Genomic DNA, 56672 nt, shown 5'->3' on the forward strand with positions numbered 1-56672 from the left:
CCAGCGCAACATCATTGCAGAACGCATACTTGGCCTGCCACGCGGCGGCGACGGACGGAAGGCGTCATGAAATTCGTAATCAGTGAGGAACAGCGGGCGCTGGCCGAGGCCATCGACCAGGTCATCGAATCCTTGGGCGGCACCGCCGTGGCCCGCGCGGCCTCGGAAGGCGATGCGGCTCCGGCCCGCGCCCTGTGGGAGCAGCTGGCCGAGCTCGGCCTGCTGGGCTTGTGCATCGACGAGGCCGACGGCGGCATGGGCGGCACCCCGGTGGACCTGATCGTCGCCTTCGAACGCCTGGGCTACCACGCGGCTCCGGGCCCGTACCTGGAATCCGCGGCGCTGCTGCCGGATCTGGTGGACCCTGCGCTGCGCGAATCCCTGGCCGACGGCTCGGCCATCGCCACCGCTGCCATCCCGGGCTTCGTGCCCTACGCACTGGATGCGCAGCTGTGCGCGCAGCAGTTCATCGTCACCACCGATTCCATCACCCCGGCCGAGGCCGGGGAAGGCCAGGAGTCCATCGACGCGGCCCGCACCCTGCATGAGCTGACTCCTGCCGGCACGGCCGCCGCGTTGGATCCGCAGGCAGTGGCGCTGGCCATCGACCGCGCCACCCTCGGCAGCGCCGCCATGCTGCTGGGCGCCGGCGAACGACTGCTGGAAGAGGCAGTGGCCTACGCCAAGCTGCGCGAGCAGTTCGGCCGGGTCATCGGCGAATACCAGGGGCTGAAGCACCAGCTGGCCAACGTCCGCGTGGCACTGACGTTCACCCGCCCGCTGCTCAAGGGCGCCGCCCTGGACCTGGGCACCCCGTCCGGCGAACGCAGCGTGTCTGCCGCGAAGGTCGCCGCCTCGGACGCAGCCATCCTGGCCGCGCGCACCGCACTGCAGGTGCACGGCGCCATCGGCTACACCCAGGAGCATGACCTGAGCCTGTGGCTCACCCGCGTGCATGCGCTGGCTTCAGCCTGGGGCACCACCCGCTACCACCGTTCGCGCATCGCCGCGTCGATCCTGACCCCCGCCGCGATCCTGTCGCCCGCCAGCTAGAGGACATCATGGACTTCTCACTCACCGACGAACAAAACGAACTGGCCAAGACCCTGCATGCGGTACTGGCCCGCCACGCCGACCCGCTGGCCGTGCGCAGCGCGGCCGAATCGGAGCTCGGCTACGACCCGCAGCTGTGGCAGGTGCTGGCCGAGGAAATCGGCGTCGCGTCCCTGTCCATCCCGGAGGAATTCGGCGGGGCAGGGTGCGGCTGGCTGGAAACCGGACTGGTCCTGGAGGCCCTGGGCTACCATCTGGCTCCGACCCCGCTGCTGTCCTCCGCGGTGCTGGCCACCGCAGCGATCCTTGAATCGGGCAACGAGGAAGCCTGCGAGCGCCTGCTTCCCGGCCTCGCCGAGGGCTCAACCCTGGCCACGCTCGCTTGGGCGGATGCCAAGGGCAGCTGGGATCCCGCATCCAATGACATCACCGCAGCCCGGCAGGGCGATGGCTGGGAGCTGAACGGCGAGGCCACCTTGGTGATCGACGGACTGACCGCCAGCCTGGTGCTGGCCGTGGCTCAGACCGAGAACGGTCCGGGCATTTTCGAAATCCTGGATCCGGAAGCAATCCAACGGGTCTCCACCCCTGCGGTGGACACCACCCTGCGCTTCGCCGCCTACACCCTGAACCAGGTGCCGGCCCGGGCCCTGGTCCTGGATGCGGAAGCAGTCCTGTCCAAGGTCCGCGACATCGCCCTGGTCTCGCTGTCCTGCTGGCAGGCGGGCACCGCCCGGCGCGGCCTGGACATGACGGTTGAATACTCCAAGCAGCGCGAGCAGTTCGGACGCGCCATCGGATCCTTCCAGGCGCTCAAGCACCGCATGGCCGACATGCTGGTGCAGGTGGAGACCGCGCGCACCGCGGCCTGGGCCGCCGCCTGGTCCGCCGGCACCGGAGCCGACGACCTGCCGCAGCGTGCGGCATCCGCCGCGGCCTGGTGCTCGGACGCGCTGGACCACATCGCCGCGGAGTGCGTGCAGCTGCATGGCGGCATCGCCATCACCTGGGAGCACGATGCCCAGCTGGTCTTCAAGCGCGCCCATGCCACCAGCCAGCTCTTCGGGCAGGCCCGGACGCACCGCCAGCGCCTCGGCGAACTGCTGGGCCTGACCGCGGCCTAACCGCATCGGCCTCGCAGCAGCCATCCCGTCCGCCGCAGATTCTCGGCGGACGGGATGGCGTCTTTTTTTGCCTCATGCCGGAGCCATAGCCGGCCCATCGTTCAAATTGTGCACACAGGAGCACCCGTTAGACTTGGGTGGGTTCTAAACGGAGAACCGACTTATTCGCAATCCCGAGGGACAGAAATCAAGTTATGTCACCACGCACCCTATTCCGCATCGTTGCCCGGGCCGAGGCTGTCACCTGGACGCTTCTGATCATTGCCATGCTGTTGAAGTACGTGGTCAAGGTGGGCGACTGGCCGGTTTCCATTGCCGGATTCATGCACGGCTTCGTGTTCCTGTCCTACGTCGCCACCGGCGTGCTCGTCGGCATCAACCAGCGCTGGACCAAGCGCTCCATCGTGCTTGCCGCAGCAACCTCGATCGTCCCTTACCTGACGATTCCCTACGAACGCCGCTTGGAGAAGCAGGGACGCCTGGAAGGCGAATGGCGCACCACCAAGAGCGACCACCCGGACGATGACAAGTGGATTGACACCCTGTTCCGCTGGATGGTCGGCCGCCCAATCCTAACCGCGGTGATCGCAGTCGTGATCGTCGCGCTGATCTTCACCGTCATGCTGATCTTAGGCCCTCCAGGAGGCCGCGCCTAGCCCCGGCTTTCCCCGGCAACAGCGCCTCTAGCTACGACAAAGCCCCGTCATTTGGCGGGGCTTTTCGTTATGCAGTTATTTGTCCGGGACGAACATAATTTGCCAGGGCAATAATCGCGTCGCTTGGCCTCTTACCGTCCAAGGTAGCCAGTTGGTAGGCTGACTTCGCCCCGTCCGTTATGTATCGAAAGCTGTCGGCGGGATACCTTGCAGTCAGTGGCTCATTGTTCTGGCCGAGCACAATGTAGTTGTCCCCAAGTTTAACCACGCGAGCCTTGGTCGTCGGCTGAATAACCGTATCCGTCGCCTTCTTTTTTGGGCTCACCTGCTACCTCATCTCCCATGCTCATTCTACGGCCGGACCCATGATTCGGCTGAGAAGTTTTGTTTTTGGCAGTTGACGTTTCTATCGTCGCATCACTTGGATCAGGGTTCTCCAACTGGGCGGCACACGATCTCTTATCCTCTTTCTCCTTAGCTTCTAATTCTTCGAGCTCCTTGTCGGTCAGGGAGTCCGGGGCGCTCCCTTCCAAAGCACTTTGAAGAATTCGATTCAGCATCTCTTTCTCATCCTCCGACACCCGCCGGCCGTAGGATCCAGCTCGCTTGCGCGCTTTCCTTGCCTTCTTCACCCGGGCACCGTCCTCGGCGTTTTTGAGCCAAGGACCGAGAAGCGTCTTGATGAGGTCACTCCCCGCAGCCTTCTGCGCGGCAGTCCCGTGAACCAGATCGATTCCGTATCGCGCTCGTTTCCACCACTGATCCGCGTCGTCAACACGGGTCCTGTAGCGAAGTGTTCGATAAGCGAGGAATGATGCCGTGCCTACAGCTACCAAGGTGCCAATAGGTGCGACCGCCGCCAATGCCTGAGCACCGGGGTGCATCCATTGGAACACCCCGTTTACATAGTCGGCAGGCCTCGTAAAAAACCAAAACAGCCCACACACCGCCAGTGTTCCTGCGACCAGCCAAGCAATTTTCCTCTGCCCATGCGCAAATCGTAGTTTGATCTCCGTCATGCCGGCAGTACTCTCCACAGGCAAAACACGCAACCGTCGGCCAGATAATTTCGGCAATTGGCCTACTTCTCGTGGTCAGCCACGCAGCGATGCAATCTACGGAGATGAATACAACGGAGCACCCAAGAGAATGAACCGCAGTGCAGGAAATGAACCCACTCTTGGGCAAAAGCGGATTATGTTGGCAATTCCGGATCCGTCCCGCACAGAATGCCCAGCTCGGGCTCGGCAGAAATCGTCCGGGACATGCCAATACGTTTTCACGGGCGATGCCGCGCCAAATCCTTCGATCCAGCCGTTTGGCCTGCAGATCGCTTGGCCGACCCAACCAACGTTGGAATGTTTACTCGGGATTCAAGCACCGCTTGGTACCTTGCTAGGGCTTGCCGCATCTGGCCAAACTGGAGCAACTACGTTGCGACCGCAGGCTTCACACTGATGCGAACCTCATGAACCATGAATCAAGTCAACATGCATCACGGCTGCTAACCGATGGGACTGCCCTGACTAATTCATTTCATTCATGCTAGCCTTACAACCAAGCGAGCGCTAGGTTTATTATTCGTTGAAGAAATGAGGGAAACCCAATGCCTGACAAGCGATTGGAACTCAGTGACGCGGTAGCGTCCATCAAGTCTGGAATGACTATCGGCATCGGCGGCTGGGGCTCGCGGCGCAAGCCCATGGCCTTCGTCCGCGAACTGCTGCGGACCGACGTCAAGGACCTGACCGTGGTCTCCTTGGGCGGCCCGGACGTCGGATTGCTGGTCGCAGCCGGCAAGGTCAAGAAGCTGATCTACGGCTTCGTCACCCTGGACAGCATCCCGCTGGATCCTCTGTTCACGGCAGCCCGTGAACGCGGCGAGCTGGAGCTGCAGGAATACGATGAGGGCATGTTCGTGACCGGCCTGCGCGCCGGCGCCGCACGTCTGTCCTTCCTGCCGACCCTTGCAGGTCTTGGCTCCGATGTCCTGCCAGCCAACAAGCATCTGAAGACGGTCAAGTCTCCGTATTCGGACGACGAGTACGTTGCGGTTCCGGCCATCCGCATGGATGTCGCGCTGATCCACGTCAACCGTGCCGACGCAGCTGGCAACGTCCAGTTCCTGGGCCCGGACCCCTACTTCGACGACCTCTACGCAATGGCCGCTGACCGCACCTTCGTGAGCACCGAGAAGATCGTTCCGACCGAAAATCTGCTCGATGAAGGTTCGTACCACACGTTGATGCTCAGCCGCATGTACGTCACCGGCGTCGTCGAGACCCCGCGCGGCGCGCACTTCACCACCTGCGAGCCCGACTACGGCCGCGACGAAGTCTTCCAGAAGCACTACGCTGCATCCGCCAAGGACCCGGCGGCGTGGGATGCCTTCACCGCAGAATTCCTGGCAGGCGACGAGGCCGCATTCCATGCAGCCGTCGAGCGCTTCCACGCAGAAAAGGAGAAAGCCAATGTCTAACGACGTCACCATTGCCGAGATCTGCGTTGCAGCCTGCTCGGACATCTACCGCGAGTCCGGTGAGCTGCTGGCCCATGCGGTGGGCATTGTCCCATCCATTGGCGCACGCCTGGCCAAGCTGACCCATTCGCCGGACATCATCCTCAGCGACGGCGAAGCATTCATGATGAGCGAGGCCTCCCCGCTGGGCAAGCCGGCCGCTGCTGGCGGCGTCATCGAGGGCTGGGCCCCGTTCCGCCGCATCTTCGACATCGTGGCCACCGGCCGCCGCCAGAGCATCATGGGCGCCAGCCAGATCGACCAGTACGGCAACCAGAACATCTCGCTGATCGGCGACTGGGACAAGCCAAAGCGCCAGCTCATCGGCGTGCGCGGCGCTCCTGGCAACACCGCCAATCACCGCGTGGACTACTGGATCGCGCGCCACGGCGCACGCCTGTTCGTCGAGTCCGTAGACATGGTCTCCGGCGTGGGCAACGACCGCGCGAAGGCCGCAGGGCTGAAGCACCACCACCTGGGCGTGATCATCACCAACCTCGCAGTACTCGGCTACGACGAGAACGGCCGGGTCAAGGTGCTGTCGGTCCACCCAGGCGTGGATCCGCAGGAAGTCACTGACAACACCGGATTCCCGTTGGATGCCTCCAACGCGCCGGAAACGCGCCTGCCAACCGACGAGGAGCTGCGCCTGATCCGCGAGGTCATCGACCCTCGCGCGCTCCGCAACCGCGAGGTTCCGGTACCGCAGCCAGTTGGCTAACCTATAGAATCGCGAAGCCGGGCCGGGAAGCTGTTTCACAGTTTCCCGGCCCGGCTTTTAATGTGTCGGTACTCCATGGGAACATTCGATAGGTTGACAGTTTCAAGGAGGACAATGGATCCGCAACTCCCCCTCAGGATTTTGGAAGCAGTCAGGCTGCTTCACCGTCTCGGGTACCGGGGCTTGAGGATTCTGCCCGGATTGAACGCTTCGGGCACCGCTTGGCGGATTATCGTCTTCAACGTCACCGAGTGGCGCACCGGCGACGAGTTTGGCGCTCCCTACGACGCGAAAGAGTCATGTCGGTATTCAACTGCCGACGAAAATGTCTTCAACGAATCTATTCAATTCCCCGCCGACGTGAGCCACATTGACGTTGCCGAAGCCATTATCGATGCGATGCCTTCCCTGAAGCGAAGTGGTTTCGAAGAAACCGGAAACCGCGCCTACATGGACTGGTATTCACAACTCATGAGCCAGGTCAGCAAACTTACGGATCTACCCATCGCCTACAGCGATTACGGGGACTTCGACGAAGCTTGGGGGTTAGGTTTGGGAACAGGCCGGTATTTCCCCAATCCACCAAAGTACACGCCCGAACCGCAGTTAACATCGAAACGGGCAAAAAGCGATGAGTACTACGTTCTCAAACTCTGCAATGAAGTGCTAGGTTCTGGTTGCCAGCAACAAAAGACATTCGATTGGCTTCTGGGACTGCCTTCGAAAAATACCGGGCTCCGAGCATCGCTCCCGGTCGATGGCTATTGGGAAGACTGGGGACTCGTGGTCGAGTACCACGAGAAACAGCACTCAGAAGCCGTCCCGTTCTTCGATAATAAGGTCACCGCATCGGGGCACCTGCGCGGTGAACAGCGCAAGCTATACGACGCCCAAAAGGCGACAATGATTCCTGAGCAAGGATTGACGCTGCTCATCATTGACTACCGTGATTTTGAGAACGCCAAGGGGAAAATAGTTCGCAATCACGAAAAGGATCTACTTGTCGTGGAAAGAATGATTAAGGATGTGCTGCAGCAGCCCATCGGCGATCACCGTTAGCCGTCTTCGGGAGAACCATGGGTTGCTATAGATTCAAAGCCACAAAACTTCAGTGTGACTCTGGATCGCCACAAAAAGCAGGGCCGGGCTCATACATGCAGACGACACCGCGCACGCCTCGGGAATTTTCTCCCCAGGCATGCGCGGTTCTGACGGTTCTCGTGGATTGGTGTTAGTTCAAGCGCTCCAGCACCAGCGCCATGCCCTGGCCGCCGGCCACGCACATGGTTTCCACGGCGAACTGCTCGTCGCGTTCCTGCAGCGCGTGGATCGCGGTGGTGGTCATGCGGGCGCCGGTCATGCCGAACGGGTGGCCCAAGGCGATCGCGCCGCCGTTGACGTTGACCTTGTTCGGGTCGATGCCGATGTCGTCGATGGACGGCAGCACCTGGGCGGCGAAGGCCTCGTTGAGCTCCATGATGTCCATGTCCTTGATCGACATCCTGGCGTTGGCCAGGGCGCGCTTCACCGCATCGACCGGACCCAGGCCCATGAGCTCGGGGGTCATGGCCGCCACGCCGGTGGACACAATGCGTGCCAGCGGTTTCAGGCCCAGTTCCTTGGCCTTGGTATCACTCATGATCACCAGTGCTGCGGCGCCGTCGTTCAGCGGGCAGCAGTTCGCGGCGGTCACGGTGCCGTGTTCGCGGAATACCGGGGCCATGGTGGCGAGCTTCTCCAGCTTCACGCCGGCGCGCGGTCCGTCATCGGTGGACACGACGGTGCCGTCGCCCAGGGTGACCGGGGTGATGTCCTTTTCCCAGAATCCGCGCAATCCGGCTGCTTCGGCGAGGTTCTGGCTTCGCACTGCCCATTCGTCCTGGGCTTCGCGGGAGACGCCGCGCAGCTGTGCGACATTCTCCGCGGTGTCGCCCATGGCGATGTAGATGTCCGGCAGCTCGCCCTTGGCGCGCGGGTCGCTCCAACGCGAGGAGGCGTCCTCGTTCAGCGCCTTGGTGCGGTCCATGGCCGCGAAGAAGGCAGGGTTCTTGGTGTCAGGCATGCCGTCGGATTTGCCCAGGCCGAAGCGCGACACGGTTTCCACGCCGGCGGAAATGAAGACATCGCCTTCACCGGCCTTGATGGCGTGGAATGCCATGCGGGTGGTCTGCAGCGAGGACGAGCAGTAGCGGTGCACGGTGGTGCCAGGAACCGAGTCCAGGCCCAGCTGCATGGCGACCATGCGGGCGATGTTGTAGCCCTGCTCGCCTGCTGGCTGCGCACAGCCCATCATCAGGTCGTTGATGGTGTGCGGGTCCAGTTCCGGCACCGCACTGAGCGCTGCCTGCACCATCTGCGCGGCCAGGTCGTCGCCGCGCATTTCGCGCAGCGAGCCCTTGTAGGCTCGGCCGATCGGCGAACGCGCCGCTGAAACAATAACTGCCTCTGCCATTAGAGTGCTCCTTCTACTTCAAGTTCAAGTGGTTTCAGTTCATCGGCATTCGGGGTGTGCGCCAGGAAGGCCGGCCATTCCCCGCCGCCGTCCACGTCCAGCACCGCGCCGGTGATGTGGGATGCCATGTCCGAAGCGAGCATGACGCAGGCCGCGCCGATCTCGCTCGGGGCAGCGAGCTGCCCGCGCGGGATGGTTGCAGCTACGCGTGCGAAGCTTTCCTCGTCGCCGTAGTGGTCCACCGCGCCCTCGGTGGCGACCAAGCCGCAGCTGACCGCGTTGACGCGGATATGCGGAGCCCACTCCACGGCGAGGCTTCCGGTCAGGCTCTCCAGTGCCGCCTTGGCCGCGCCGTACACCGCGGTGCCCGGGCTCGGACGACGGGCACTGATGGAGGTGATGTTCACGATGGAACCCTTCTCCGGCTGGCGCATCATCACCGGCAGCACAGCGCTGGCGACGTGCGCGGCCGAGAGGAAGTTCAGTTCCGTGATCGCCTGCAGGTAGCGGGCCGAACCCTTTTCGAAACGCCCGAAGGGCGATCCGCCGGCATTGTTGACGGCAACGTCAATGCGGCCGCGGCGGCTGTGCACGTCGGCAACCCAGTCCTGGACCTGCTCTGCGTTGCGCACATCCAGCTGGGTGAAGTGCACCGAAGGATGTTCGCTGATTCCGTCGGCCGCCGGGAGGCTGCGGCCGCAGATCTCCACGATTGCCCCGGCGGCGAGAAACGCCTGGGTGATTCCGGCACCGACTCCGCGGGCGCCGCCCGTAACGAGCACCACCCGGTTCTTAAGGTCAATAACGACTGACATCGCTTTCCCACCTTTCTCCTTGCCGCGAGACAATGTGCGACAACCAAGCAAATGCTTGTTTTTATGTTGACATGATTATAGTTTTATCGCCAATTGGCACGACGGCTCAATGGGATTGAGTAGCAATTCTTATCTACTCCGACATCTGCTTCGCAGGCACTGATTCACTGGTGCCGAAGTACGCTTCTTGGAGTTGCTCAAGGGTCATTGACGAGGCCGGGCCAGCTAGGGATGTCCGACCCATATCAAGCACGGAAACTTCATCAGAAATCTCCAGCGATTCCTGAACGGCCTGCTCAACGAGCAGAATCCCGAGCCCTGTGGCTTTGAGCGAGTGCACGCGCTCCATAACTTCTTTCATGATGGCAGGAGCCAGGCCCTGACTCGGTTCGTCAAGGATGAGAAGTTTTGGCTTGGCCATTAAGGCTTGGCCGATGGCTAGCATCTGCTGCTGCCCACCAGACATGCTGGACGCTGGGAGGCTTCTCTTGTCGCCGAGGATCGGGAAGAACTCGTAGATCTCCTGAACGGCCTCCAGCAGCGCACGCTTCTTCGACTTCGTTGAAAAACCGCCAAGCAACAGGTTCTGTTCAATCGTCAGTTCGTGGAAGACCCTTTTACCTTCTTGAACATATGACATGCCCTGTGCAACACGTCGATGAGCAACGGTCTCACCCAACTTCTTTCCAAGGTACCGGACCTCACCGCCGTAAGTTCGGTTCAGTCCCGTTATTGCTCGCAGGGTAGTAGTTTTTCCGGCACCGTTGCGTCCCAGGAGGACCGTGATCTGGCCACTGCGAACGGTCAAGGAAACATCACGCACGACTTTCAGGTCGCCGTAGCCAGTCTGCAGGTGTTCGACTTCGAGCAGGATATTCTCTTCAGTCATTTCATGCTCCTACCAAGCTAGTTCCATCAGAGTCCGAAACAATGCCCAGGTACTCTTCCATGACCCGCGGGTTCTTCTCAATCTCGGCAGGTGCGCCGTGAGCCATCACCGAGCCTTGGGCAAGAACGTAAATAACATCCGCTAGCCTCAGTACTAACTGGAAGTTGTGCTCGACGATGACAACGGTCAAGCCTGCCTCGCGAAGCCGCAGAATGAGATCAGCAAGGACATCAAGCTCGTCTTCATCCAGCCCCGAGGCAACCTCGTCCAACAAGATAACCTTGGGCGAGCCAATCAAACTACGGGCAACTTCCAACAACCGACGGTTGCCGAGCGGGAGCGAATCGGCATCAGCATTGAGCTGCGATCCGAGACCCACGAGGTTAAGCACACGTTGCGCTTCGGAACGATCCTCACGGCGAATACGGCGGAATTTTGGAGTGCGAAGGACTGCTTGAAGGATCGAAGCCCTCTGGGTCGAGTACCTGCCAGATTCGACCGTTTCAATGACGCTCAGATTCTTCGGGATATTGGGCGTCTGGAAAGTTCTCGAAACGCCGGATCGAGCGACCTTATAAGAAGGCAGTCCCTGGATCTGCAAATCGTCCAGCGCGATAACGCCTTCATCTGTTTCATAGTATCCAGAAATCATATTCAGCAGTGTGGTTTTGCCAGAACCGTTCGGACCAATAATCGCTGTAACAGCTCCGGGCTTTGCCTCGAGACTGACCTGAGACAACGCCTTGTTACCCCCAAATGCCTTTGAGACCGTTTGCACAGACAAATTTGCACCTTGCAGCACTTCCACATCCGCAACGGCATTCTCCGCAGAGTTGCCCTTTGAACGTCCGACCTGCTCCGCTGCCTTGTAGTCCAGCTTGCGGACAATCTTCTGCGCCACACCGGCGATTCCTCCGCTAAAGAGGACTCCGCCAAAGAGCAGGAATCCACCAGTGATAATCAGCCCATATTCTTGGAAGTTGGTTGCTTGGTTCAACCCGAATTGGAGAACCCCAGCGCCCACCAAGGCACCGTATACACTGGCCGAGCCTCCGAATACGGACGCGGCCAGAACGGTCATGGCCACGGTGAAGGTAAAGGCTTCTGGGGAAATGAACATGTCAAGATTGGCAAAGAGAACGCCGGCCAAGCCTGCCGGAATTGCACCCAGTGCGTAGGCAGAAAGTTTCATACGGAACACAGAAATGCCTACAGATGAAGCAAGCACGGGGCTTTGCTTGAGCACTTGAAATGCGGTTCCGTGCCGGGAAACCACAACGTTGCGCATGAAAGCAAACCATAGAATCGCTATTACGACAACGAGAATGTAGTACTGATTCTCCGTTACCGGCTCCCCGAAAAGCGTGGGAATGGCGATTCCCGTCAGTCCATTGCGTCCACCGGTCGACTCCTTGAAAATCGAGAGGACGTCCGGAATCAGAAGGATCAGGAAGAATGATGTCATGGCCAAGGACCAGCCGCCGAGTCGCAGGCCCGGAATTCCCGAAACCAGTCCAACGACTAACGCAGCCAGGGCTCCGGCAAGAAGCTGGGCCCAGATTTCGGTGATTCCAGCCTTACTAATAAGGCCAGCCGTGTAGGCACCCGCCGCGTACATTGCGATATGCCCCATCGCCAATTCCCCGGCATAGCCCAAGTTGAGGTTCAGCCCCGAGACAATGAGAGCCAGCAACAAAGTGAGGATGACCTGTCGGGTCATTCCATAGTTCAGACCCAAGGAGGGCAATAGCAACAGCACGATTCCGAGAAGGAGCGGCAACGCCCATGTCGGCAGTGCCCGGATTTTCAGCCAAAGTGCTAACACGTCATACCGTCCGTTCTTTTTGCCGGCTAAACAGCCCCGAAGGCTTCGCCATTAGAATCACGACCAAGATCAGGAATACGCTCAGGTTCGCAAAGTCAGCACCGATGTATCGGCTGGCGAGCGCTTCTGTGAGCCCTACGATCAGTCCGCCAGCGAGAGTGCCGGTCAACGATCCAAAACCACCGATGGCAAGTACCACGAATCCTTTGAGTGCCAGTGACGCACCCAGCGTTGCTACCGCATAAGTTTTCGGGCCGACAAAGAGTCCCAGAAATCCTGCCAGAACACCAGTGAAGGCAAAAGCCAGGAATGCGAAACGTCGAACATCCACACCGCGCAACTGCGCAGCTTCACGGTCTTCGCTCATCCCCATAAGGGCAATGCCGATCAGGCTGTGCTTGGAGAACTGGTTCAGGCCGATGACCAGGAGAATCACCACTGCAACCAGCACAAGTTCTACGGGGTAAACGTTGCCGCCAAACAAGCTGATGACCTGATCACCAGCAAAGAAGGGAACTCGGTAGGGCTCTCCGCCCCAAATCAGCTGCGCGACTCCCTGCAGAATGATCGAAGCACCCAAAGTGGTCACCAGCAGATTATGCATGTCCTTCACAGGACGAATCGCAATCCGCTCTTCAAGGGCAGCTATAAGTCCAACAATGATGGCCGCCATGATGCCAACCAACCACCATGGCAGCTGCATTACTACGATGCCCACATAGGTGATGAAGGCACCGAGCATCATGAGAGAAGCTTGAGCAAAGTTGAATGTTTTCTGCGAAATAAAAACAATGTTGTATCCGATGGCAACCAGTGCATAGACGGCACCAATCGCCATACCCGACCAGATGATTGTCATGAGCGCTCCTGTTCTAAAACCGGATCAGGCAGGGGCCACGCCATTTTTGCAGCGTGGCCCCTGACGATTTGAATCTTTACTGGAACTGGCCGTTGACCATTTTTGACGGGGAGATAAAGATCAGATGTTCTGGTTCCATATGCGGGGCGTGGGATTCGCTCGTAAATGCGTACTTGGGAAGAATCTGCGTTTGCGCGGCTTCTTGGACTTTGCTATCCAAAAGTGCTTCGGCGATGTTTTTGGCCTCAAGGGAGTTCGAGGACTCCGCAGCCGACTTCAGCAGCCACATCGCATCGTAGTTGTAAGCAAGAATAAGCGAGGAGCCAATGGTGCCCGTCTCGGCCATCAGCTTTACCGCCGCGTTGAGCTTTTCGTTCTTTGGATCGAATTTGGTGCTCTCAAAGACCTGCATTGTCAGGTTTTTGACCTGGGACGTACCTAGGACTCCTGCGGGTGGGTCCGTGGCTACCAAGCTAGTGGCAGCTACCGAGTTGTTGCCAATTACTGGAATATCCCAGCCAAGCTTTTCAATTCCCTGCAGCACATATGCCAGTGGCGCACCATAGGAGTCAAGGACCAGCGCATCAGGATTACTGATCTTGAGCTTTTCCAGTTGGGGCGTCATGTCCAGGGCCGCATTGTCATAGCCCTCGTTACCCGTGACCTTCAGCCCCGAAGAGGTGAACGTTTGTTCGGTAAGTTTGCCGAACAGCTCGCCTGTCGCACTGGAGCCATGAAGAACAGCAACTTTTTCATACTTTTTCCTCTGGATTTCCGGGACAAAACCATCGATATAGTCCTGCACACTCGGTGAGAGATCAAAGTTGAGCGGGTTGACCGATGGATCTGTCGACGTTTCGGTTGGCCCGATGTTAAACGAGAGAATCTGCTTCTGCGTCAGAACCGGCAAGATTGCCTCCGCTACCGTTGACGGACCGGAGTTCATAACTGCAACGGGCTTTTCGCCATCAGCAAGCTTCTCACGCAATTTTGTCACAGCCACGGTAGGGTCAGCCCGATCATCGATGACTTCGATCTCAAGCTTCTTGCCCAAGATTCCGCCGGCTTCGTTCACAGCTGCAACGGATGCTTCCGCGGCTGTTACCGAAGTCGCCGCGTTGTTCGCAAGAATGCCTTCAGCGCCAAGGCCTCCCAGAACCAGCACCTTCAGCGAACCGTCACCGTCGCCTGCACCGTCGGCAGAAGATGCCGAATTGGCGCAGCCAGTGAGCGCCAAACCTAGCACTGCCATGGATGCAACCAACGATTTTGCCTTACCAAAACGCATAGCGCTCTCCTTACATAACAATCAGATAATCAACAACCTAACGCTTGCTACATAGAGCATAAGGCCTAGCGACACAGATACCAAGCATTCGCTTGCTTGGAACTATTCATCCAAAGCTGGTAGCTTGCACGGCATGACAAGAAAAGCTGCCGCCGGCACCAGGCAATCGGGAATTTCACTCGTCACGGGAGGCTCCGGAGGAATCGGTACGGCGATTGTCCGCCGCCTGATTAGGGGAGGAAAAAAGGTTGCATTCACCTTCCAGCACTCTGACCCGTCTGCACTCGTGGAACAGATGGGAAACAAGGCGACGGCGCACCGTGTCGACCTCCTAGATCCGCAGGCTTGCAGGAATCTGGCCGAAGACCTCATTGCACAGCACGGTGCAATTGAAAACTTCATCCACGCCGCAGGACCGCACGTCCCAATGGTGCACCTTTCGAAAGTCTCCCCCGAGAATTTCGCCGAACAAGTCAACGCTGATCTCGTTGGATTCTTCAACATCACTCATGCGGTACTCCCTTCCCTCCGAGCCGCATCTGGATCGATCACCGCTGTAACTTCGGCAGCCACTGCTCGCTACCCCAAAAGAGATGGCCTGTCGGCGATTCCCAAAGGCGGGGTCGAGTCCATGATTCGCGCATTAGCTGCCGAAGAAGGCCGCTACGGTGTACGAGCAAACTCGGTTGCTCCGGGCATGCTGAGTGACGGGATGGCCGCGCGGCTTATCGATACTGGCGAACTGGATAGCAACGCCCTGCAGGTCACCATGGATAACATCCCCTTGAGAAGATTTGGCACTGCGGCAGATATCGCCGAGGCTGTCGCCTTCCTAGTTTCAGAAAAGGCAAATTTTATATCCGGCCAGAAGCTGAACGTGGACGGCGGATATAGCGTCTAGGATCGGTTCTTCCCGTTCACTCGGATCCGGCAAACTGCACCGAGCAAATGCTGGGTAATGTTTGCTTGCGCTCCATACAAATCGAATTCAGGAGGGACTTCCAGCAATGTCGCTCAATTTTGATACCGAACTTTCCACACCGGTCCACGAGCACACCCAACGATTGAGCTACGCGGACACGGACCCCGCCGGAATCCTCTACTACGCCACCTGGTTCCCTCGCATGGAAGCGCTGCAGACCGAGTGGCTGCTGCTGAACGGATTCCGCCAGGACACCCTGCTCGAACGCTTCGGCTGGTGGACGGTGTCCCGGGCCACCCACTGCGACTATCTGCAGGCGGCGCGGCTCTTCGAGGAAATCACCATTGAGCTGCGCGTCGGGGAAATCGGGAATTGCTCGGTCCGCTTCGATTTCCAAATGTGGCGGCGCGAAGACCAGACCCTGGTGGCAACAGCATCCAACTGGTTGGTAACCGTCAGCCCCGAGCAGAAAGCCATCCGCCTGCCGGACGTCTTCCGCACCTTCCTTGAATCCAGCGCCGCCCAATGACTTCCATCGCCGTAGCCAGCCCAACCGCCGGCGAGCGCCGGTTGCTGCCATGAGCGCTACCCGCAGCCTCGAAACCGGCGAGCCCCAGGCCAAGTGGGCCGCCGCCCGGTGGCCCACTGTCCTCCTGCTTGCCGTCAGCGGCATGCTCTCCTCCATGCAGTTCACGTTGGTCGTCCCGTCGCTGCCCAGCTTCTCCGAAGACCTCGGGGTCTCGGCGGAGGATGCTTCGTGGCTGGTGACGATTACCCTCCTCGCCGGGGCCGTGGGCACCCCGGTGCTCTCGCGCATGGCGGACATGTACGGCAGGCGGCGCCTGCTGCTGGCCGCCTTGGGACTGCTGGTGGCCGGTTCGCTGACGGCCGCGGTGGGGCCGGGCTTCGGCTGGGCGCTGGCGGGCCGTGCCCTGCAGGGCTGCGCCTCCTCCATTGTTCCCATCGGCATCAGCCTGCTGCGCGGCATCATGCCGGCGGGCCGTGCCGGTACCGCGATCGCCGTCATGAGCGCCACCGTCGGACTGGGGTCGGCCACCGGGCTGCTGCTCTCCGGGATCCTGGGCAGCAGCGCCCTGGGCACCTCTGGGATCTTCGTGTTCTCCGCCGCCGGAGGGATCCTGGCCATGGCCGGCGCACTGGCATTGGTCCGCGATGCGGGCGCCTACCCCGGCGGACGGTTCGACGTGCTCGGTGCGCTGGGATTGTCGGTGGTGCTGGGCAGCGTTTTATTTGTCCTCTCGAAGTCCGGCTGGTGGGGCACGCATCCGCTGCCGCTCGCGGTGATTTCAGGCCTCGGGATCCTGGCGGCCTGCCTGTGGGTTCCGCAGCAGCTGCGCAGCGCCCGCCCGGTCGTCGATCTGCGCACCGCCTTCCGCCGTCCGGTGCTGCTGACCAACATCGCCACCTTCTTCGCCACCGCCGGAATGTTCGCCAACCACCTGCTGACCGCCCACGAGGTGCAGGCCCCGGCGGACCTCGGCTCCGGGCTGGGCCTCAGCCCGGTGGACGCCGGGCTGGTCATGATCCCCGCGTCGCTGACCATGGCCGGGCTTTCACCGGTGGCCGGCATGCTGCTCAACCGCATCGACGCCCGCAAGGTGCTGGCCTTGGGCGCGCTGGTCATGTCGCTGTCCTTCGTCTTCCGCCTGTTCACGCACGGCTCGCTCACCGCCATCGTGGTTGGCGCGGCGCTGGTGGGGGTGGGCACGGCACTGAGTTTCGCGGCCATGCCCGCACTGGTCATGGGATACAGCCCGGCGCAGGACGCCGCGGCGGCGAACGGCATCAATTCGCTGGTCCGCACCTTCTCCGGGGCCGCCGCCAGCGCCCTGTTCGCCGTTCTGCTCTCCGGCTTCGCGGTGTCCGCCGGAGGGTCGCAGTTCCTGACCCAGGCCGGCCTGACGCTTGCCTTCGCAGCCGTCGCCGCCAGTTGCCTGTTCGCCTCGGTGCTGGCCCTGATGCTTCCTTCATCGCGGGGCACCGTACGGCACTGAGCTGGCGGTTCCGGGAAATGGGACTGGCGGCCCGGGCCGTCCGGCTGCTCGGTAGAGTGCTGGCATGACTATTGACGCGCGCACAGCAAACCCCGAGGAGCGGGCGCTCTTCACGCCCCTGAGCATCCGCGGCACCACGCTACCCCTGCGGGCAGGGGTCTCACCCATGTGCATGTACGCGGCTGTCGACGGCTTCGTCAGCGACTTCCACCTAGCCCATCTGGGGCGCTTCGCCCTGGGCGGCGCGGGTCTGGTCATCGTCGAGGCGACGGCCGTCGAGCCGCGCGGACGCATCTCCCACCACGATCTGGGCCTGTGGGACGACGCCCAGGTGGAGGGAATGACCCGCATCGCCAGCCTTCTGGACGCCCACGGCTCCGTCCCCGGCATCCAGCTGGGCCATGCAGGCCGCCGCGCCTCGGTGCGCGAACCGTGGCATGCAGGCGCCCCGCTGGACGAAACGGACGCCCAGGCCGGCAACCCGCCATGGCAGACCATCGCCCCCTCGGCGCTTCCGGCCGGTCCGGACTGGCCGGTACCGACCGAGATGAGCGAAGCGGAGATCGCCGAATCCGTGATCCAGTGGGCGGCCGCCGCGCGCCGCGCCGCGGAGGCCGGCTTCCGCTACATTGAGCTGCACGGCGCCCACGGCTACCTGCTGCACTCCTTCCTCTCCCCCATCTCCAACACCCGCACCGACGGCTACGGCGGGGACACCGCCGGGCGCATGCGCTACCCGCTGGAGGTCATCCGCGCCATCCGCGAGGCGATCGGCGACGAGATCATCCTGGCCTACCGGGTGTCTTCGGTGGACGGCGTGACGGACGGAGGCTTGGGCATCGAGGACATCGTCGAATTCTCCCGTCACGCGAACGCCGCCGGCGTGGACGTCATCGACACCTCCTCCGGCGGCATCACCACCGACCGTTCCAGCGACACCCGCGTGCGCCGCGGCTTCGGCTTCCACGCCGACTTCGCCCGGGCCATCAAGGCCGGCACTGATGCGCTCGTGGCCTGCGTGGGCTTCATCGTGGATCCGGAGCAGGCAAGCCGGATGATCGAGGACCAGGACGCGGACATCGTGCTGCTGGGGCGCGAGATGCTGGACGACCCGAACTGGGTGCACCACGCACGGCGCGCACTGGCGGCCGACGAGTTCGACCACTGGGACATACGCTTCGGCAGCGCCCTGGGCCCGCGCCTGTCCACCCTGCAGCGGCTGGCAGAGTCCGGGGAAACCCCGCTGACGCGCTTCGAGCAGTACAGCGGAGCCTGATCAACCTCCGCATAAACCAGTGATGCTCCCGGAAAGCCGGGAGCATCACTGGTTTAATTCGAATAGATGCCGCTAGTTCTCTCCAATAAATACGACATTGTGGACATGACCCGCGTGGGTACCGTTTGGGCGCATGACGGGCAAGGCCTCATCGGGGAAGAACCGTCCTAGTGGTGGAATCCGCCCTCGTCCGTGACCGATATGGAAACCGCTGGACAGCTCGCGGACGTGTTCCTGGCCTCGGCCACCGACGCGGGCGCCAAGCAGGACGCGTATTCCGAGTCCGACGGCAAACGGTTGCTCTCGCACCTGCTCTTCGCCGCCACTGTGGGCTGGCGTCCGATCACGGACGTGTTTGGTTGGGCGCAAGATCCTGAGGATTTCACGGCCCGCGACCTGCTCAAAGACCACGGCCACTTGTCTCCGGCTACCTCGTTGGAAATAGCTACCCCTAGTTCGAGACTCCACCATGCCAAGAACAGGCTCCCTGTTTTCCTTCAGCAGTGGATATAGAACCGTCATTACACAACACGGCACTCCCCCCATCACGCAAGTACAGCTCCGAGCTTCTCCACTCGTCGGAGGTGACAGGTTGAGATCCCAGTTCACTCTTTATCCAATCAGCCGTCGCGTCTTTTCCATCAACCGCTAGCTTGAAAAACATACGTCGAAAGAAATTGTCTGCCTCATCGTTATTCGTATGGCTACATTCGACGTTCGTAGCGTATGCATAATTTAGAGCGATGGCTAAATCAATGGTTACTTCGTCTCCGGAAGATACGCTCTCGGGGAGATAAAGTTTTCCGTCGCCATTGGATTCAAGATCAGAACAGATTTCTCTACCCAGATAAACGATGTCTACATCTGAGATTGGGTTCAATCCATCGGTACTTGAGTATGCATTAGCGACATATCTTTTGATATTTTCATCAAAAGAATCAACTGGATCTTGCTTTCTGGCAAGAGATTTTGTGCCATTTGATCCTTCATTGCTGCGGTTTTCAGCACCATACTGGTCAGGGGTGGCATGGATCGAAACTCTCCATACTGTGATCGCCAAGATCACTAAAAGTATCCCTAAAATGATCGCCCAATACCCTCTGGCTGATTCCATACCTACTAGGTTCCCCTCGTTCACAATATTTCCATGCAAATCGCACCAAAGCGACTTCCAGTTTTTTGAACTTCACCGTATCCCAAAAAACTCCGACGACCGTTAGAGTGCTAAAAATCATTCTATGTTGAGATATTACGGTCAAATATAACGGCCCAGAGCCACTTTCCGTTCGGGCCTATCTCCCACCTCAATCTAGCCCTTTGAAAAGTCGCCCGCATGGAGGATGTCTACCCTGCAACGCCTAGGCGAATCCGGGGAAACCCCGCTGACGCGCTTCGAGCAGTACAGCGGCACCTAGAACAAAAGGAATGTTCCCGGCCTGGGCCGGGAGCATTCCCTATTCAACACCATTAATTTATGACCCTCGCTGGCAGATCCGGTGCGGTTGCGGCTAGTTGCTGAACAGCTCCCGCGCCCATTCGCTGCCGGTCAGCAGGCGGTTCTCGCGCTTAGCAACTTTCCAGCCCTCGGCTGTGCGGGTGAGCTCCCAGCGGTTGGCGCTAACGCGCTCGGCGGTCCACGGCTCGCCGCGGCGGGCGAAAACCAGCGAGTGGTTCGTGGCCACCGCGGCGTCCCCGTCGATGCGCAGCGATGGCGCGGTGCCGACGTGCGCACAGCCGGCGGCCATGAAGTCCTTGTGGGTGTCGAATTCGACCAGCCCTGCCAAGTCTTCGTACTGCAGCGTGGTGGTGTCGAAGGAGTAGGTCCCGCCTTCGGCCCAGAGCCGCTCGATGGCCTGCGCGTTGCCGGAGTCGGCGAAGGGTCCGTAGCTTGCGATCAAGTCCAGGATTTCAGCCCGGTCTTCCAGCGCCTGCAGGCGCTCTTCAATGCTTTTCACCAGTCCCTCCAAGGAATGATTGTGCTCAGTGTCGAGGAGAAGAGGACTTCTCCGGCCTGTGGTGCCGAGGGTTCGGCGGCAAGCTGATGTTCGGTGCTGCGGATGGCGGAACCGGTCATTCGCGGTTCCCCGTCCAGATACAGCAGGCGGATGCGCAGCTCACCCGGCTGGTGGCTGACGGTGTCCGCAAAAGGCAGCGTGGTGTGCTGCTGGGCGTGGCTGAAGGAGAACGTCCAGCCGCCGGCAACCCCGGGGACCTTCAGCAGTTCCGGCATCAGTTCGGTGTCTTCCCAGCGGAAGCTGTCGTGCGCGTCCAGCCCGTGCGGCTCCGGGTAGCGGGTGAGCGTGATGTGCATGCCCTGGTTCGGGCGGAACGGCAGCACGTCGGGGCTGACCAGTGCGTGCGGCGCGGAGTAGCCCTTGACCGGGCGGAAGAAGGCCAGCAGTTTGCGCTCGACTCCCGGGATGATCGGGCCGCGACCCCACTGGAACGACGCTTCGCCCAGACGGTCCCAGGCGTCGACGCTCTGCTCTACCGGGTCACGGAACCAGTACATCGCCACGAAGTCGGTGTCCGCGAATGCCGAATCCGCCGCGTGCGACGTTTCCTGCTCGCGCACCCGCGCCCAGCGGTCTCCCCAGGCCACGCCGGGCAGGGCCAGGTTCTCGGGGCGGTGGTCCAGTTGGTGCCAGCGGTTGTACTCGCCATGCAGCGAGGCATCGGCCAGCTGCACGAAGGAGAAGAACGCCAAATCGGAGAACATGAAAACCCTTACTCCGGAAGCTTCCGGGTCGCCGCGCGGGCCCGGTGAGGGTCCCCGCCCTCCATGCTCGCCCAGCCCCAGCCGCCGGCGCCCGAAGGATCCCGGAGAACGGGATCATCTCACGCCTGCCACTAGGACTTTTTTGTAACGTGACAGGCAAGAGGCACGCCGCGGGCCTGCCCCCAGTAAACCCTGAGCTAAGGAAGCCGATTTGTCTGCAGAAAAGATCGCCATTCTCGATGGCGCACGCACGCCCGTAGGCCGCTACGGCGGAAGCCTCAATTCGGTTCCGGCCCATGAGCTGGGCCAAGTTGCAGCCCGCGAGGCGCTGTCCCGCAGCGGGGTCTCCGCGGAGCAGGTCGACGAGGTCGTCATGGGCTGCGTGGGCCAGGTCGGACCCGACGCCTACCTGGCCCGACGCGTGGCCCTCGGCGCCGGACTGCCCGACTCCACGCCTGCCTTCACCGTCAACCGGCTGTGCGGCAGCGGGCTGCAGGCCATCTGGTCCGGAGCCCAGCAGCTGGCCTGGGGCGGCTCGCAGTTCATCCTCGCCGGCGGGGCCGAGTCCATGTCCCGCATGCCGTTTCTGGACTATGACGCCCGCGGCAACTCGCGGCTGGGCAACCGCACGGTGCTGGACGGCACCGTGGCCATGCTCACCGACCCGTTCTCCGGGCAGCACATGGGTGTCACCGCGGAGAACGTGGCGGACAAGTACGGCATCAGCCGCGAGCAGCAGGACGAGTTCGCCGCCGAAAGCCAGCGCCGCTCGGGCACCAGCGAAGCCCTAGCCGCGTTCGCCGAGGAAATCACGGAGGTCACCACGGGCGGGCGCAAGCCGGTGACCGTCAGCCTCGACGAGCATCCGCGCCCGGACACCACGGCGGAAAGCCTGTCGCTGCTCAAGCCCGCCTTCCGGAAGGACGGCAGCGTGACCGCTGGCAACGCCTCGGGCATCAACGACGGCGCCGCCGCGGTGCTGCTGGCCAAGCAGTCCACCGCGCAGGAACACGGCCTGCGTTCGCTGGCCACCATTGAACATGTCACCACCGCCGCACTCGACCCGGCCTACATGGGCTATGCCCCGACCTTGGCCCTGCACAAGCTGTTCTCCGAAACCGGCCTGTCTCCGCAGGACATCGACACCTTCGAAGTCAACGAGGCCTTCGCCGCGCAGGCGTTGGCAGTGATCCGGGACGCCAAGCTGGATCCGTCGCGCGTGAACCCCTACGGCGGGGCCATCGCCCTGGGCCACCCGATCGGCGTGACCGGAGCCATCCTCACGCTGCGTGCGGCCAAGGACCTGGTGCGCCGCGACCTGACCTATGCGGTGGTCACCATGTGCATCGGCGGCGGGCAGGCGCTGGCCGCGCTGATCAAGCGCAGCGGCGCCTGAGAGACCGCCGCACCGCGAAAAGAGAAGCCGGGGAGGGAACCGAATGATGGTTCCCTCCCCGGCTTCTTGCCTTCAGGTGCTGTGGTGCTTAGCCTTCGACGGCTCCGACCAGATCCTCGTCACCGGCGGCGGCCTGCGCGTTCTTCTTGTCGCGGATCAACCAGGACACCAGGAAGCCGACCAGGCTGGTAGCCAGGATGATCACGTAGGTCAGGGTGTAGGCGGACTCGCTCGGCACCCCGGTGCCCTCCACGGTGGAGGAAGCCAGCGCCATGGTGGTCACGGTGGTGCCCACGCCCATGAAGATGGTGCGGGTGACCGTGTTGATGCCCATGCCCTCGCTGGTGTTCTCCACCGGCACCGACTCGGCGACCAGGTTCGGGAACGCGGTGTAGGCGAACATGGTGCCGATGAACACCACGTTGATCGCGATGATGTAGGACAGCACGTTGTACTGCGCCCAGAACAGCGCACCATAGCCGATCAGGCAGACGACCACGCCGATCAGCAGCGAACGGCGCGCACCCACCTTCGCGGCGATCTTTCCGCTGATCGGCGAGCAGATGAACGCCACCGATGCGGCGCCGAAGATGACCAGTCCGCCCATCGTCGGCGACAGGCCCAGGCCCACCCCGGGGCCGGCCGGGGAGAGCATGATCATCGGGCCGATGATCTGCGCGGCGACCAGCGGGCCGACGCTCAGGATCGCGGTGGCCAGCTGGGTCAGCGCCATCTTGTTGGTCTTCAGCAGGCGCAGGTTGATCATCGGGTTCTCAACACGAAGCTCCCACCAGATCCACAGGGCCGCGACGGCCAGGCCGCCGAGCACGAACTGCAGGGTGCGGGCATCGGTGATGCCCCAGGCGGTGGAGTTCGAGACGCCGTAAAGCACCATGGCGACGGCCGGTGCGAAGAGCAGGCCGCCGATGTAGTCGACCTTCTTGCGTTCGGCGCTCAACCCGGTGGAGCGGTCCAGCATGGTCATGGCCATGACGGCCGCAACCAGGCCCAGGATGCCGGAGACCATGAACAGCCCCTGCCAGTTGCCCAGGTCCAGCAGCACGCCCGCCACCAGGCTGCCGCCGGCGCCGGCGATGAAGGACACCGCGGCGACCAGTGCGATGGCGCCGGGAACCTTGTCCTTCTCGATGCCCGCGCGGGCGATGCCCAGGCCCAGCGGCAGCGTCGCACCGGCGGCGCCCTGGAAGGCGCGGCCGATGATGACCCCTTCGATGGAGCCGGAGGTGAAGCTGATGATCGAGCCGACCACCGAGATGAACAGGACGATCACCAGCATCTTCTTGCGTCCGTAGATGTCTCCCAGCCGGCCGCAGATCGCGGCGGAGGCCGCGGCGACGAGCAGGAAGGAGGTGGCGGCCCAGCCGGCGGTGGCCGCATCGGTTTGGAATTCAGCCATGAGGCTGGGCAGCGCGATGAAGATCATCGCGGATTCAAAGGTGCCCACCAGCTCGGTGGCGATCAGCACGGTGATGATCTTTGCATAGCTGGCCCGGGTGGCCCCGGGGTTTTGCTTGTCTAGAAACGACGCCATCGTGTTTCCTTTGCTGTTGTCAGTGCATGGGTAGGACAGCGCCCGGGAACCGGGCGCTGGGTAATGCGTACTGAAAGAAAGTCCGGAACGGCGCGCGAGATTTTGTGATGCGCCACCGGCGGACGGGTCCCCGCCCCGGTCGGCTCGATGCTTCGAGCGGACCGGGGCGGGTGGTCTGCGACGGGGCAGGCAGATGCCGGGCCCCGGGAAAGGGTTGCGGGTACTAGGCGCCCGCCACCTGGGCTTCCGCGGCGTCCTGCGGGTCGGCCGCTTCGGTGCGCGGCGCGTCCTTGATGCGCAGCGCCAGGAAGAATGCGACCACGCAGCTCGCGGAGATGATGAGGTAGGCGGTGTTGAACCCGGCCTCGGTGGAGACCATGGTCCCCTCCACGGTCGAGGAGGCCAGCGCCATGGTCAGCACCGTGGTGCCCACGGCCATGAAGATGGTGCGGGTGACCGTATTGATGCCCATGCCTTCGCTGGTGTTCTCCAGCGGCACGGATTCGGCGACCAGGTTCGGGAACGCGGTGTAGGAGAACATGACGCCGATGGCGATCACGTAGGTGTTGATGATGAAGGTCGGCAAGGTGTTGTCCGCCCAGAACATCAACGAGTAGCCGATGAAGCTGATCACGATGCCGATCAGCAGCGCACGGCGGGCGCCCACCGCGGCGGCGACCTTGCCGCTGAACGGCGAGCCGACGAAGCTCAGGGTCGCGGCGCTGAAGATGACCAGTCCGCCGACGGCCGGGGAGACGCCCAGGCCGGCGGGATCCGTGGCGGGCGCCAGCAGGATCAGCGGGGTCAGGATGCCCACGGCCACCAGCGGGCCGATGCCCAGCACCGCGGTGCACAGCTGGGTCAGCGCCATCTTGTTGGTCTTCATCAGGCGCAGGTTGATCATCGGGTTCTCAACACGCAGCTCCCACCAGACCCAGATGGCCGCGACGGCCAGGCCGCCGAGCACGAAAGCCAGGGTCTTTCCGTCCAGCAGCCCCAGGCGCCGGCGTTGGTCAGGCCGTAGAGGACCAGTGCGACGGCCGGGGCGAACAGCAGCCCGCCGACGTAGTCGATGCCGCGGGCCTCGCCGCGCGGGGTCGGGGAAGCCTTGAGCAAGAAGACCACCATCAGCGCGGCAATGGCGCCCATGATTCCGGAGACGATGAACAGCGCCTTCCAGTTGCCCAGCTGCAGCAGCACGCCGGCAATCAGGTTGCCGCCGGCGCCGGCCAGGAAGGAGGATCCGGCGATCAGCGCGATCACGTTGGGCAACTTCTGCTGGGGCAGTTCCTGGCGGGCCAGCCCCAGGCACAGCGGCAAGGTGGCCCCGGCCACGCCCTGCAGCGCACGGCCCAGGATGACCCCGCCCAGGGTGCCGAAGGTGAAGCTGATGATGGAACCGACCACGGAGATGGCCAGCACGATCGCCAGCAGCTTCTTGCGCCCGTACATGTCGCCCAGACGTCCGCAGACCGCCGCGGAGGCGGCGGCCACCAGCAGGAATGCCGTGGTGGCCCAGCCCACGGCGGCCGCATCGACGTTGAATTCATGCATCATGCTGGGCAGGGCGATGAAGATCATCGCGGATTCAAAGGTTCCGACGAATTCGGCGACCAGCAGGACGCTGACGATTTTCGCGTAGCCAGGGAATTTGGCCTCTTTCTTGATGGCTTGCCGCCTGGACGTGGTCATGGCGCTTCCTCTTCTGCGCGTGTGAGTGATGTACGCCCGTGGTGTATCGGTGGTGCCCCGGGGCTTTCTCCCCGGTTCGCGCAGGGCCTCGGAAGGCAACGTGCGCGCGGCATTCAAACGTGTGCGGGAGGCGCGGGCCGCAGGCCCTGATCCCCGAGCGTGAAATCAGTATGTTGCGGATCAGAAAACCGCTCCGCGCAAAGTCCCAGACAGTGGGATATGAGGAGATCCCGGTCACATTCGCTTGGCACACTGAGTGCGGAAGTGTTGGCAACGAAAAGGAGCAGGCATGGGTGTACTCGACGGCCGGGTGGCCTTGATCACCGGAGCGGGCCAGGGCATTGGCCGCGGCATCGCTCGCGCATTGGCATTCGAGGGCGCCCGCGTGGCGCTCGCCGGACGCACCGCGCAGAAGGTTCAGAACGTGGCCGCGGAAATCCGCAGCGAGGGCGGCGACGCCCAGGCATTCACCTGCGATGTCATCGACCCGGAACAGATCGAGCAGCTGGTCCAGGACGTGGTGGAGCATTTCGGCGGACTGTCCATCCTGGTCAACAACGCCCAGACCTCGGTGCACGGGGAGCTGCTGGACCTGCCGGAGCAGGACTACCTGCGCGGCATGGAATCCGGTCCGCTGGCCACCTGGCGCCTGATGCGCGCCTGCCACCCGCACCTGCAGGGCCAGGGCAGCATCGTCAACTTGGGTTCCGCCGCCGGCGTGCGCTGGAACCCGACCGGCTACGGCGGCTACGCGGCCGCCAAGGAAGCGATCCGGGTGCTCACTCGCACGGCAGCCTGCGAATGGGCTAACGACGGCATCCGGGTCAACGCAATTCTTCCGCTGGCCACCTCGCCTTCCCTTGAGCATTGGGAGCGCATCAACCCGGAGGAAGCCCGCGAGTACATCGCCACGATTCCGCTGGGGCGCATGGGCGATACCGAGAAGGACATCGGCCCGGCGGTCGTGTTCCTCTGCTCGGAAAACTCCCGCTACATCACCGGGCATTCCCTGCCGGTGGATGGCGGACAAGTGCTCATGCGCTGAGCAAACCTGCAGAACCCCCAGCTCGCTGCACCAACAGGCCTTCACCGATGATGGCCCTGCCATCGGTGCGCAGCTACCCTTCGGCGGCACCTCACGGGTCGCCGGCACCACACCAACGAAAAGGAGAAGCCATGTCCATTGACATGACCGAAATCACCGATTCCGAGCAGTTCGACGAAGTCCGCCTCATCGATGCGGGCAGCAACCCGACCCGCTTCGCCCGCGGCTGGCACTGCCTGGGCCGCTCCAAGGACTTCCGCGACGGCAAGCCGCACACCATCAAGGTCTTCGGCACCAAGGTCGTCATCTGGGCCGACACCAAGGGCAAGCTCAACGTGCTGGACGCCTACTGCCGCCACATGGGTGGCGACCTGTCCAAGGGCGAAATCAAGGGCGACGAGATCTCCTGCCCGTTCCACGACTGGCGCTGGGGCGGCGACGGCAAGTGCAAGGACGTGCCGTACGCACAGCGCGTGCCGCTGCGCGCCCGCACCGCCGCCTGGGAAACCATGGAGGTCAACGGCCTGCTGTTCGTCTGGAACGACCCGCAGGGCAACCCTCCCCCGGCTGACGTGACCATCCCGGAGATTCCGGGCTTCGGCACCGACGAGTGGAGCGACTGGTCCTGGAACACCTTCCTGGTCGAGGGCTCGAACTGCCGCGAGATCGTGGACAACGTGGTGGACATGGCGCACTTCTTCTACGTGCACTACCAGATGCCGCAGTACTTCAAGAACATCTTCGAGGGCCACGTCGCCGCGCAGCACATGCGTTCGACCGGCCGCGACGACATCCACACCGGCGTGCAGCTGGACATGCCGGATTCGGAGACCATCTCCGACGCCGCCTACTACGGCCCGTCGTTCATGCTGGACACCGTGTACACCGTTGCCGGCGACACCACCGTGGAAACCAAGCTGGTCAACTGCCACTACCCGATCTCGCAGGACTCGTTCGTGCTGATGTTCGGCACCTCGGTGCACACCATCGACGGCGTCACCCAGGAGCAGGCCGACGCCATGGCCGACATGTTCACCGAAGGCGTGGAGACCCAGTTCAAGCAGGACGTGGAGATCTGGAAGCATAAGACCCGCATCGAGAACCCGCTGCTGACCGCAGAAGACGGCCCGGTCTACCAGCTGCGCCGCTGGTACGAGCAGTTCTTCGTTGACGTCGAGGACATCACCGAGGACATGGTCGCCCGCTTCGAGTTCGAGGTGGACACCACCAAGGCACTGGAAACCTGGAAGGTCGAGGTCGCGGAGAACGTGGCCAAGGGCGTCGTTCCGGAACAGGATCCAACCAAGGCCAAGGCCAAGGCCTAGCCTCTACCGAAATTCACGCACCCGGCGCATCGTTGCGGGGAAAGTACTATCGGCCCGGACACGGGCCAGCGAGGAGCACCTCATGAAACAGATCGATTGCCAGCAGTGCGGGACCGCCGTCCTGGTGGAGAAATACAGCATCCCGCACACCAGTGTGCAGTGGGTCAGTTATGCGGCGACCTCGTGCCCCCGCTTCGCCGAAGCCACGGCCGATGCCCGGGACAGCGTGTGCGGCACTACCGCGCTGAGCTGCTCGTCATTGAGCCAGAGCATCGACGACGCGGTGCGCGACGGAAGGCTGGAAATCAAGTCCCGCGTTGAGCCGGTCATCGGCGACGCGCTCGTCGAGGACGCCTTCTAGGAAGACTCGGCGCACCCGGCAAGGGGCTCCCACCACGGTCCACACCATGGTGGGGGCCCCTTGCCCTGTTTGTTATTCCCTATCCCATTGCCCGGCCTCGCGCCGTGGAAAGGAAGAGCATGACCACCACCATTCCCGATCCGTTCGCCCCGACCACCCTGGGCCCGGTGACGCTGCGCAACCGCATCATCAAGGCCGCCACTTCCGAGGGCCGCTCCCCCAAGGGCCTGGTCACCGACGACCTGATAGATTTCCACCTTGGCTTCATCCGCGGCGGCGCGGGGATGACCACCGTGGCCTACTGCTGCGTCTCCCCGGAAGGCGCTTCCGCGCCGGGCCAGATCCTGATGAGCGAGCAGGCGCTGCCCGGCCTGCGGCGGCTGACCGACGCGATCCACGCCGAGGGCGGGGCGATCAGCGCGCAGTTGGGCCACGCGGGCATGGTCGCCTCCAAGAAGATCACCGGCGTGACCTCGATGGGGCCGAGCAAGTTCGTGAACCCCTCCTCCATGGAGTACTGCCGCGCCATCCGGCGCGAGGAAATCACCATGGTCATCGAGCAGTTCGGGGCGGCGGCCCGGATCGCGGTGCAGGCCGGCTTCGACGCCGTGGAGCTGCACTTCGGGCACAACTACCTGCCCAGCTCCTTCCTCTCCCCGCTGCTGAACCGCCGCAAGGACGACTACGGCGGCAGCATCGAGAACCGTTCGCGCTTCGTGCGCGAGATCGCGCAGCGCGTGCGCGAGGAAGTCGGGGACAAGATCGCGGTCATCGCGAAGATCAGCATGGACGACGGGCTGCCCGGCAGCATCTGGCTCAATGATTCGATCCGCACCGCGCAGCTGCTGGACGAGGACCGGAACCTGGATGCCATCGAGCTGACCCAGGGGTCCTCGATCATCCGCCAGATGTACCTGTTCCGCGGCGATGTTCCGGTGTCCGACTTCGCCGCCGTGGTGAAGGAGCCGATGAAGACCGGCGTGCGGTTGTTCGGCAAGCTCGCCCTGGGCAGCTTCCCGTACAAGGACCTGTACATGCTTGACGCGGCCCGGCAGTTCGTTCCGGTCATGAAGCACACCAAGCTGATCCTGCTCGGTGGCATCACCAACCGCGGGCACATCGACACCGGCATGCGCGAGGGCTTCGACTTCGTGGCCATGGGCCGCGGGCTGCTGCGCGAGCCGGACCTGGCCAACCGCATCCGCGAGGATTCCACGGTGACCAGCCGCTGCATCCACTGCAACAAGTGCATGTACACCGTCTACGGGCGCACCCACTGCGTGATGGAGCCCAATGACCACCATGGCGGAGCGCCGGCTCACGACTCCCCGTACGCGGTGGACCGCGCGCGGCTGCTGCCGTTGAGCAGCGTCGGGTAGCCGTCCGCTCCACAAGCACCGTGCAGCCGCCGCGGCATGGCTACCGCGGCAGCTGCACGAAGCCCTTCATCAAGATCCTTGCGGTGCGCAGCAGCGAGGTGTGCACCAGCGCGTCGGCGGCGTCGAAGTGGGCGGCGGCGGACACCGCGCCCGAGGGGGTGCCCAGCCTGATCACGTCGCTGTTCCTCCGCCCGGCCAGCGTCGCGGCGATGCTTCCGGGAATCTGCGCGGCGGCCGCCAGGCACATGGCCCCGGTGCCCGGAACCGCCTTGTGTGTCTGCCCCATGGAGATCACCCGGACCAGCAGGTCGCAGTCCCCGGCCGGGCTCAGCGAGCCGTCCAGCAGCGTCGCGGGAGCCGGCGCCGCGGCGAGCACGATCTTGGGCATGACCTGCGCCGCGTCCTCGGGAGCCGTGCACAGCCCCATGGCCACCGCCCCGGCCCGGCGGATCTTTTCCAGCAGCGCCATCACCGGCCTGTTCGCATCGATCTGCTCCGGGCTTTCGGTGCCTTCCAGACCCAGCCGCGCGGCCTCGATGACCACCGTCGGCAGCGCGGCGTCCACCAGGCTCACCGGATACTCCTGCCCATCGACCGGCAGCACGTCCACCGGGTTGCCGGTGGGCAGCAGGCCGGCGCTGCGGCTTCCGGCCGGGTCGGGGTAGCTCAGTTCAATGGGTGCGGCGGCGCCGTGTACCCCGGGCAGCGACAGGTCGCCCTCCACGGCGGCGCGCCCTTGAACTACCTGCAGGCTCACCTGAACGATTTTCGAGGTATTCGTGTTGAACAGCGTGAAGGCCTGCCGCCCATCCGGGACCCGGAGCAGCCCGGCTTCCAGGGCGAAGGGCACCACCCCGGAGGACAGGTTGCCGCAGTTCCCGGCGTAGTCGGTCACCCCGGTATCCACCGCGACCTGGCCGAAGGTGTAGTCCAGGTCCACGCCTTCGCGCTGCGAGCGGGAGACCACCATGACCTTGGACAGCGAAGAGCTGCCGCCTCCCATCCCATCCAGCTGGCGCCCAAAGCGGTCCGGTGAGCCCAGTGCTTCGGCGAAAACCCGATCCCGGGCCGCGCGACCTTCGGGAAGCCAGTCCTGGGCGAAAAACAGGCCCTTGCTCGTTCCGCCGCGGACGAATGCGGCCTCGATCCACTGCACACGAACTCCATCTTTGCCGTCTTCGCGGGCCGCGTCGCGGTCCCTGCCCTGCGGCAATTCTAGGTGCGGCGCAGCGTTAGACGCTCACGCGGTCCATATCGTGGAGGAATGCAAGGAAGTTCTCGGTGACCTCCGCAGCGCGCTCCATGGCGATCAGGTAGCCGCCGCCGGGCACGGTGGCCACCGAGCGCACGTCCCCGTGCTGCGCGTCGAGCTGCGCCTGGATGCCCTCGCCGTACTGTTCGGCCAGCTGCAGGTCGGTTTCCGAGCCCAGGAAGTAGTACGGAACCGTGCTCTTCCCGGCGGCGCGGTCGTTGCGGTACTCCCAGTTCAAATCCGCCACCCGGTACCAGTTGATGCCGCCGCCGAAACCGCTGCGGGCGAAGTCGCTGACATAGGCTTCCAGCTCCCATTCGCCCAGCCAGGACCAGGGCAGGGCCGGCGGCTGCGGCAGCGCCTGGCGGTAGGGTGTGCCCGCAGGGTTGGCGTACACCGCGGCGAAGTCTCCGTCGGTGGACAGCACGTGGAAAATCTTGGCGATGATCTCGCGGGGGTGCGCGTCGTAGTCCGCCCGGGCGCCCTGGGGATCCACATGGTAATAGGCCATGTGGTTGAATGCTTCCTTGCCGCGCTCGATCTCGGTCTGCGATGGCAGCGCGTCGTAGTGCGGCAGGCCGGCGTATTGCAGGCCGATCAGCGCGCGCACCCGTTCGGGGTGTTCGGCGGCCAGGTCGTAGGCGGCGAACATGCCGTAGTCGATGCCGGAGACCACCGCCTGCTCCTCGCCCAGGTGGTCCAGCAGGCCCACCAGGTCCGCGGTGATGACATCGGCCCGGTAGGCCGCAAGCTCCTCGGGCGCTTCGGTCTGCCCCATGCCGCGCAGGTCCGGTGCCACCACGCGGTAGCCGGCCTCGGCGAGCGCGGTGATCTGGTGGCGCCAGCTGAACCAGGTGTGCGGGAAACCGTGCAGCAGCAGCACCAGCGGGCCCTGGCCTTCTTCCACGTAGTGCATCTGGATGCCGTTGATCCGGGCGTAGTGGTGGGTCCAGTTCCTCATGGGCTGCTCCTTCGGGGAAAGAAATCGACGGCGGTTACTTCGCGCCGCCCACCATTACATCCCGGCGCCATGGCGGGCCGAGCGGTGCATCCCGATGGCCGGGACGCGCCCCGCGCCAATAACGAGCGCTTGGTTAGTTGTTAGGATGGAATTCGACTCCGCAGCGCCCGGCGCGCGGTGAATACCCGGAACCTCCTGCACCTGCACCTTCTGCGAAAGAGCGACATATGGCTGAAAAGACCGCCCCGGCCCGACGGACTGTCATCCTCGACAACGCTGCCCGGCTCTTCGCCGAGCAGGGCATCGGCGGCACCTCGGTGCGCGAAATCTCCGCCTCGGTGGGCATGCTTTCGGGCAGCCTCTACCACCACTTCGCTTCCAAGGACGAAATGGTCGAGGAGATCCTGACCGAGTTCCTCGAGGAGCTGCAGGGCCGCTACCGCAGCGTCACCGATTCGGGCACCGAACCGCGTGAGGCGCTGAACCAGCTGATCCGCATCACCCTGGAAATTATCCGCGACTTCCCGTACGCCACGCAGATCTACCAGAACGAGGTCGCGTACATCCAGAAGCTGCCCAAGTCCACCGGTGCGCGCGCCATCAGCAGCGACATCGCCAAGCTCTGGGTGGAAGTCATCGAGCAGGGCATCGCCTCCGGCGTGTTCAAGAAGGACCTGGATGCCCACGTGGTGCACCGCCTGATCCGCGACGCCCTGTGGCTGACCGCCCGCTGGTTCTCACCGTCCAAGAAGTACACGCTGGACCAGCTGACCAAGGACTGCAGCGCGCTGTTCCTCGACGGAATCGTGGCCTAGGTTTCCGCTGCTGCGCCCGGCTCCATGCGCAGCTCGTACAGGACCGTGTCGATCCACTGGCCCGCCAGGGGGCCTGCCGGCGCTTGGGCAATGCGCTCCCGGTAGCCCACTTCGCGGAATCCCGCCTTGCGGTGCAGCGCCCTGCTCGCGTGGTTCTCCGCGAAGATGGCGCACTGGATCGTCCAATAACCCCGCGCCCGGGCCCGGGCGCCCAGCGCTCCGAGCAGGGCGGTGCCCACGCCCCGGCCCGCCTGCGCGGCGTCGACGTATACCGAATGCTCGATCACGCCGCGATAGGCCCAGCGTGCGGACACCGGCGACGCGGCAATCCACCCGATCACGGCGCTGTCCCGGTCGACCGCGACCAAGCCCAGCTGTGCAATTTTTCGCGCCGAGAAGTCCTCCCAGGAAGGGACGGTGCTCTCGAAGGTGGCCAGCCCGCCGGCGACGCCCTGGCGGTAGATGCGTTCCACCTCCGGCCACTGCCCAGCGGCCATCGGGCGCAGCTGAACACCGGCGGGCGGCTTCACGCTCAAAGCTCCGAGATCAGCGCGGCGGCCTTGTCCAGCGACCCCGGAACCAGGGTGTAATAGGCCCAGGTCCCGCGCTTCTCGCGGGCGAGCAGCCCGGAATCCACCAGGATCTTCAGGTGGTGCGAGACCGTGGGCTGGCCCAGCTGCAGCGGTTCGGTCAGATCGCACACGCAGGTGCCGTCCGCGGGCCCGTGCTTGACGATGGACAGCAGCCGCAGTCGGTTCGGGTCGGCAATTGCCTTCAGCAGCCGCGCGGCCTCGCGTGCCCCGGCTTCGGCCAGCGCCGGCGCGGCACAGGCGGAACAGCAGGCCGCGCTCGCGGCGTCGTCCGCCACCGGGGTTGCCGTCATTTGGAGCACCTACCTAAATTGACATTCTTCGATATAAGTCATCATACTCGAACCGGAAACCTATATCGATGAACATCAATATTACCTAAGGATGCTTCGTGCCACCAACGACAACTCCCGCTGCGCGCCGGGCTCCGGGGAAGCTCTCCACCCTGGACCGCTACCTGGCGGTCTGGATCCTGCTGGCCATGGCCCTGGGCCTCGGCCTGGGCCGGCTGGTCCCGCAGCTCGGCCAGATCGTGGATTCCGTCCAGGTCGCCGGCGTCTCGCTGCCCATCGCGCTGGGACTGCTGGTCATGATGTACCCGGTCCTCGCCAAGGTCCGCTACAACGAAACCGGGCGCGTGCTGGCCGACAAGAAGCTGATGATCACCTCGCTGGTGCTCAACTGGCTGCTGGCCCCGGCCTTCATGTTCCTGCTGGCCTGGCTGTTCCTCCCCGACCTGCCCGAATACCGCACGGGACTGATCATCGTGGGGCTGGCCCGCTGCATCGCCATGGTGATGATCTGGAATGACCTGGCCTGCGGCGACCGCGAGGCCGCCGCCGTGCTCGTTGCGGTCAACGCGATCTTCCAGGTGGTGGCCTTCGGCGTCCTGGGCTGGTTCTACCTGCAGGTCCTCCCCGCCTGGCTGGGCCTGCCGACCACCAGCGCGGAGTTCTCCGTCGGGGCGATCACTCTCTCGGTCCTGGTGTTCCTGGGCATCCCGCTGCTGGCCGGATTCCTCACCCGCACCGTGGGCGAAAGGGCCAAGGGCCGCGACTGGTACGAGGGCGTCTTCCTTCCCAAGATCGGCCCGTGGGCGCTGTACGGGCTGCTGTTCACCATCGTGCTGCTCTTCGCCCTGCAGGGGGATGCGATCATCAGCAACCCCTGGGACGTGGCCCGCATGGCCCTGCCGCTGCTGATCTACTTCGTTGTGGTGTTCGGCGCCGGGATGCTGATCGGGCGCGCCCTGAAGCTGGGCTACGAGCGCACCACCACCCTGGCCTTCACCGCCGCCGGCAACAACTTCGAGCTGGCCATTGCGGTCGCCATCGCCACCTTCGGCGCCACCAGCGGCCAGGCCCTGGCCGGGGTGGTCGGCCCGCTGATCGAGGTGCCGATCCTCGTGGCGCTGGTCTACGTGGCGCTCTTCTCGCGCAAGTACTTCCCCGCACCGGCACAAGAGCTGAAAGGCTGACCCATGAATACCAAGCCCTCGGTGCTGTTCGTCTGCGTCCACAACGCGGGACGCTCCCAAATGGCCGCCGCCTACCTGCAGCACCTGGCCGAAGGCCGGATCGAAGTCCGCTCGGCAGGTTCGGCCCCGGCCGACCAGGTGAACCCGGCCGCCGTCCAGGCCATGCAGGAAGAGGGCATCGACCTTTCCTCCCAAACTCCGAAGATCCTCACCACGGCGGCCGTGCAGGCCTCCGACGTCGTCATCACCATGGGCTGCGGGGACACCTGCCCCATCTTCCCCGGCAAACGCTACGAGGACTGGACGCTGGATGATCCAGCAGGCCAGGGCATCGAGCCGGTGCGCAAGATCCGCGACGAGATCCGCACCCGCATCGAACATCTCATCAGCGAACTTCTCCCACAGCGTTAGGAACCCCCGTGAACAACAGCCATCCCATCGTGATCATTGGCGCAGGTCCCATCGGACTGGCCGCCGCCGCACACCTCAGCGAGCGCGGAGAGCAGTTCCTGGTCCTCGAAGCAGGCGAAGCTGCCGGGGCGTCCATGCATGAATGGGCGCACATCAAGCTGTTCTCCCCGTGGAAATTCAATGTCGACGCGGCCGCCCGGCGGCTGCTGGAAACACCGGCGGGACGCTGCCTGGGCGACTGGGACATGCCGCGGGAAACCTCCCTGCCCACCGGCGGCGAACTGGTGGAGCACTATCTGTTGCCGCTGGCCGCGCACCCCGCCCTGGCACCCTCGATCCGCTACCTGCACCGCGTCATCGGCGTTTCGCGCGTCTTAGACGACGGGATCGGCCTGGACAAGACCCGCACGGCAGGTCGCGACCAGGCGCTGTTCCTTGTCCGCACCCAGTCCCCCGAAGGCATCCGTGACGTCACCGCCCGTGCGGTGATCGACACCTCCGGCACCTGGAATACCCCCAATCCCGTCGGACGCGCGGGGCTCGAAGCCCCGGGCGAGGCAGAAGCCCGCGCCCGCGGCGCCATCACCTCGCCGCTGCCCGATCCGCTGGGCGCGGACCGGGACGCCTTCGCAGGCAAAACGCTGCTGGTGCTCGGCGCCGGGCATTCGGCGGCGAACACCCTGATTTCCTTGGGCCGGCTGAAGAGCGCCCAGGCGGACACGAAGATCCTGTGGGGACTGCGCGGAACCGCCAACCCGGTCAAGCTCTACGGCGGAGGCGCGGCGGACCAGCTCCCGGCCCGCGGGCAGCTGGGCACCAGCCTGCGCCGCCTGGTCGATACCGGGCAGGTCGACCTCATTGAAAACCTCTCCATCGTGCGCCTGGAAAACGGCGAGCGCACCCTGGTCGTAGGGGCCGACGGGCGGGAACTGCACGTGGACTACATCGTTCCGGCCACCGGCTTCCGCCCGGATCTGTCGATCCTCTCCGAGCTGCGCCTGGAGATGGACCCCGCGGTGGAAGCCCCGCGCGAACTCGGGCCGCTGATCGATCCGGAGTTCCACAGCTGCGGCACCGTCAGCGCGCACGGGGAGCGCGTGCTGTCCCACCCGGAGCCGAACTTCTACATTGCCGGAATGAAGAGCTACGGCCGCGCCCCGACCTTCCTGATGGCCACCGGCTACGAACAAATCCGGTCCATCGCCGCCCATCTGGCCGGCGACCTGCAGGCCGCCGCGAGCGTCCAGCTCTCCTTGCCGGAGACCGGGGTCTGCTCCACGGATCTCGGCGGATCCTGCGATGCCCCGGCCCAGGACGCCTCGGGCTGTGAAACTGGCCAGCCGGAGCCCGAATCCTGCTGCGCGACGCCGCAACCGGTCACCTTGGGTTTCCCGACCGGCACCCTCCATGGAAACAAGGGCCTGGTGAAATAGGTCCGCTCTCCGAAGCTCCGCTGGATGAACCATCGGCCGGCATTGCTTGCACAGCCGGACCGCGGCTTGCCCGACTCCCGCCCACCGGGACAGCTCCCGCGTTGCATTCCCAACCTCAGTAGCCTCAAACTATTTCCCCCGCGCACGCCCCGACAGGCTTGCCCGGGGTGAAGTTCCAGCTGGATTACGCCAATACAGAGCGTCCCAACAGTTGAGGACGGTGCTGCGAAAAGACAAGGGAGCCACGTGCATGCAGAGCCATGAGCAACCGCAAACCATCCCCGCCCTGGTGGCCTACGCCGCCGAGCATTTCACCGACCGGGAAGCACTGGTCGACGGGCCGGTGCGCCTGAGCTTCGCCGAGCTGGCCGAGCAGGTCCGCCGGACCTCCGCGGCGCTGATCGCCAGCGGCGTGAAGCACGGGGACAAGGTCGCCATCTGGGCGCCGAACACCGCACGCTGGGTGATCGCCGCGCTCGCGGCCACCAGCGTCGGTGCCGCCATGGTTCCGCTGAACTCGCGCTACCGCGGCATCGAGGCGCACCAGATCCTCTCCCGGGCCGAGGCCCGGGTCCTGTTCGTGGCCGAAGGCTTCCTGGACACCTCCTACACCCGGCTGCTCGTCGAGGGCGCCGCAGAGCTCGGCTACACCGACGAGGCCCACGTGGTCCCGGGCCTGCCGAAGCTGAAAACCCTTGTCAGCCTGCCAGCTGGGGAGTCCGGTGCCCCGGTGGACACCGCGGTGCTCCCGCTGTCCGGCTGGGACGACTTCCTGGCGGCCGGCCTCGGCGCGGATCCGGCCCTGGTGGCCGAACGCGCCGCGCAGGTTACCGCGCAGGACATCGCGGATGTCATCTTCACCTCCGGCACCACCGGGCGCAGCAAGGGCGTCATTTCCGCGCACCGCCAGTCCCTGGGCGTCAGCTACGCCTGGGCCGACCACGCGCAGATCACCGAAGAGGACCGCTACCTGGTGGTCAGCCCGTTCTCCCACACCTTCGGCTACAAGGTCGGCATCCTGGTCTGCCTGGCCACCGGCGCGGCCATCTACCCCATGGCGACCTTCGACCTGGATGCAACGGTCCGGCTGCTGCGCGAGGAGAAGATCAGCGTGATCCCCGGCGCCCCGACCATCCACCAGTCGATCCTCGACCACCCGAACTTCCCTGCCGCCGAGGAAACCAACTGGCGCCTGGCCGTGCTCGGCTCCGCCATGGTCCCGGACCGGCTGCTTGAGCGCCTGCGCACCGAGGCCAGGGTCCAGCAGCTGACCACCGCCTACGGGCTGAGCGAGGCCGTGGTGGTCACCATGTGCCGTCCGGGCGACAGCGCGCACACCGTCACCAGCACCGCAGGCCGGCCCACCGCCGGCTTCGAGGTGCGTGTCGTGGACACCGCCGGACGCAACGTCCCGGCGGGCACCGCCGGCGAAGTCCTGGTCCGCGGCGAGAACGTCATGCTCGGCTACCTGGACGACCCGGAAGCCACCGCCAAGGCCATCGACGCCGATGGCTGGCTGCACACCGGGGACATGGGCAAGCTCAACGAGGACGGCTACCTGAGCATCGTGGACCGCATCAAGGACATGTTCACCGTAGGCGGGTTCAACGTCTACCCGGCCGAGGTGGAGAACACCATCGGATCGCTGGACGGGGTCTCCGCCTGCGCAGTGCTCCCCCAGCCCGACGACCGCATGGGCGAGGTCGCGCACGCGGTGGTCGAGGTGCTGCCGGGCTCGCAGCTCACCGAGCAGGACGTGATCACCCACTGCCGCAAATGGCTGGCCAACTACAAGGTGCCGCGCAGCGTGGAAATCACCGCCCAGCTGCCGCGCAACGCGGCCGGCAAGATCCTCAAGCGCAGCATCCGCCCGCTCGCACCGGCCTCGGCAGGTGCCCGTGCCTAGCTTGCGACTCATTGGCACCACCGCCGTGCTGGATCTGGGTGCGGATCAGAACCGCCAGGGCGTCATCTGGCTGCAGGAAGTCAACGACCTGCTCGATGAGGTCCTCGCCTCACCGGCCACCTCACTGGTGACCACCGGCACGGGAAAGTTCTATTCCAACGGCCTGGACGTGGCCGAGGCCGAGGGCCCGGTGGAACTCGACCCGGACTACGTCCGCCAGCTGCAGGCGGTGTACCGGCGCGTGCTGACGCTGCCCATGCCCACCGCGGCGGCCGTCAACGGCCACGCCTTCGGCGGCGGGGCGCTGCTGGCCATGGCCCACGACTACCGGGTGATGCGCACCGAGCGCGGCTTCTTCTGCTTCCCCGAAGTGAACATCGGCATCGCCTTCACCGAAGGCATGGCCGCTCTGGTGCAGTCCAAGCTCAGCGCGGCGCAGGCGCGCGACGCCATGCTGACCGGGCGCCGCTTCGACGGCGGCCAGGCCGCGGCCGCCGGACTGGTGGACGAGGCAGTACCGGTGGATCAGCTTGTCGAACGAGCTGTCCAGCTGGCCTCCGCCCACGTACCGGCCCACCCCCAGACGCTGGGCGCCGTCAAGGAAATCATGTACGCCGACGCGGCGTCCGCGCTGGAACGTGGGCACCGCCCCGCCGGAGCGCTGGCGGGCTAACGCAGCCAGCCGCCTGAACGGGCGCGAGGAGGGCCGGAATCCACAGGGATTCCGGCCCTCTTCGTTGGTGCGCCCGCCGCCGTTGCACCGGCCAGGTGGCGCATTCGACAGGCATGCCGAAGGCCGGGGCCGGCGGGAACACCATGCTGTTCCCGCCGGCCCCGGCCCTCATGCTGCACGGTTCCGGAGGCTAGCCGACCTGCGCCTGGACCGGAGCCTTCAGGGTCTGGGCTGCGCGGTAGGCGAAGACCATGCCCGAACCCAGCGGGGTGCCCGGACCCGGGTAGAAGCCGCCGGAGAAGGAAGCGCTGGTATTGCCCACCGCGTACAGGCCCTCGACGGCGGTGCCGTCCTCGCGCAGCACGCGGGCGTCCACGTCGGTGCGCAGGCCGCCCTTGGTGCCCAGATCGCTCAGGACCATGCGGGCCGCGTAGAACGGCGCCTGGTCGACCGGGATCAGGGTCGGGCCCGGGCCGTAGGCCGGGTCGGCGAAGAACTGGTCGTAGGGGTTCTCGCCGCGGTGGAAGTCCTCATCCACGCCGGTGACGGTGAAGCCGTTGAAGCGCTCGATGCTGGCCTGCAGCGCGTCGGCCGGTAGGCCGGTGGCCGCCGCCAGCTCGTCGAGGGTGTCTGCCTTGACCCAGGTGCCGGCGTCCAGGTGCTCCTGCGGGGTGGTGTTGAACGGGCGCATAATGCCCGGCAGTTCGCCGCCGAAGCGCGAGTCGAAGATGAACCAGGACGGGATGCGCTCCGGCGCGGCGGCCAGCACGCGGCCCATCTGGTCGTACGGCAGGCATTCGTTGGCGAAGCGCTGGCCGTTGGCGTCCAGCCACACGCCGCCGCGGAAGCCCAGCGCGAAGGCCGCATTGCCCTTGGGCTGCGCCGCGCCCGGGCACCACCAGGCCTGGTGCAGCTGCTCAACCACGCCGCCGGCCTTCTGGCCGGCGCGGATGGCGGTGCCGGTGTTGGCGCCGGCGGGGGCCATGGTCCAGCCGGAGTTGCCCGGGGTGCCGTTCAACGTGCGCAGGTCCTGATTGGCCTCGAAGCCGCCGGCACCCAGGATGACGCCCTCGGTGGCGCGGATGCGGCGGGTGCCCTCGGCGTTCTTGACGATCGCGCCGGTCACGCGGCCGTCCTCGGAGACCACGTCCACCAGTTCGGTCTCCAGCTGGATGGTGCCGTTGCCGGTGTTGGTCAGCGCCAGCAGCAGGCGGCCGACGAGCGCCTGGCCTGCGGTCAGCGGTCCGTCCGGGTGCGGCTGGTTGTAGCGGTCGTATTCGACCAGCGGACGCACCAGATCGGCGAGCTCGGCGATTTCCTCGCGCGGCAGGTCCACCGGCATCATGGAGCGGCCCAGCGGCTTGCTCTCATGGGCGTTGAAGTAGTCCGGGAATGCGGTCCAGTAGAACTGGATGGCAGGATCCGACTCGAAGAATTCAACCAGTTCCGGGGCGGTGTCCACAAACGCCTCGCGGCGTTCAACCTCGTGGTCACCCATGACGGCCTGCAGGTAGGCCTTGGCGGACTCGCCGGAGTCCTCGACATCCGCGCGCTGCTGCACTTGGGTGCCCGGCAGCCAGCAGGAGGCGCCGGAGTAGGCCGAGGCCCCACCCAGAAGGTTGGTCTTTTCCACGAGCAGGGTCTTCAGGCCGCGCCGTGCCGCCGTGTAGGCGCCGGCCAAGGCCGCAGCGCCGGAGCCGACAACTACGACCTCGTATTCATCGTCCCAAACCTGATTGTTGGACATAGTTTCTCCTTTGTCGTCCACATGGGTGTGAGCGCTACCCAATCAGACCCGGCAGGATGCGCGGATGGCGCATCCCATCCAGTAGGACAATTCGGGACAAACCCAAGCCGGCGGTTTTTGTGACGTCCCGCACACCGGGATTCACCGTTTCCAAAACGGAAATTTATGGCTAGATATAGATTTACGCCTTCTCCGGGACCAGGTCTCCGGAGGAGCGTCTCTAGGTCAGGTGTGACGAAGGAATGGGATGCACATGGTTCGGGTCGATCCGCAGCCGCTTGGCGATCAGCCGCCGAACGCTGTTCCCGCGCGCTACGCGCGAGGCTGGCACTGCCTTGGCCTGTCCCACAGATTCCGCGACGGCGGCGCGCACCGCCTCGCCGCCTTCGGCGCAACCCTGCGGGTGCAGGCCGATGGCCAAGACCAGTTGGCGGCCCGGCTGGAGACCGAACAGTCCCCGCAGGAGCTTTCCTGCCTTGAGCAGGACGGCCTGTTCTACGTGTGGCACGACCCGCAGGGCAATCCGCCGCCGCAGAACCTGGCGATCCCCCGCCTGCGCAGCGGCACTGGCGCGGAGGATGACGAGGACCTTGAATGGTCGGCTTGGGCGTGGAAGGAAACCACCCTGGCCACCAGCACCGGCCAGGTCATGGAGCACGTGGTGCATCTGGCCGATTCGCCCCACGTCACCAAGGGCGAGCAGCTGTACTTCAAGAACGTTTTCGAAGGACAGCTGGCCACCCAGTACTTCGAGGGGCCGCTGCACCACAGCTACCAGCTGAAGGATCCGGCGCCCAACGCCGCGGCGATCCAGCTGGCGGACTCGGTGGCCAGCTACTACGGGCCGGCCGTCATGATTGCGCAGCTGGACTATGTGATGGAAGACCGCAATCTCGATGCCATCGTGCTCACCGCGCACTACCCCATCGATGAACAGCACCTGGTGCTGATGACCGGGGTTATGGTCCGCACCGAGCAGCCTCCGGCCCCTGAATTGAAGACCGCCGCCGCCGGGCACGCCACGCAGATCCTGCGCTCGATCACCGGGGCCGTGCGCGCGCAGCTGGACGACGCAGCCGCAACGGGCTGCCGGGCCGCACGCGGGGCCAGCAGCCCCGTCGCGGCACTGCACCGCTGGTATTCCCAGTTCTTCGTCGACGAGCAGGATGTCTCCCCGCAGATGACCGAGCGCTTCGAATACGAGGTGGACACCACCATGCCGATGGACCTGTGGACCAGGTCCTCGGCCCGCAACCTGATCCTCCGCCGAGTCAACGGAAAGCAGCTGGCGTAATGTCGAACCTCGAGCAAGAAAAAGACGCCGCAGTGCAGCAGGTGCGCTGCATCGAATGCCTGGCCAAGGTGCAGGTGCGCAAGAGCGCGTGGGAGCAGACCAGCGTCCAGTGGAACGACGAGGCGCTGGACCTGTGCCGCGAGCGCCCCGCCCGCTCTACGGGCAACCTGCCGCGTGACCAGTTCGTGGGCTGCGAGACCCTGCGCGCGGCGGTGCGCGATGAGACGGTTCAAGGCAATCTGAAGCTCGCAGATCAGGCCGCTATCTCCTGACCGGGCCCGGCTGCCGCGGTTGCCCGGGGACTACCTCGGCCTGCCGCTGCGGCCTCGCTGTAACCCGAAGTCATATCACCAGTCCCAGCGCCGCCACCTGCCTGGCGACAGGCCACGGATCATTCCCCTCGGCGAGCCACTGCGCCGGAGTGCAGTGCCACCCTCCCGCCACCAGTTCCGTATTTTCCGACGTGAAGAACCCTTCGGCCGCCTGCGGGTGGACTCCCACCGGGAGTTGCGCCAGCACGTGGGAGAGCCCTGGCAGCACTCCTGAACCCGCGAATTGCCAGCGGGGAAACCTCAATCTCCCTTTGTGGACAAACGAACAAAGAGCACCGGCTGCGCTGTAGCGCCCAACCGTGGACTGGCCCAGGCCAAGAAGCTCGGCTGTTTCCCTGGTCGACAGGGTGGAGTGCAAGAATTGGGCGCGAGCGACGACATTCCTTGCAGATGCCTGTGCAACGTCGAGTTTCTTGCCGCAAAGACCCTCGTCCCAAAACTTTCTGCTCCTTAACGCCAAGTCCTGCGGTGTCGACGTGGGCGGCGAATTCGCGCACCGCGTCCACGAGTGCTGCCCCGTCGGAATTGGCGCGAAATGCGGCCATCAGGGCCTCTGCATCATCATGAATTTTCTATTCGACCGCGTACGGCACGTGGGGCATCGAGGTCATTGGAATCCTCCCCTTGCGCACACTGGACAACAGCGGGGAACGCTGCGGGAACCCTGCCCCTCAGGTTTCATGCCAACTGGACCCCGGTAGAAGAATTTCAGCTAAAACAGCAGATGCCCCGCCAATGGCGGGGCATCTGCAGATGGTTCTAGCCCTCGTAGGTGATCTTCACCTTCGGGCTCAGCGCCTTGGCCTGGCAGGCCAAGATCAGGCCTTCTTCCAGGTCCTGCGGTTCGAGCACCTCGTTGCGCTCCATCTCCACTTCGCCTTCCAGCACGATGCAGGTGCAGGCGCTGCAGGCGCCCTCGCGGCAGGAGAACGGCGCGTCGAGCCCGGCGTTGAGCAGGACGTCCAGCAGCTTGTTGCCGGCCGGCCAAGCGACGTTGCTGGTCTTTCCGTCCAGCTCCACCTCGACCTGCGCGGTTTCGCCCTCCGCATCCTGGATCAGCGCCTCGACCGGAGCGAACGGGTCGGCATCCAGCGACACGAAGCGCTCGATGTGCACCCGGCTCTGGTCGGCGCCCAGGTTCTGCAGCACGGTTTCGATGCAGTCCATGAACGGGCCGGGGCCGCAGATGAACGCCTCGCGCTGCGCGTAGGGCTTGGCCAGCGCGGTCATCGATGCGAGGTCCGGAATTCCCTGGACGCTTTCCAGCCAGTGGATCACGGTCAGACGGCCCGGGTAGGCCTTGGTCAGGGCCACCAGCTCGTCCTTGAAGATCACGTTCTGCTCGTCGCGGTTCGCGTAGATCAGGGTGATCGAGCCGGTTCCGGAGATCAGCGCCGACTTCAGGATGGACATCACCGGGGTCACGCCGCTGCCTCCGGCGAACAGCAGGAAGTCGGAGTCCAGGTTGGAGGGCACGAACGTACCGGCGGGCTTGAGCACCTCGATCTCATGTCCGGCTTCCACGTTGTCGCAGATCCAATTGGAGGCGTATCCGTCGCGCGTGCGCTTGATGGTCACCTTGAGCATCTCGTCCTGCTCCGGCGAGCTGCACAGCGAGTAGCAGCGCGCCGCATCGTGGTCGCGGTCGCTGGGGATGCGCAGGGTCAGGAACTGGCCCGGGCGGTAGCGGAAGCTGTCGGCGTGCTCCGCCGGCGGTTGAAGCACCAGGGTGTGCGCGTCGGCGGTTTCCTTGATCACCTCGACGACTCGGGTGCGCAGCGCGGTGATCCGCGGGCTGCTGACCGTGCTGGTCATGACGCGTCCTCCTCACGGTTCAGGAATTCTACGACGACGCTCTCGAAGGCCTGCTTCTGCTCGATCATGGCCCAGTGCCCGCACTTCGGGAACACATGCAGTTCCACGTCCGGGATGGTGCGCATCGGGATCAGCGAGGCGTCCATCGGGGTGACTCGGTCGTCGCGGCCCCACAGGATCAGGGTCTTGGCCTTGACCTTGTGCAGCATCGACCATGCCGGCGGCTGATCGGATTCGGCCTGCGCGGCGATCTGCGCCTTCATGGCCGCGGCGCTGTACATGCGGCGCGCGCTTTCCAGGGTCTTCGGCTCGGTGGCCAGGGCCCAGCGCTTCTCGATCAGTTCCTCGGTGACGGTTTCCTCGTCGAACACCATGGAGCGCAGCCACTGGATGAGCCGTTCGCGGGTCGGATCCTCGGTGAAGGCGATCAGCAGGTTGATGCCCTCGGCGGGGAACGGCGCAAAGGCGTTCAGGCCCAGGCCGCCCACGGTCACCAGGCGGCGCACGCGCTCGGGGTGGCTCATGGAGAACAGGGTGCCGACCATGCCGCCCATGGAGTTGCCGATGATATCGACCTTGTCCAGGCCCAGCCCGTCCAGCAGGTCGATGACCGCCTGGCTGGCGGCCGGCATGGGGTGCTTGTCGGTCGGGTCGCTGACGCCGAAGCCGGGGAATTCAATCACATAGCAATGGAAGTGCTCGGCGAAGGCCGGCAGCACGTCGCCGAAGTTCTGCCATCCGCTGACGCCCGGCCCCGAGCCATGCAGGAACACCAGCGGGCGGCCTTGGCCGGCTTCCCAGTAGCGCAGCGTGCCCTGCTCGGTGGGCAGTTCACGCAGGATTGCGTCGACGCCGGATGCAGGCGATCCGCCCGGCGCATTGCGAAGTTCCGTAGTCATCTGATTGGCTCCTCGATCTGCGGATACAAATTGGTCTTTGGTGAACCTTATTGCGGTGGCGCGGGGCAAAACAGGCCGGATCCCGATGACCGGGATGCCGTATTCCAGCCCGGGAAATCGACGTGAAACCAACAATCCCAATGGCTGAGACATAGGTCACGTTCGATCGATTCTGCGCCTAGATTTTAGCCAGCAGCAAAGTTTTACGAGCTTGATTAGGAAGCGAGAATTCCATGACGATTACCACCGTGAGCGACGTCCTCACCACCCGTGCCGATGAGCTGCGTGCATTGGCCTCCGTCAACGAAGAGCTGGGCAAACTGAGCGATGAGACCGTGCAGATCATGCGCGAGTCCGGCGTCATGAAGCTGCTGGCACCGGTGGAGTACGGGGGAACCCGCGCCCACCCTACTGAATTCGCAGAGACCGTCATGAAGCTCGCCAGCCTGGACGGCTCGGCCGGCTGGGTTGCCGGCGTGGTTGGCGTGCACCCCTGGGAGCTGGAGCTCATGTCTCCGAAGCTGCAGGAAGAAATCTGGGGCGAAAGCAATGAAGTCTGGGTTTCCTCCCCCTACGCACCGATGGGCACCGCGACCCCGGTCGAGGGCGGCTACCGCTTCAGCGGCCACTGGCAGTTCTCCACCGGCACCGACCACTCGGACTGGGTCATCCTGGGCGCCTTCCTGGGCGACTCCGAGGGCAACCCGGTGCAGCCTCCGCAGTTCCTGCACGTGGTGGTTCCGCGCAAGGACTACACCATCGTCGAGGATTCCTGGGATGTCGTGGGCCTGAAGGGCACCGGCAGCAAGGACGTCATCATCGACAACGTCTTTGTCCCGGAGTACCGCGCCATCGACCAGGCCGAGCTGTTCGCCGGCGAGGTGGCCCGCAAGGCCGGCAAGAACGAGCCGATCCACCGCCTGCCGTTCTACAGCATCTTCCCGGTTGGCCTGACCGCCGCCGTCATCGGCATCGCCGAGGGCGCGCTGCAGGCGCACCTCGACTACCAGCGCGAGCGCGTGCAGATCAACGGCTTCAAGTCCGTCGAAGACCCGTACACCATGTACGCGGTCAGCGAGGCCGCCGGCGAGATCAGCGCTTCCCGCGACACCCTGCTGGCCAGCGTCACCCGCCTCTACGACACAGTCGCAGCCGGCGGCGAGATCACCCTGGAGCAGCGCGCCCTGGCCCGCCGCACCCAGATCCAGGCAGCATGGCGCGCCACCAACGCCATCGACATGATCCTGTCCCGCTCGGGCGGCAACGGGCTGCGCATGAACAACCCGGTCCAGCGCTTCTGGCGCGACGCCCACATGGGCCTGGCCCACGCGATCCACGTCCCGGGCCCGAGCTACCACGCCGCCATCATGACCCAGGTCGGCGTCGAACCACCAGCGAATCTCGCAGCCGGCGTCTAGCCGCCCGGCAAGGAACTGAAAGGAAAATCCCATGGCACGTCAAACAGATTGGAAGAAGCTCGCGGGCAAGCGAGTGGAACTGCGCAAGGGCGGACAGGTAGTCCGCACCGGCTTCGTCAAGGATGTCCTTGACTCCGCCGATGTCCTCTGGCTGGAGCCCGAGCGTTTCCGGCAGCGCACGCTGATCGACAAGAGCATGGGATTCACCATTCGGCCGATTGCCGACCCGTCCCTGAACTAGCGGCCCCTGGCCGCCCATCGGGAACCGGCGGGTGCCACTCGCACCGCTCACCAGCACCCGCCGGTTCCTAGGCAACGACATCACCGGGCACCGCCCGGCAACTCACTAGATACGAACAAGGACAGATAATGACTCATATCCGTGGACTTGGATACCTCAAGGTTCAGACCCAGCACATCGCGCGCTGGCGTGAACTGACCGTCGAAGCCCTGGGCTTCGCAGAAACCGTTGGCCCGAACCCTGACGCCCTGTACCTGCGCATGGACGAGCGCGAAGCCCGCCTGATCGTGCTTCCGGGCGACGTCGACCAGGTCGTGGCCGTGGGCTGGGAGGTCCGCGACCAGTTCGCGCTGGCCGCCGTGGCCAAGGACGTGGAGGCCGCAGGCATCCCCGTGACCTGGCTGACCGAGGAGGAGAACGACGAGCGCGGCCTGGAGCAGGTCATTACGTTCACCGATCCAGCCGGCCACCCGGTGGAGATCTTCTTCGGCCCGCGCCTGGACCACACCCCGCTGATCACCGGCTACGCGCAGAAGTTCGTCACCGGTGCGCAGGGCATGGGCCACGTGGTGCTGCCGACCACCCAGATGGAGGAGACCACCTCCTTCTACACCGAGGTGCTCGGCTTCCTGCCGCGCGGCGCCGTCCGCCTGGGCCCGGAGCGCCCGGCCACCCGCTTCCGCTTCTACGGTTGCAACCAGCGCCACCACTCGCTGGCCATGGGCCCGGCACCGCACGGCGAGGCACCGGGCCTGGTGCACCTGATGGTGGAGGTCGAGGACCTGGACACCGTGGGCCGCGCCTACGACAAGGTGCGCCAGATGGACTTCAACATCACCGCATCCCTGGGCCGCCACACCAACGACCACATGGTTTCCTTCTACGTCCGCGCACCGGGCGGCTGGGACATCGAGTACGGCACCGACGGCATGCTCGTCGACGAGTCCTACTACACCGCCGAGGAAATCACCGCTGAGAGCTACTGGGGCCACTCGCACGAAGGCGCCGAACCGCTGGCGGCCTTCATGCCGCCGGCAGCAGTCGCCGCGGCAAACTAGTCGCAGACGCGCATGACGCTCCCCGGTGCCTGGTTGGAAACAGCCAGGCCTCGGGGAGCGTCTTTTTGTCCAGAAAGACACGTAGGGCTGATGCGGCGCACCGCTGACTGCTGGCAAGCTGGAAGCATGACCGAAATCAGGCTCCGCCGCTCCGCGTGGCACGCCTTGCTGCCCTCGCTGGCGCTGGGTGCGGTGCTATTGCTCGGTTCTTGTACCCCCGCCGCGGCCCCTCCGCCTGCCGACAGCGGGCAAGGGTCCGCGGGTGCCCACGACCAGACGGCCGCACTTCAGACAGCGGTGGATTCCGGAAACCTGGCGGCGGCGCAGGCGGCCATCGCTTCCGGAGCGGATGCCAACGCACGCTTCGCGGACCAGACGCCGTTGCTCGTGCGCGCGGTGAAAAACGAGGATACCTCGATGGCTGCGGTACTAGTCAAAGCCGGCGCGGACGTGAACGCCAAGGATCCCATTCAGGATTCGGCCTTCCTCTATGCGGGAGCCGAGGGCCTGGACGAGATCCTCGAGCTCGCCATCGCGCACGGGGCCGACGTCGCCAGCACCAACCGCTACGGCGGCACCGCGCTGATTCCCGCCGCGGAACACGGCCATACAGAAACCATCAAGATCCTGCTGGAAGCCGGTGTTCCCGTGGACCACATCAACAACCTGGGCTGGACCGCCCTGCACGAGGCCATCGTGCTCGGCGACGGCGGCCCGGGACAGGTCGAGGCGGTGCGTTTGCTGCTGGCTGGCGGTGCGGATCCCGGCATCCCGGATGACAACGGGGTTTCGCCACGTGATTTGGCAAAACAGCGGGGGTATGAGGACATGGTGAAAGCCCTCGACGAATACCTGCCGTAGTCTGGCGCTTGGCTTCCGTTAGCGTTGGAGGATCTTCGAATTCTGGCGGGAACGTTTCATCTCCTGTTGAAACGCCCGGTGTCGTGGAAACCTGGAAACGAGCATCGTTGCGAAGTGTTCAGCTCCGCTCTGGTCCGAAGTCAAATAGCCGACTTCCAAACGGCTAGTGATCAGATTTGCGGCCGACGCATAGAGTGGGCGATTCCGGCCGCCGACAACCTGTACTACGCTCCGTTCAATCAATGACTCGGCTGCTCGAATACGCGCCGCACGCTGCTCTTCGGAGAGCTGTTCAACTTTAATTCTCTCCATAAGAATCGCGGCAAGCGACATATCGTTATTACGATCTAATTTTGCTACCTCACTCGAAGAATCGAAAAAATCAGTGCTTTGAAGGTTCCAAAGAAAAGAATCAATTTGGTCAATTCCAGTCCACAACTGTGCCAGCCAGCTGCCTGTAGTGGGAAGTACACTCGGTTTCTCCAGTACGGAAAGCAACAAGAACGGCAGGAGAATTTTCTGTCCAGCTTCAATATTTCGTCCAGCACCCGGAATTGCCTCGACAACATTTATAGCTTCTTCCACCTGACCCGCGAGGATCAGCAATGCTAAGTACGTTGCAGGCGAAATTTCAGTCGCACGCCTTTCTGAACGGAAGAAGTCGATCTCATTGCGCATGCTTTGCGCCGGATTCGTACGCTTTGCTTCTTCCGTATGGAGAATTACCAAGCGGCATAGATTCGGATCCGATCTGAAGGCCTCTCGCCTGGCCATCAGCCGTTGGCTTTGGTCGCAACTGCTCAAGGTCGCCAGAATATCGGCGATTTCGGCCCTGGTCCTTCCGGGTTCGGCGAGGATGTCCAATGCTTCACGCGCGGTTGCAACGGCCACTTCGTCCTTCCCCAATGACTGCACCAACACGACCCAATCTCGGTATAGCTCTGCCTGTGCAACTCTTGCATTCCGGGCAAGTTCGGCCAATGAGTCCAGTCCGCCGCTGAACAAGGTTGCTTCAACTAACAGCTTGCGAACGCGACTATTAGGGCGTTCCTGCATTCGCGCTTGCAGCTCGTTGATCCAACGAGGCAAGAAGGTATCCATATCCACAAGATCAGACTCACGGCATCGGTCAACATCTTGCAGAGTTATCGCATCCTCGAAGTCCGTGTTTTCAAACCATGCATGGGCAACTTCTGAAGCGCGTGTGTTTTCTGGCGTCAGTTCGTAGACGCACCTCAGATATTGTGTCCGGTTGATGGCAAGGTCTAGATCGAGCATGTCCGCAGCACACAATGGCCCGCTGAATATTCCAATCTCGCCATCCAGATCGAGGATTGCGAAAAGTCGTTCATAGGCTTCCTTCGCTTTGTCCAGTTCACCGGTACTGAATAGCTCGCTAGTCATGCTGAACAGGTCAGTCAATTCCTCCGCCCAAGATTCATCGCCGAAGGACCGCTCATCGTAGATATCTTCATCCCATCCGAAGCCGTCGAAGTACTCCCCCTGTTCGAGTCGGCTATGTAGCCCGGCGATGTCTTCGAGTAGATTTCCAGATGCTATTCGTGACGCTAGAGGCTGATACCCCAGCGATCCGGAAGCATGGGCAAATACCTCGGCAAAGCCATTTCGTTGGGACGCCTCCATCTTCTGCGCATAGTCCAATATTCCTTGACGCAGGTCACCGATGGAAAGCTGGAACAAATCTCGCGTCAGCCCATCCAGGAACTTCTGCTGTTCGGGATCTTCAAGCATCGAATACTCGCTTAACTGGTCGTGGATATGCTGAACGGACCTGCCCAGCCTATCTGTTGGTCTGGCATCCCCGAGCGGAACGAAATGGCGGTATAGGTACCGAGTTTTTCACACGCTATGGGTTCCTGCTGGACCAAAATAACGATCGAAATCATAATCATCACGAGACAAGGGAAGCAGATTGGCCGTGTCCGGAATCTTTTACCGAGGACTCCTCGGACAATGATCGAGGACGCCGCGCCTACCACACACCATTTTTCCTCAAGCGACTTCATGACATTCGCAGAGCTGCCAGTTGCAAGGCACTGGGGGCTACAGCCAGATTGGTTGTTGCACCCACTTTCGATTCTCAAAACCACAGTAGACTCCGTGAAGCTACTACTACCGCTCGCGGTACGGAATGCCAAGATTCGTATGGCATGAGACAATTAAAGATTGTCAATGCGACTGAGGAAACCGAACGAAAGTTTGCGAACCTCGTTGCCAAAATTGAATACCACAAATCGAGCTATTTCTTCGGGATCAGTGGACTCGATAACTTCGTCCTGGCTTTGCAGGAATGCATTTTCAAAGGAGAACAATAGATGACGACAAGCAGCGAAGCTCCAACAACGGAGGCTTTCGAATCAGAAGTTCCGATTTGGCCTGTCTTCGTGCGCCACGTTCTGTCTGTGTTGTCTGATGGAAGTACTCTGCACCGTCGTGACCTCGTCAGCAGAGCCATCGACTCCGCTCAACTCTCGAATTCAGCACGAGAAGAAACGCTGAATTCAGGCGGCCTACGATCAGAGCAACGTCTTGGATGGGCGATTAGCAATCTGTTCAAGGCTGGATGGATAGAGCGACCTGTCCGGGCGAATTATCGGATTACTGAAGCTGGCAAAAAATGGTTCGGCGATCATCCCGACGGCATTTCCAGCTTCGCCGTTGCCCAACGGACCTTTGCTGCGTACTGGCCACAGGCCCAAAAAGACTCCGCTCCAGCCGAGACTGAGGGCCCGGATAAGGAGTCCACTGATCCGATCGAACTAATCGAAGAGGGAATCAATCGCATTTCATCCGACGTCGGCGATGCTCTGCTAATACGCCTACGAGACAGCCACCCTGAATTTTTCGAGGAAGCAGTCGTCAAACTACTACTTGCGATGGGCTACGGAGGAGCGGAACAACGCGGCCGGAGAATTGGTGGCACGGGTGACGGTGGAGTGGATGGAGTCATTGACCAGGACGCACTTGGTCTTGACCAAATCTATGTGCAGGCCAAACGCTACGCCGAAGGTAAGTCGATCAGCCGGGAAACAATTCAAGCTTTCATTGGCGCACTTCACGGATTCGGCGCCAGCCGGGGCGTGTTCATCACGACCAGCCATTTCACCCAGCATGCCCGCGAATACGCAGCAGCCATTCAAAATCGTATCGTCCTCATCGACGGTAAGCGGCTAGTATCACTCATGATCAAGTACCGCGTGGGGGTTCAGGTGAAGCAAAGCTACGATGTGGTAGACATCGATGAGGATTTCTTCGAGTAGACCACATATCCGGTCAGATATTGTGGCTTTCTACAGAAACAAATAGTCAAAGAGCCCAAAGTGTCGTAGCTGACATTTTGGGCTCTTCAACTTCTCGGCAATATTAACCGTACGGATGCGGACAGCAGTGCCGGATGAATTTCAACAGCTAAGTAGCGTCTTTGGATGATTAGAGGTTGGTTAGGTACCGTCTAAAATCCAGCTTTCGTGCCGGCCAGATTAAGCGCTTCTTGCCGGGCCGAAGAAGGCTACTCTCATGAAAAGTTCTCTGACCCATTTGCCATGCTCCCTTCACGCCCGAACGGCAGGGGTTGTGTCGACGAGTAGTGATCAAGCTAAGCGATGCATCGGCAGCTCGTCATCATGAATTTGCTTCGCGCTCCTGCTGGATTTTCTCCACCGTGCCGATCGCATCCGGCGCGAAGGCATAGAGCTTGCCGCCGCTCTGGCTGACCCAGAACCGTCCGCACAAATCTGTGGTGCGGGATTGGGTTTCCTCCGGCCACCATTCTGCGTCCAAGGTCCGCGTTGTTGAGATCTCTTCGGGGTCCATTCGCTTGACACGCTCGTCGGAGGCGTAGGCGGCGGCAAGTTCCTCGGCGCTCGGAGCGCCCGTGGTTTTCACCGGAATGCAGGATTTCTTCGGCAGCTCCCCGTCATAGTCCATGACGAAAATGCGTTCACTGCCGGTGTTGCGCTGGATTAATTCCACAGCGGTTCCGCCGGCGGGAACCCAGCCCGGCAGGATGCCCTCCTTGACTGCTTGTTCCGAGGTGGCAGCACTGCGGGTGGTCGATTCATCGAGACGGTCTTGGGCCAGTTCCCCGACATCGCAGCCGGTCAGCGCCGCCGCCAGCGGCAGGGCCAGAAGTCCGGCAATCACAAACTTTTTCTTGAGCATGAATCAACCCTATGAAGACTCGATGTTTCGAACATCGGCGCCAAGTACCAACTGTTCCGGGTGGCTGTCCTACCCTGGGTGGACAGCGCCGCCGTCCGCGACGGAAAAACCGGGGCCAGCACCCTGCGACAACCCGTACGCCGATTCACCATGCCCGAGCAAAAGAAACATCACTGGAACATGAGGTGGACGTGGTGCGCCGACGAGCGGCGGGTTCTCGCGGGTGCTGGCCCCGGCGGTCTGAAAAGCTATCGATTACAAGGTGATCTGGCGGTTCTGGTCCTTGTACAGCAGGTAGCGGAAGTTGCTCGGTCCGCCGGCGTAGCAGGCCTGCGGGCAGAAGGCGCGCAGCGCCATGTAGTCGCCGGCTTCGACCTCGACCCAGTCGTCGTTCAGACGGTAGACGGCCTTGCCGTCCAGCACGTACAGGCCGTGCTCCATGACGTGGGTTTCGGCGAACGGGATGGATGCACCCGGCTCGAAGGTCACGATGTTCACGCCGAAGTCGTAGGCCAGGTCCTGCGGATCCAGCATGCGCGTGGTGCGCCACTTGCCGTCGGTGTCCGGCATGTGGCCCGGCTCGATGTCCTTCTCGTTGCCCACCACGGCCTTCGGCGCCGAAACGTAGTCCAGCGCCTCGTAGCGCTTGCGGATCCAGTGGAAGGTCACGATCTCGGACTCATTGTTCTTCAGCGACCAGACGGCGTTCGGCGGAACGAAGGCGAAGCCGCCCTCGTCCAGCACGTGCTCCTCGCCGTCGAGCGTCAGGGTCAGCGCACCGCCGACGACGAACAGGAAGCTGGACACCCCCGCCTGCGGCTCGGGCTTGGTTGCGCCGCCGCCCGGGGCGATCTCCACGATCACCTGGGAGAAGGTGGTGGGGCCGCCGGCGACCGGGCGGTTCAGCACCCAGGCGCGGGTGTCGGTGAACTCCGGGAACACGCTGGTGACGATGTCGCGCAGCACACCCTTGGGGATCACGGTGTAGGCCTCGGTGACGATCGCGCGGTCGGTCAGCAGGTCGGTCTGCGGCGGATGGCCGCCGTAGGTGTTGTAGTACGGGCTCTTCACCTGGGCTGGAACGGTCATGGGAAAATCTCCTAGTTTGCGTGGGAGCGATTCAGCGCGATCGCTTCCAGTTCGGCAAGTGTAATTTGGGCAAGATCGGTGACTTCCTGCGCGCCCACCGCGCCGCAGGCCACCCCGCGGTGGATGTAGCGCGCCAGGGCACGGGCGGTGGCGGGCTCGTCCATGATGGCCGATTCGATCTTGTGCACGTAGTTGCGCAGGCGGGTGCCGGCCGCTTCCAGCCCTTCGCGGAAGAAGGCGAAGGTGGCCAGGTAGCGGGTCACCAGGTGGTTTTCGTGCATGTCCCAGCCCTGGTAGATGCCGCGGGTGAGGTGGCGGGTGACCAGGCGGGCGTGCAGCGCCCAGGCGGCGGCGATGTTCTCCGGATCGCCGGCCGGGATGATGTTGGTGGAGCCGTCGGACAATTCCACGCCGGTGCCGGCCACGGCGACCTGCATGACATCCTTGGCGAAGTCGGCCACCGGATGCTCCATGGACTGGTAGCCGGCGGCCACCCCCAGCGAGGCCGAGTAGTCGTAGGTGCCGTAGTGCAGAGAGGAGACCCGTCCCTGGCCGGCGTGGATCAGGGCGGCGACCGGGTGGCTGCCGTCCGCGGCGATGATCACCTGCGGGGTCTCGACCTGCACCTCGAAGCGGATGCGCCCGTCCTCCAGGCCGTGCGCTTCCTCCAGCTTTTCGGCCAGGAAGACCATGGCTTCGACCTGGTCCACGGTGGTGACCTTGGGCAGCGTCAGGCGCAGCCCCTCGGGAAGGGGGCCGTTGGCGAGAAGCCGCGAGATGAACAGGTCCAGGGTGCGGATGCCGCGGGCCCGGGTGGGGGCCTCGAAGCACTTGAAACGGATGCCGATGTAGGCCGGGGCCTTGCCGGCGGCTACGGCGGCGGATACCGAGTCGGCGGCGGCCAAGGCCGCTGCATCCTCCTCGGCATCCGGCCGATTGCCGTAGCCGTCTTCAAAGTCCAGACGCAAATCTTCGATGGGTTCGCTCGCCAGCTTCGCGGCCACCAGCTCGCCCAGGCGCTCCGGTTCGGCCAGGTTCAGCTTGGCTGCCAGCTTGGCCAGCCCCGCGGCGTTGCCGGCGGCGGCCAGGGCGTTGGAGCCCCAGGCCTCCGGCAGGCCGACGGTGAACTTGTCCCCCGGCACGTACACGGTGTGCACCGGCTGGCGGGCGCCGGAATCCCCCGGGTAGGCGGATGCCAGCAGCTGGTCGGTAGCGGCCAGCTTGGCCTCTACCGCGGCGAGCGTTGACTCATCGAAGACGTTGCTCATGGCTTGGTCACGTATTCCTTTTCCAGTAGTTCGTAGGCGCCGGTGGTGAGGAAGTCCGCGAAGTCCTCATCGCGTCCGGACACCAGGGTGCCGATCAGCGTGGCGGCCGGCTCGTAGTACTTCGCGAAGCGCTCGGCGTCGTTGACCTCACCGCGCAGCTTCTCGACCTCTTCGGCCAGGATGGTTGCCACCAGTTCGGCGGTGATGGTGTTGCCGGTGTCGGCGGCCACGACCTTGTTGCGAATCTGCTGCCAGATTTGCGAGCGGGAGATTTCCGCGGTGGCGGCGTCTTCCATCAGGTTGTGGATGGCCACGGCGCCGTTGCCCGAGAGCCACACGGCGGTGTAGGCCACCGCCACGTAGAGATTCAGGCGCACGCCGGCCTCGGTGACCGAGCCCGGGGCGCTGGCGATGTCCAGCAGCTGCTCCGCGGTGACCTCGACCTCGGGGCGCTGCTTGTCCAGCTGGTTCGGCTTGCTCCCCAGCACGGAGTCGAAGACCTCCATGCAGGTGCCGACCAGGTCCGGGTGGGCCACCCAGGAGCCGTCGAAGCCGTCGTTGGCCTCGCGGGTCTTGTCCGCACGGACCTTCTCGAAGGCGGCGGCGGTGACCTCCGGTTCGCGGCGGTTCGGGATGAAGGCGGCCATGCCGCCCATCGCGAAGGCTCCGCGCTTGTGGCAGGTCTTGACCAGCAGCTCGGTGTAGGCGCGCATCATCGGCGCGGTCATCGACACGTCCGCGCGGTCCGGCATGATGAAGGCATCGCCGGCTTCGCGGAAGGTCTTGATGATGGAGAACAGGTAGTCCCAGCGTCCGGCGTTCAGGCCCGAGACGTGGTCGCGCAGCTCGTAGAGGAACTCGTCCATCTGGAAGGCGGCCGGGATGGTCTCGATGAGCATGGTGGCGCGCACCGTGCCGTACGGGATGCCCAGCTCGGCCTGCGCGAAGGTGAAGACCTCGTTCCACAGGCGCACCTCCAGGTAGTGCTCCATCTTCGGCAGGTAGTAGAACGGGCCCTGGCCGGATTCGGTGAGCACCTTCGCGTTGTGGAAGAAGTGCAGGCCGAAG

At 63.7% G+C, this 56672-nt stretch carries 55 protein-coding genes (2 of these 55 only partly in view); 30 read left to right on the forward strand and 25 right to left on the reverse strand.

What is annotated here, in order from left to right:
* From JQN66_RS16745 to JQN66_RS16760, 4 genes are all read left to right on the forward strand, one after another.
* A protein-coding gene (locus JQN66_RS16745; protein ID WP_204676024.1) for an acyl-CoA dehydrogenase family protein crosses the window boundary here: on the forward strand, window positions 1–70 show its end. Its footprint begins 1109 nt before the window's first position; 70 of the gene's 1179 nt are visible here — the last part of the coding sequence; its start codon lies beyond the left edge, outside the window; the stop codon is at window positions 68–70.
* A complete protein-coding gene (locus JQN66_RS16750) occupies window positions 67–1053 on the forward strand; it encodes an acyl-CoA dehydrogenase family protein (RefSeq protein ID WP_204676025.1) in 987 nt (328 codons plus the stop codon). Before JQN66_RS16745 ends, JQN66_RS16750 begins: the two co-directional genes overlap by 4 nt.
* A gap of 8 nt (window positions 1054–1061) precedes the next feature.
* The gene (locus tag JQN66_RS16755; protein WP_204676026.1) at window positions 1062–2177 is read left to right on the forward strand and encodes an acyl-CoA dehydrogenase family protein; all 1116 of its coding nucleotides are present in this window, start codon (window positions 1062–1064) and stop codon (window positions 2175–2177) included.
* Between the two features lie 194 nt (window positions 2178–2371).
* Window positions 2372–2833, forward strand: coding sequence for a DUF3817 domain-containing protein (locus JQN66_RS16760; RefSeq protein WP_204676027.1), 462 nt, complete (start codon window positions 2372–2374; stop codon window positions 2831–2833).
* Between the two features lie 260 nt (window positions 2834–3093).
* Here JQN66_RS16760 and JQN66_RS16765 read toward each other — a convergent pair whose 3' ends face one another.
* Window positions 3094–3852, reverse strand: a complete 759-nt coding sequence (locus JQN66_RS16765; protein ID WP_204676028.1) for a hypothetical protein — start codon at window positions 3850–3852, stop codon at window positions 3094–3096.
* 587 nt (window positions 3853–4439) lie between these two features.
* Here JQN66_RS16765 and JQN66_RS16770 point away from each other — a divergent pair.
* From JQN66_RS16770 to JQN66_RS16780, 3 genes are all read left to right on the forward strand, one after another.
* A complete protein-coding gene (locus JQN66_RS16770) occupies window positions 4440–5312 on the forward strand; it encodes a CoA transferase subunit A (RefSeq protein ID WP_047120441.1) in 873 nt (290 codons plus the stop codon).
* Window positions 5305–6072, forward strand: a complete 768-nt coding sequence (locus tag JQN66_RS16775; protein WP_204676029.1) for a CoA-transferase subunit beta — start codon at window positions 5305–5307, stop codon at window positions 6070–6072. Before JQN66_RS16770 ends, JQN66_RS16775 begins: the two co-directional genes overlap by 8 nt.
* A gap of 114 nt (window positions 6073–6186) precedes the next feature.
* The gene (locus tag JQN66_RS16780) at window positions 6187–7131 is read left to right on the forward strand and encodes a hypothetical protein (protein WP_204676030.1); all 945 of its coding nucleotides are present in this window, start codon (window positions 6187–6189) and stop codon (window positions 7129–7131) included.
* Between the two features lie 172 nt (window positions 7132–7303).
* Here the strand turns inward: JQN66_RS16780 and JQN66_RS16785 are convergent, their stop codons facing one another.
* The 6 genes from JQN66_RS16785 to JQN66_RS16810 all read right to left on the reverse strand — a co-directional run bounded on the left by JQN66_RS16785 (window position 7304) and on the right by JQN66_RS16810 (window position 14200).
* Window positions 7304–8524: an acetyl-CoA C-acetyltransferase gene (locus JQN66_RS16785; protein WP_204676031.1), complete on the reverse strand. Its 1221-nt coding sequence runs from the start codon at window positions 8522–8524 to the stop codon at window positions 7304–7306.
* The gene (locus JQN66_RS16790) at window positions 8524–9339 is read right to left on the reverse strand and encodes an SDR family oxidoreductase (RefSeq protein ID WP_204676032.1); all 816 of its coding nucleotides are present in this window, start codon (window positions 9337–9339) and stop codon (window positions 8524–8526) included. The genes JQN66_RS16785 and JQN66_RS16790 overlap by 1 nt, the downstream gene beginning before the upstream one ends.
* 133 nt (window positions 9340–9472) lie before the next feature.
* Window positions 9473–10228, reverse strand: coding sequence for an ABC transporter ATP-binding protein (locus JQN66_RS16795; protein WP_204676033.1), 756 nt, complete (start codon window positions 10226–10228; stop codon window positions 9473–9475).
* Between the two features lies 1 nt (window position 10229).
* On the reverse strand, window positions 10230–11987 hold the full coding sequence (locus JQN66_RS16800) for a branched-chain amino acid ABC transporter ATP-binding protein/permease (RefSeq protein ID WP_204676034.1): 1758 nt from the start codon (window positions 11985–11987) through the stop codon (window positions 10230–10232).
* 67 nt (window positions 11988–12054) lie between these two features.
* Window positions 12055–12912 carry a branched-chain amino acid ABC transporter permease gene (locus JQN66_RS16805; protein WP_047120447.1) on the reverse strand — a complete coding sequence of 286 codons (858 nt, stop codon included), beginning with the start codon at window positions 12910–12912 and terminating at the stop codon, window positions 12055–12057.
* Window positions 12913–12988: 76 nt separating this feature from the next.
* The gene (locus JQN66_RS16810) at window positions 12989–14200 is read right to left on the reverse strand and encodes an ABC transporter substrate-binding protein (protein ID WP_204676035.1); all 1212 of its coding nucleotides are present in this window, start codon (window positions 14198–14200) and stop codon (window positions 12989–12991) included.
* A 133-nt stretch (window positions 14201–14333) separates the two neighbouring features.
* On the opposite strand from JQN66_RS16810, the gene JQN66_RS16815 reads away from it, so the two are divergent.
* The 5 genes from JQN66_RS16815 (at window position 14334) to JQN66_RS16835 (ending at window position 18926) form a co-directional block, all read left to right on the forward strand.
* The gene (locus JQN66_RS16815; protein WP_190264266.1) at window positions 14334–15101 is read left to right on the forward strand and encodes an SDR family NAD(P)-dependent oxidoreductase; all 768 of its coding nucleotides are present in this window, start codon (window positions 14334–14336) and stop codon (window positions 15099–15101) included.
* 106 nt (window positions 15102–15207) lie between these two features.
* A complete protein-coding gene (locus tag JQN66_RS16820; RefSeq protein ID WP_204676037.1) occupies window positions 15208–15651 on the forward strand; it encodes an acyl-CoA thioesterase in 444 nt (147 codons plus the stop codon).
* Between the two features lie 49 nt (window positions 15652–15700).
* Entirely contained in the window at window positions 15701–17137 is a 1437-nt protein-coding gene (locus JQN66_RS16825; protein ID WP_204676038.1) for an MFS transporter, read from the forward strand.
* 64 nt (window positions 17138–17201) lie between these two features.
* Window positions 17202–18413, forward strand: coding sequence for an NADH:flavin oxidoreductase/NADH oxidase (locus JQN66_RS16830; protein WP_204676039.1), 1212 nt, complete (start codon window positions 17202–17204; stop codon window positions 18411–18413).
* Between the two features lie 192 nt (window positions 18414–18605).
* Entirely contained in the window at window positions 18606–18926 is a 321-nt protein-coding gene (locus JQN66_RS16835; protein ID WP_204676040.1) for a hypothetical protein, read from the forward strand.
* Here the strand turns inward: JQN66_RS16835 and JQN66_RS16840 are convergent.
* From JQN66_RS16840 to JQN66_RS16850, 3 genes are all read right to left on the reverse strand, one after another.
* A complete protein-coding gene (locus JQN66_RS16840) occupies window positions 18865–19551 on the reverse strand; it encodes a hypothetical protein (RefSeq protein ID WP_204676041.1) in 687 nt (228 codons plus the stop codon). The genes JQN66_RS16835 and JQN66_RS16840 overlap by 62 nt on opposite strands.
* Before the next feature lie 370 nt (window positions 19552–19921).
* On the reverse strand, window positions 19922–20368 hold the full coding sequence (locus JQN66_RS16845; protein ID WP_204676042.1) for a nuclear transport factor 2 family protein: 447 nt from the start codon (window positions 20366–20368) through the stop codon (window positions 19922–19924).
* Window positions 20365–21132 (reverse strand): hypothetical protein, encoded by a 768-nt coding sequence (locus JQN66_RS16850; protein WP_190264278.1) that lies wholly within the window; start codon window positions 21130–21132, stop codon window positions 20365–20367. Before JQN66_RS16850 ends, JQN66_RS16845 begins: the two co-directional genes overlap by 4 nt.
* 211 nt (window positions 21133–21343) lie before the next feature.
* Between JQN66_RS16850 and JQN66_RS16855 the strand changes: the two genes are divergently transcribed.
* The gene (locus JQN66_RS16855; protein WP_204676043.1) at window positions 21344–22528 is read left to right on the forward strand and encodes a thiolase family protein; all 1185 of its coding nucleotides are present in this window, start codon (window positions 21344–21346) and stop codon (window positions 22526–22528) included.
* A gap of 88 nt (window positions 22529–22616) precedes the next feature.
* On the opposite strand, the gene JQN66_RS16860 is transcribed toward JQN66_RS16855, so the two are convergent.
* From JQN66_RS16860 to JQN66_RS18545, 3 genes are all read right to left on the reverse strand, one after another.
* Window positions 22617–24080 carry an MFS transporter gene (locus JQN66_RS16860; protein ID WP_204676044.1) on the reverse strand — a complete coding sequence of 488 codons (1464 nt, stop codon included), beginning with the start codon at window positions 24078–24080 and terminating at the stop codon, window positions 22617–22619.
* 223 nt (window positions 24081–24303) lie between these two features.
* A complete protein-coding gene (locus JQN66_RS18540; protein ID WP_239464070.1) occupies window positions 24304–25047 on the reverse strand; it encodes an MFS transporter in 744 nt (247 codons plus the stop codon).
* Window positions 24981–25772: an MFS transporter gene (locus JQN66_RS18545; RefSeq protein ID WP_239464071.1), complete on the reverse strand. Its 792-nt coding sequence runs from the start codon at window positions 25770–25772 to the stop codon at window positions 24981–24983. The genes JQN66_RS18540 and JQN66_RS18545 overlap by 67 nt, the downstream gene beginning before the upstream one ends.
* A gap of 289 nt (window positions 25773–26061) precedes the next feature.
* Here JQN66_RS18545 and JQN66_RS16870 point away from each other — a divergent pair, with 289 nt between their 5' ends.
* From JQN66_RS16870 to JQN66_RS16885, 4 genes are all read left to right on the forward strand, one after another.
* Window positions 26062–26817 carry an SDR family NAD(P)-dependent oxidoreductase gene (locus tag JQN66_RS16870; RefSeq protein ID WP_204676045.1) on the forward strand — a complete coding sequence of 252 codons (756 nt, stop codon included), beginning with the start codon at window positions 26062–26064 and terminating at the stop codon, window positions 26815–26817.
* 131 nt (window positions 26818–26948) lie between these two features.
* Entirely contained in the window at window positions 26949–28142 is a 1194-nt protein-coding gene (locus JQN66_RS16875) for a 3-ketosteroid-9-alpha-monooxygenase, oxygenase component (protein WP_204676046.1), read from the forward strand.
* Window positions 28143–28224: 82 nt separating this feature from the next.
* Window positions 28225–28503 (forward strand): hypothetical protein, encoded by a 279-nt coding sequence (locus tag JQN66_RS16880; RefSeq protein WP_204676047.1) that lies wholly within the window; start codon window positions 28225–28227, stop codon window positions 28501–28503.
* A 119-nt stretch (window positions 28504–28622) separates the two neighbouring features.
* Window positions 28623–29882: an NADH:flavin oxidoreductase gene (locus JQN66_RS16885; protein ID WP_204676048.1), complete on the forward strand. Its 1260-nt coding sequence runs from the start codon at window positions 28623–28625 to the stop codon at window positions 29880–29882.
* 40 nt (window positions 29883–29922) lie between these two features.
* On the opposite strand, the gene JQN66_RS16890 is transcribed toward JQN66_RS16885, so the two are convergent.
* Together JQN66_RS16890 and JQN66_RS16895 are read right to left on the reverse strand one after the other, a co-directional pair.
* Window positions 29923–31038: a PrpF domain-containing protein gene (locus tag JQN66_RS16890; protein WP_204676049.1), complete on the reverse strand. Its 1116-nt coding sequence runs from the start codon at window positions 31036–31038 to the stop codon at window positions 29923–29925.
* 76 nt (window positions 31039–31114) lie between these two features.
* Window positions 31115–32095 (reverse strand): alpha/beta fold hydrolase, encoded by a 981-nt coding sequence (locus tag JQN66_RS16895; RefSeq protein WP_204676050.1) that lies wholly within the window; start codon window positions 32093–32095, stop codon window positions 31115–31117.
* Between the two features lie 227 nt (window positions 32096–32322).
* Between JQN66_RS16895 and JQN66_RS16900 the strand changes: the two genes are divergently transcribed.
* Window positions 32323–32910, forward strand: coding sequence for a TetR/AcrR family transcriptional regulator (locus JQN66_RS16900; RefSeq protein ID WP_204676051.1), 588 nt, complete (start codon window positions 32323–32325; stop codon window positions 32908–32910).
* On the opposite strand, the gene JQN66_RS16905 is transcribed toward JQN66_RS16900, so the two are convergent.
* Window positions 32907–33440 carry a GNAT family N-acetyltransferase gene (locus JQN66_RS16905; RefSeq protein WP_420870938.1) on the reverse strand — a complete coding sequence of 178 codons (534 nt, stop codon included), beginning with the start codon at window positions 33438–33440 and terminating at the stop codon, window positions 32907–32909. The two genes, JQN66_RS16900 and JQN66_RS16905, sit on opposite strands and share 4 nt — an antisense overlap.
* Before the next feature lie 2 nt (window positions 33441–33442).
* Entirely contained in the window at window positions 33443–33793 is a 351-nt protein-coding gene (locus tag JQN66_RS16910) for an ArsR/SmtB family transcription factor (protein ID WP_204676052.1), read from the reverse strand.
* A 188-nt stretch (window positions 33794–33981) separates the two neighbouring features.
* On the opposite strand from JQN66_RS16910, the gene arsB reads away from it, so the two are divergent.
* The 5 genes from arsB to JQN66_RS16935 all read left to right on the forward strand — a co-directional run bounded on the left by arsB (window position 33982) and on the right by JQN66_RS16935 (window position 39400).
* A complete protein-coding gene (gene arsB / locus JQN66_RS16915) occupies window positions 33982–34977 on the forward strand; it encodes an ACR3 family arsenite efflux transporter (protein WP_204677677.1) in 996 nt (331 codons plus the stop codon).
* Between the two features lie 3 nt (window positions 34978–34980).
* A complete protein-coding gene (locus JQN66_RS16920) occupies window positions 34981–35388 on the forward strand; it encodes an arsenate reductase ArsC (protein ID WP_047120465.1) in 408 nt (135 codons plus the stop codon).
* An 8-nt stretch (window positions 35389–35396) separates the two neighbouring features.
* A complete protein-coding gene (locus JQN66_RS16925; protein ID WP_204676053.1) occupies window positions 35397–36821 on the forward strand; it encodes an FAD-dependent oxidoreductase in 1425 nt (474 codons plus the stop codon).
* Window positions 36822–37071: 250 nt separating this feature from the next.
* Window positions 37072–38727 carry an AMP-binding protein gene (locus JQN66_RS16930; protein WP_204676054.1) on the forward strand — a complete coding sequence of 552 codons (1656 nt, stop codon included), beginning with the start codon at window positions 37072–37074 and terminating at the stop codon, window positions 38725–38727.
* Window positions 38720–39400 carry an enoyl-CoA hydratase/isomerase family protein gene (locus tag JQN66_RS16935; RefSeq protein ID WP_204676055.1) on the forward strand — a complete coding sequence of 227 codons (681 nt, stop codon included), beginning with the start codon at window positions 38720–38722 and terminating at the stop codon, window positions 39398–39400. The genes JQN66_RS16930 and JQN66_RS16935 overlap by 8 nt, the downstream gene beginning before the upstream one ends.
* 190 nt (window positions 39401–39590) lie before the next feature.
* Here JQN66_RS16935 and JQN66_RS16940 read toward each other — a convergent pair whose 3' ends face one another.
* On the reverse strand, window positions 39591–41147 hold the full coding sequence (locus JQN66_RS16940; protein ID WP_204676056.1) for an FAD-dependent oxidoreductase: 1557 nt from the start codon (window positions 41145–41147) through the stop codon (window positions 39591–39593).
* Between the two features lie 253 nt (window positions 41148–41400).
* On the opposite strand from JQN66_RS16940, the gene JQN66_RS16945 reads away from it, so the two are divergent.
* Both JQN66_RS16945 and JQN66_RS16950 read left to right on the forward strand, forming a co-directional pair.
* Window positions 41401–42441 (forward strand): 3-ketosteroid-9-alpha-monooxygenase, oxygenase component, encoded by a 1041-nt coding sequence (locus tag JQN66_RS16945; protein WP_204676057.1) that lies wholly within the window; start codon window positions 41401–41403, stop codon window positions 42439–42441.
* The gene (locus JQN66_RS16950) at window positions 42441–42713 is read left to right on the forward strand and encodes a hypothetical protein (RefSeq protein WP_204676058.1); all 273 of its coding nucleotides are present in this window, start codon (window positions 42441–42443) and stop codon (window positions 42711–42713) included. The genes JQN66_RS16945 and JQN66_RS16950 overlap by 1 nt, the downstream gene beginning before the upstream one ends.
* Window positions 42714–43532: 819 nt before the next feature.
* Here the strand turns inward: JQN66_RS16950 and JQN66_RS16955 are convergent.
* Together JQN66_RS16955 and JQN66_RS16960 are read right to left on the reverse strand one after the other, a co-directional pair.
* On the reverse strand, window positions 43533–44588 hold the full coding sequence (locus JQN66_RS16955; protein ID WP_204676059.1) for a ferredoxin--NADP reductase: 1056 nt from the start codon (window positions 44586–44588) through the stop codon (window positions 43533–43535).
* Complete coding sequence (locus JQN66_RS16960) at window positions 44585–45487, reverse strand: alpha/beta fold hydrolase (RefSeq protein WP_188948010.1); 903 nt, start codon at window positions 45485–45487, stop codon at window positions 44585–44587. Before JQN66_RS16960 ends, JQN66_RS16955 begins: the two co-directional genes overlap by 4 nt.
* Before the next feature lie 233 nt (window positions 45488–45720).
* Here JQN66_RS16960 and JQN66_RS16965 point away from each other — a divergent pair, with 233 nt between their 5' ends.
* The 4 genes from JQN66_RS16965 to JQN66_RS16980 all read left to right on the forward strand — a co-directional run bounded on the left by JQN66_RS16965 (window position 45721) and on the right by JQN66_RS16980 (window position 49065).
* Window positions 45721–46905, forward strand: a complete 1185-nt coding sequence (locus JQN66_RS16965; RefSeq protein WP_204676060.1) for an acyl-CoA dehydrogenase family protein — start codon at window positions 45721–45723, stop codon at window positions 46903–46905.
* Between the two features lie 31 nt (window positions 46906–46936).
* On the forward strand, window positions 46937–47146 hold the full coding sequence (locus JQN66_RS16970) for a hypothetical protein (protein WP_188948008.1): 210 nt from the start codon (window positions 46937–46939) through the stop codon (window positions 47144–47146).
* Between the two features lie 128 nt (window positions 47147–47274).
* Entirely contained in the window at window positions 47275–48204 is a 930-nt protein-coding gene (locus tag JQN66_RS16975; protein ID WP_188948007.1) for a VOC family protein, read from the forward strand.
* Window positions 48205–48330: 126 nt separating this feature from the next.
* Complete coding sequence (locus JQN66_RS16980) at window positions 48331–49065, forward strand: ankyrin repeat domain-containing protein (protein WP_120991747.1); 735 nt, start codon at window positions 48331–48333, stop codon at window positions 49063–49065.
* Between the two features lie 18 nt (window positions 49066–49083).
* Here JQN66_RS16980 and JQN66_RS16985 read toward each other — a convergent pair whose 3' ends face one another.
* Window positions 49084–50817, reverse strand: a complete 1734-nt coding sequence (locus tag JQN66_RS16985) for a hypothetical protein (protein WP_113607341.1) — start codon at window positions 50815–50817, stop codon at window positions 49084–49086.
* Between the two features lie 584 nt (window positions 50818–51401).
* Here JQN66_RS16985 and JQN66_RS16990 point away from each other — a divergent pair.
* The gene (locus tag JQN66_RS16990) at window positions 51402–52346 is read left to right on the forward strand and encodes a restriction endonuclease (protein ID WP_113607339.1); all 945 of its coding nucleotides are present in this window, start codon (window positions 51402–51404) and stop codon (window positions 52344–52346) included.
* Between the two features lie 361 nt (window positions 52347–52707).
* Here JQN66_RS16990 and JQN66_RS16995 read toward each other — a convergent pair whose 3' ends face one another.
* From JQN66_RS16995 to aceB, 4 genes are all read right to left on the reverse strand, one after another.
* The gene (locus JQN66_RS16995) at window positions 52708–53247 is read right to left on the reverse strand and encodes a hypothetical protein (protein ID WP_113607338.1); all 540 of its coding nucleotides are present in this window, start codon (window positions 53245–53247) and stop codon (window positions 52708–52710) included.
* Between the two features lie 255 nt (window positions 53248–53502).
* Window positions 53503–54336: a bifunctional allantoicase/(S)-ureidoglycine aminohydrolase gene (locus JQN66_RS17000; protein ID WP_204676061.1), complete on the reverse strand. Its 834-nt coding sequence runs from the start codon at window positions 54334–54336 to the stop codon at window positions 53503–53505.
* A gap of 11 nt (window positions 54337–54347) precedes the next feature.
* Window positions 54348–55604 carry a DUF6986 family protein gene (locus JQN66_RS17005; RefSeq protein WP_204676062.1) on the reverse strand — a complete coding sequence of 419 codons (1257 nt, stop codon included), beginning with the start codon at window positions 55602–55604 and terminating at the stop codon, window positions 54348–54350.
* Window positions 55601–56672, reverse strand: the 3' portion of a protein-coding gene (gene aceB, locus JQN66_RS17010; protein WP_204676063.1) for a malate synthase A. The gene runs 560 nt beyond the window's last position; the window shows 1072 of its 1632 coding nt (coding positions 561–1632); its start codon lies off the right edge, out of view; its stop codon occupies window positions 55601–55603. The genes JQN66_RS17005 and aceB overlap by 4 nt, the downstream gene beginning before the upstream one ends.

It is taken from the genome of Glutamicibacter protophormiae (assembly GCF_016894325.1).
Lineage (GTDB): Bacteria > Actinomycetota > Actinomycetes > Actinomycetales > Micrococcaceae > Glutamicibacter > Glutamicibacter protophormiae.

Bases quoted from the DNA above. Each gene is read 5' to 3' on its own strand.
- JQN66_RS16870 (WP_204676045.1), top strand. From the start codon at position 26,062: ATGGGTGTACTCGACGGCCGGGTGGCCTTGATCACCGGAGCGGGCCAG.
- JQN66_RS16815 (WP_190264266.1), top strand. From the start codon at position 14,334: ATGACAAGAAAAGCTGCCGCCGGCACCAGGCAATCGGGAATTTCACTC.
- JQN66_RS16945 (WP_204676057.1), top strand. From the start codon at position 41,401: ATGGTTCGGGTCGATCCGCAGCCGCTTGGCGATCAGCCGCCGAACGCT.
- JQN66_RS16880 (WP_204676047.1), top strand. From the start codon at position 28,225: ATGAAACAGATCGATTGCCAGCAGTGCGGGACCGCCGTCCTGGTGGAG.
- JQN66_RS16805 (WP_047120447.1), bottom strand. From the start codon at position 12,912: ATGACAATCATCTGGTCGGGTATGGCGATTGGTGCCGTCTATGCACTG.
- JQN66_RS16895 (WP_204676050.1), bottom strand. From the start codon at position 32,095: ATGAGGAACTGGACCCACCACTACGCCCGGATCAACGGCATCCAGATG.
- JQN66_RS17000 (WP_204676061.1), bottom strand. From the start codon at position 54,336: ATGACCGTTCCAGCCCAGGTGAAGAGCCCGTACTACAACACCTACGGC.
- JQN66_RS16755 (WP_204676026.1), top strand. From the start codon at position 1,062: ATGGACTTCTCACTCACCGACGAACAAAACGAACTGGCCAAGACCCTG.
- JQN66_RS16850 (WP_190264278.1), bottom strand. From the start codon at position 21,132: ATGTTCTCCGATTTGGCGTTCTTCTCCTTCGTGCAGCTGGCCGATGCC.
- JQN66_RS16885 (WP_204676048.1), top strand. From the start codon at position 28,623: ATGACCACCACCATTCCCGATCCGTTCGCCCCGACCACCCTGGGCCCG.
- JQN66_RS16950 (WP_204676058.1), top strand. From the start codon at position 42,441: ATGTCGAACCTCGAGCAAGAAAAAGACGCCGCAGTGCAGCAGGTGCGC.
- JQN66_RS16760 (WP_204676027.1), top strand. From the start codon at position 2,372: ATGTCACCACGCACCCTATTCCGCATCGTTGCCCGGGCCGAGGCTGTC.
- JQN66_RS16875 (WP_204676046.1), top strand. From the start codon at position 26,949: ATGTCCATTGACATGACCGAAATCACCGATTCCGAGCAGTTCGACGAA.
- JQN66_RS16770 (WP_047120441.1), top strand. From the start codon at position 4,440: ATGCCTGACAAGCGATTGGAACTCAGTGACGCGGTAGCGTCCATCAAG.
- JQN66_RS16780 (WP_204676030.1), top strand. From the start codon at position 6,187: ATGGATCCGCAACTCCCCCTCAGGATTTTGGAAGCAGTCAGGCTGCTT.
- JQN66_RS16900 (WP_204676051.1), top strand. From the start codon at position 32,323: ATGGCTGAAAAGACCGCCCCGGCCCGACGGACTGTCATCCTCGACAAC.
- JQN66_RS16960 (WP_188948010.1), bottom strand. From the start codon at position 45,487: ATGACTACGGAACTTCGCAATGCGCCGGGCGGATCGCCTGCATCCGGC.
- JQN66_RS16860 (WP_204676044.1), bottom strand. From the start codon at position 24,080: ATGGCGTCGTTTCTAGACAAGCAAAACCCCGGGGCCACCCGGGCCAGC.
- JQN66_RS16830 (WP_204676039.1), top strand. From the start codon at position 17,202: ATGACTATTGACGCGCGCACAGCAAACCCCGAGGAGCGGGCGCTCTTC.
- JQN66_RS16970 (WP_188948008.1), top strand. From the start codon at position 46,937: ATGGCACGTCAAACAGATTGGAAGAAGCTCGCGGGCAAGCGAGTGGAA.
- JQN66_RS16995 (WP_113607338.1), bottom strand. From the start codon at position 53,247: ATGCTCAAGAAAAAGTTTGTGATTGCCGGACTTCTGGCCCTGCCGCTG.
- JQN66_RS16820 (WP_204676037.1), top strand. From the start codon at position 15,208: ATGTCGCTCAATTTTGATACCGAACTTTCCACACCGGTCCACGAGCAC.
- JQN66_RS16980 (WP_120991747.1), top strand. From the start codon at position 48,331: ATGACCGAAATCAGGCTCCGCCGCTCCGCGTGGCACGCCTTGCTGCCC.
- JQN66_RS16795 (WP_204676033.1), bottom strand. From the start codon at position 10,228: ATGACTGAAGAGAATATCCTGCTCGAAGTCGAACACCTGCAGACTGGC.
- JQN66_RS16765 (WP_204676028.1), bottom strand. From the start codon at position 3,852: ATGACGGAGATCAAACTACGATTTGCGCATGGGCAGAGGAAAATTGCT.
- JQN66_RS16790 (WP_204676032.1), bottom strand. From the start codon at position 9,339: ATGTCAGTCGTTATTGACCTTAAGAACCGGGTGGTGCTCGTTACGGGC.
- JQN66_RS17005 (WP_204676062.1), bottom strand. From the start codon at position 55,604: ATGAGCAACGTCTTCGATGAGTCAACGCTCGCCGCGGTAGAGGCCAAG.
- JQN66_RS16810 (WP_204676035.1), bottom strand. From the start codon at position 14,200: ATGCGTTTTGGTAAGGCAAAATCGTTGGTTGCATCCATGGCAGTGCTA.
- JQN66_RS16985 (WP_113607341.1), bottom strand. From the start codon at position 50,817: ATGCTTGAAGATCCCGAACAGCAGAAGTTCCTGGATGGGCTGACGCGA.
- JQN66_RS16955 (WP_204676059.1), bottom strand. From the start codon at position 44,588: ATGACCAGCACGGTCAGCAGCCCGCGGATCACCGCGCTGCGCACCCGA.
- JQN66_RS16940 (WP_204676056.1), bottom strand. From the start codon at position 41,147: ATGTCCAACAATCAGGTTTGGGACGATGAATACGAGGTCGTAGTTGTC.
- JQN66_RS16975 (WP_188948007.1), top strand. From the start codon at position 47,275: ATGACTCATATCCGTGGACTTGGATACCTCAAGGTTCAGACCCAGCAC.
- JQN66_RS16990 (WP_113607339.1), top strand. From the start codon at position 51,402: ATGACGACAAGCAGCGAAGCTCCAACAACGGAGGCTTTCGAATCAGAA.
- JQN66_RS16965 (WP_204676060.1), top strand. From the start codon at position 45,721: ATGACGATTACCACCGTGAGCGACGTCCTCACCACCCGTGCCGATGAG.
- JQN66_RS16750 (WP_204676025.1), top strand. From the start codon at position 67: ATGAAATTCGTAATCAGTGAGGAACAGCGGGCGCTGGCCGAGGCCATC.
- JQN66_RS16785 (WP_204676031.1), bottom strand. From the start codon at position 8,524: ATGGCAGAGGCAGTTATTGTTTCAGCGGCGCGTTCGCCGATCGGCCGA.
- JQN66_RS16930 (WP_204676054.1), top strand. From the start codon at position 37,072: ATGCAGAGCCATGAGCAACCGCAAACCATCCCCGCCCTGGTGGCCTAC.
- arsB (WP_204677677.1), top strand. From the start codon at position 33,982: ATGGCCCTGGGCCTCGGCCTGGGCCGGCTGGTCCCGCAGCTCGGCCAG.
- JQN66_RS16825 (WP_204676038.1), top strand. From the start codon at position 15,701: ATGAGCGCTACCCGCAGCCTCGAAACCGGCGAGCCCCAGGCCAAGTGG.
- JQN66_RS18545 (WP_239464071.1), bottom strand. From the start codon at position 25,772: ATGACCACGTCCAGGCGGCAAGCCATCAAGAAAGAGGCCAAATTCCCT.
- JQN66_RS16775 (WP_204676029.1), top strand. From the start codon at position 5,305: ATGTCTAACGACGTCACCATTGCCGAGATCTGCGTTGCAGCCTGCTCG.
- JQN66_RS16910 (WP_204676052.1), bottom strand. From the start codon at position 33,793: ATGACGGCAACCCCGGTGGCGGACGACGCCGCGAGCGCGGCCTGCTGT.
- JQN66_RS16920 (WP_047120465.1), top strand. From the start codon at position 34,981: ATGAATACCAAGCCCTCGGTGCTGTTCGTCTGCGTCCACAACGCGGGA.